This is a genomic window from Streptomyces sp. JH14, from assembly GCF_029428675.1.
Lineage (GTDB): Bacteria > Actinomycetota > Actinomycetes > Streptomycetales > Streptomycetaceae > Streptomyces.
The window spans coordinates 5,663,155-5,720,684 of record NZ_JAJNEL010000001.1 but is presented as its reverse complement, the minus strand read 5'-3'; the positions used below and the strand labels follow the sequence as shown (position 1 = coordinate 5,720,684).

The 57,530-nt window shown below is 70.4% G+C and carries 47 protein-coding genes and 3 pseudogenes (2 of these 50 only partly in view); 14 read left to right on the top strand and 36 right to left on the bottom strand.

Annotated features, from left to right (window positions below; genetic code table 11):
* From LRD69_RS25870 to LRD69_RS25855, 4 genes are all read right to left on the bottom strand, one after another.
* A protein-coding gene (locus LRD69_RS25870) for a S8 family serine peptidase (RefSeq protein WP_277328935.1) crosses the window boundary here: on the bottom strand, positions 1-214 show its 5' portion. 3,647 nt of this gene lie to the left of the window's left edge; 214 of the gene's 3,861 nt are visible here — the first part of the coding sequence; its start codon is at positions 212-214; its stop codon lies off the left edge, out of view.
* Between the two features lie 286 nt (positions 215-500).
* Complete coding sequence (locus LRD69_RS25865) at positions 501-1,055, bottom strand: hypothetical protein (protein ID WP_277328934.1); 555 nt, start codon at positions 1,053-1,055, stop codon at positions 501-503.
* Between the two features lie 310 nt (positions 1,056-1,365).
* Entirely contained in the window at positions 1,366-3,624 is a 2,259-nt protein-coding gene (locus LRD69_RS25860) for an ATP-binding SpoIIE family protein phosphatase (protein WP_277328933.1), read from the bottom strand.
* 284 nt (positions 3,625-3,908) lie between these two features.
* Positions 3,909-4,688: a VOC family protein gene (locus LRD69_RS25855; RefSeq protein WP_277328932.1), complete on the bottom strand. Its 780-nt coding sequence runs from the start codon at positions 4,686-4,688 to the stop codon at positions 3,909-3,911.
* A 431-nt stretch (positions 4,689-5,119) separates the two neighbouring features.
* Between LRD69_RS25855 and LRD69_RS25850 the strand changes: the two genes are divergently transcribed.
* Positions 5,120-6,670 (top strand): FG-GAP-like repeat-containing protein, encoded by a 1,551-nt coding sequence (locus LRD69_RS25850; protein WP_277328931.1) that lies wholly within the window; start codon positions 5,120-5,122, stop codon positions 6,668-6,670.
* A gap of 115 nt (positions 6,671-6,785) precedes the next feature.
* Here LRD69_RS25850 and LRD69_RS25845 read toward each other — a convergent pair whose 3' ends face one another.
* From LRD69_RS25845 to LRD69_RS25835, 3 genes are all read right to left on the bottom strand, one after another.
* Positions 6,786-7,928, bottom strand: a complete 1,143-nt coding sequence (locus tag LRD69_RS25845; RefSeq protein WP_277328930.1) for a winged helix DNA-binding domain-containing protein — start codon at positions 7,926-7,928, stop codon at positions 6,786-6,788.
* Between the two features lie 335 nt (positions 7,929-8,263).
* Entirely contained in the window at positions 8,264-9,598 is a 1,335-nt protein-coding gene (lysA, locus tag LRD69_RS25840; protein WP_277328929.1) for a diaminopimelate decarboxylase, read from the bottom strand.
* 14 nt (positions 9,599-9,612) lie between these two features.
* Positions 9,613-10,047 carry an SAV_915 family protein gene (locus LRD69_RS25835; protein ID WP_277328928.1) on the bottom strand — a complete coding sequence of 145 codons (435 nt, stop codon included), beginning with the start codon at positions 10,045-10,047 and terminating at the stop codon, positions 9,613-9,615.
* Between the two features lie 418 nt (positions 10,048-10,465).
* Here LRD69_RS25835 and mptB point away from each other — a divergent pair, with 418 nt between their 5' ends.
* The 4 genes from mptB to LRD69_RS25815 all read left to right on the top strand — a co-directional run bounded on the left by mptB (position 10,466) and on the right by LRD69_RS25815 (position 19,976).
* The gene (gene mptB, locus LRD69_RS25830; protein ID WP_277328927.1) at positions 10,466-11,932 is read left to right on the top strand and encodes a polyprenol phosphomannose-dependent alpha 1,6 mannosyltransferase MptB; all 1,467 of its coding nucleotides are present in this window, start codon (positions 10,466-10,468) and stop codon (positions 11,930-11,932) included.
* A 99-nt stretch (positions 11,933-12,031) separates the two neighbouring features.
* A complete protein-coding gene (locus LRD69_RS25825) occupies positions 12,032-13,369 on the top strand; it encodes a glycosyltransferase 87 family protein (RefSeq protein WP_277328926.1) in 1,338 nt (445 codons plus the stop codon).
* Positions 13,370-13,704: 335 nt separating this feature from the next.
* A complete protein-coding gene (locus LRD69_RS25820) occupies positions 13,705-16,722 on the top strand; it encodes a TIM-barrel domain-containing protein (RefSeq protein WP_277328925.1) in 3,018 nt (1,005 codons plus the stop codon).
* Between the two features lie 143 nt (positions 16,723-16,865).
* The gene (locus LRD69_RS25815; RefSeq protein WP_277328924.1) at positions 16,866-19,976 is read left to right on the top strand and encodes an alpha-N-acetylglucosaminidase TIM-barrel domain-containing protein; all 3,111 of its coding nucleotides are present in this window, start codon (positions 16,866-16,868) and stop codon (positions 19,974-19,976) included.
* 295 nt (positions 19,977-20,271) lie between these two features.
* Here the strand turns inward: LRD69_RS25815 and LRD69_RS31085 are convergent.
* From LRD69_RS31085 to LRD69_RS25805, 3 genes and pseudogenes are all read right to left on the bottom strand, one after another.
* Positions 20,272-20,441, bottom strand: a pseudogene (locus LRD69_RS31085) (MFS transporter); the annotation flags it as partial.
* A gap of 51 nt (positions 20,442-20,492) precedes the next feature.
* Complete coding sequence (locus tag LRD69_RS25810) at positions 20,493-21,785, bottom strand: glucarate dehydratase family protein (protein WP_277328923.1); 1,293 nt, start codon at positions 21,783-21,785, stop codon at positions 20,493-20,495.
* Complete coding sequence (locus LRD69_RS25805) at positions 21,782-22,726, bottom strand: 5-dehydro-4-deoxyglucarate dehydratase (RefSeq protein ID WP_277328922.1); 945 nt, start codon at positions 22,724-22,726, stop codon at positions 21,782-21,784. Before LRD69_RS25805 ends, LRD69_RS25810 begins: the two co-directional genes overlap by 4 nt.
* A 145-nt stretch (positions 22,727-22,871) precedes the next feature.
* On the opposite strand from LRD69_RS25805, the gene LRD69_RS25800 reads away from it, so the two are divergent.
* Positions 22,872-23,690 (top strand): IclR family transcriptional regulator, encoded by an 819-nt coding sequence (locus LRD69_RS25800; protein WP_277328921.1) that lies wholly within the window; start codon positions 22,872-22,874, stop codon positions 23,688-23,690.
* A 41-nt stretch (positions 23,691-23,731) separates the two neighbouring features.
* A pseudogene (locus LRD69_RS25795) lies at positions 23,732-24,211 on the top strand (sigma factor-like helix-turn-helix DNA-binding protein); the annotation flags it as partial.
* Positions 24,212-24,400: 189 nt separating this feature from the next.
* Here LRD69_RS25795 and LRD69_RS25790 read toward each other — a convergent pair.
* From LRD69_RS25790 to LRD69_RS25775, 4 genes are all read right to left on the bottom strand, one after another.
* Positions 24,401-25,192: an ABC transporter permease gene (locus tag LRD69_RS25790; protein ID WP_277328920.1), complete on the bottom strand. Its 792-nt coding sequence runs from the start codon at positions 25,190-25,192 to the stop codon at positions 24,401-24,403.
* Complete coding sequence (locus tag LRD69_RS25785) at positions 25,189-26,172, bottom strand: ATP-binding cassette domain-containing protein (protein ID WP_277328919.1); 984 nt, start codon at positions 26,170-26,172, stop codon at positions 25,189-25,191. The genes LRD69_RS25790 and LRD69_RS25785 overlap by 4 nt, the downstream gene beginning before the upstream one ends.
* Positions 26,173-26,253: 81 nt before the next feature.
* The gene (locus LRD69_RS25780) at positions 26,254-27,099 is read right to left on the bottom strand and encodes a DUF4097 family beta strand repeat-containing protein (RefSeq protein WP_277328918.1); all 846 of its coding nucleotides are present in this window, start codon (positions 27,097-27,099) and stop codon (positions 26,254-26,256) included.
* Between the two features lie 81 nt (positions 27,100-27,180).
* Positions 27,181-27,711 carry a toxin-antitoxin system HicB family antitoxin gene (locus LRD69_RS25775; protein ID WP_277328917.1) on the bottom strand — a complete coding sequence of 177 codons (531 nt, stop codon included), beginning with the start codon at positions 27,709-27,711 and terminating at the stop codon, positions 27,181-27,183.
* A gap of 532 nt (positions 27,712-28,243) precedes the next feature.
* Between LRD69_RS25775 and LRD69_RS25770 the strand changes: the two genes are divergently transcribed.
* The gene (locus LRD69_RS25770) at positions 28,244-28,759 is read left to right on the top strand and encodes a hypothetical protein (RefSeq protein ID WP_277328916.1); all 516 of its coding nucleotides are present in this window, start codon (positions 28,244-28,246) and stop codon (positions 28,757-28,759) included.
* A gap of 217 nt (positions 28,760-28,976) precedes the next feature.
* Here LRD69_RS25770 and LRD69_RS25765 read toward each other — a convergent pair.
* Both LRD69_RS25765 and LRD69_RS25760 read right to left on the bottom strand, forming a co-directional pair.
* Positions 28,977-29,099 (bottom strand): annotated as a pseudogene (locus tag LRD69_RS25765) (IS5/IS1182 family transposase); the annotation flags it as partial.
* Between the two features lie 228 nt (positions 29,100-29,327).
* Entirely contained in the window at positions 29,328-29,627 is a 300-nt protein-coding gene (locus LRD69_RS25760; protein ID WP_277328915.1) for a hypothetical protein, read from the bottom strand.
* A 6-nt stretch (positions 29,628-29,633) separates the two neighbouring features.
* Between LRD69_RS25760 and LRD69_RS25755 the strand changes: the two genes are divergently transcribed.
* A complete protein-coding gene (locus LRD69_RS25755; RefSeq protein ID WP_277328914.1) occupies positions 29,634-30,413 on the top strand; it encodes a MerR family transcriptional regulator in 780 nt (259 codons plus the stop codon).
* Between the two features lie 461 nt (positions 30,414-30,874).
* On the opposite strand, the gene LRD69_RS25750 is transcribed toward LRD69_RS25755, so the two are convergent.
* The 11 genes from LRD69_RS25750 to paaN form a co-directional block, all read right to left on the bottom strand.
* A complete protein-coding gene (locus LRD69_RS25750) occupies positions 30,875-31,933 on the bottom strand; it encodes a vWA domain-containing protein (protein ID WP_277328913.1) in 1,059 nt (352 codons plus the stop codon).
* A 115-nt stretch (positions 31,934-32,048) separates the two neighbouring features.
* The gene (locus LRD69_RS25745; RefSeq protein ID WP_277328912.1) at positions 32,049-32,225 is read right to left on the bottom strand and encodes a hypothetical protein; all 177 of its coding nucleotides are present in this window, start codon (positions 32,223-32,225) and stop codon (positions 32,049-32,051) included.
* A gap of 517 nt (positions 32,226-32,742) precedes the next feature.
* A complete protein-coding gene (gene paaE / locus LRD69_RS25740; protein ID WP_277328911.1) occupies positions 32,743-33,861 on the bottom strand; it encodes a 1,2-phenylacetyl-CoA epoxidase subunit PaaE in 1,119 nt (372 codons plus the stop codon).
* Positions 33,861-34,376 (bottom strand): 1,2-phenylacetyl-CoA epoxidase subunit PaaD, encoded by a 516-nt coding sequence (paaD, locus tag LRD69_RS25735; protein WP_277328910.1) that lies wholly within the window; start codon positions 34,374-34,376, stop codon positions 33,861-33,863. The genes paaE and paaD overlap by 1 nt, the downstream gene beginning before the upstream one ends.
* Positions 34,370-35,200, bottom strand: coding sequence for a 1,2-phenylacetyl-CoA epoxidase subunit PaaC (gene paaC / locus LRD69_RS25730; protein WP_277328909.1), 831 nt, complete (start codon positions 35,198-35,200; stop codon positions 34,370-34,372). The genes paaD and paaC overlap by 7 nt, the downstream gene beginning before the upstream one ends.
* A gap of 9 nt (positions 35,201-35,209) precedes the next feature.
* Entirely contained in the window at positions 35,210-35,503 is a 294-nt protein-coding gene (gene paaB / locus LRD69_RS25725) for a 1,2-phenylacetyl-CoA epoxidase subunit PaaB (protein ID WP_030927360.1), read from the bottom strand.
* Entirely contained in the window at positions 35,500-36,486 is a 987-nt protein-coding gene (gene paaA / locus LRD69_RS25720; RefSeq protein ID WP_277328908.1) for a 1,2-phenylacetyl-CoA epoxidase subunit PaaA, read from the bottom strand. The genes paaB and paaA overlap by 4 nt, the downstream gene beginning before the upstream one ends.
* 429 nt (positions 36,487-36,915) lie before the next feature.
* The gene (locus tag LRD69_RS25715) at positions 36,916-37,776 is read right to left on the bottom strand and encodes a 3-hydroxyacyl-CoA dehydrogenase family protein (RefSeq protein WP_277328907.1); all 861 of its coding nucleotides are present in this window, start codon (positions 37,774-37,776) and stop codon (positions 36,916-36,918) included.
* Positions 37,773-38,513, bottom strand: a complete 741-nt coding sequence (locus tag LRD69_RS25710) for an enoyl-CoA hydratase/isomerase family protein (RefSeq protein ID WP_277328906.1) — start codon at positions 38,511-38,513, stop codon at positions 37,773-37,775. Before LRD69_RS25710 ends, LRD69_RS25715 begins: the two co-directional genes overlap by 4 nt.
* A 5-nt stretch (positions 38,514-38,518) precedes the next feature.
* On the bottom strand, positions 38,519-39,742 hold the full coding sequence (locus tag LRD69_RS25705) for a thiolase family protein (protein WP_277328905.1): 1,224 nt from the start codon (positions 39,740-39,742) through the stop codon (positions 38,519-38,521).
* Complete coding sequence (paaN, locus tag LRD69_RS25700) at positions 39,742-41,451, bottom strand: phenylacetic acid degradation protein PaaN (RefSeq protein WP_277328904.1); 1,710 nt, start codon at positions 41,449-41,451, stop codon at positions 39,742-39,744. The genes LRD69_RS25705 and paaN overlap by 1 nt, the downstream gene beginning before the upstream one ends.
* A 96-nt stretch (positions 41,452-41,547) precedes the next feature.
* On the opposite strand from paaN, the gene paaI reads away from it, so the two are divergent.
* The 3 genes from paaI to LRD69_RS25685 are packed head-to-tail and all read left to right on the top strand — an operon-like array spanning position 41,548 to position 44,007.
* On the top strand, positions 41,548-41,979 hold the full coding sequence (paaI, locus tag LRD69_RS25695; protein ID WP_277328903.1) for a hydroxyphenylacetyl-CoA thioesterase PaaI: 432 nt from the start codon (positions 41,548-41,550) through the stop codon (positions 41,977-41,979).
* Positions 41,976-43,322, top strand: a complete 1,347-nt coding sequence (gene paaK / locus LRD69_RS25690) for a phenylacetate--CoA ligase PaaK (RefSeq protein ID WP_277328902.1) — start codon at positions 41,976-41,978, stop codon at positions 43,320-43,322. Before paaI ends, paaK begins: the two co-directional genes overlap by 4 nt.
* 25 nt (positions 43,323-43,347) lie before the next feature.
* Positions 43,348-44,007, top strand: a complete 660-nt coding sequence (locus LRD69_RS25685) for a TetR/AcrR family transcriptional regulator (protein ID WP_277328901.1) — start codon at positions 43,348-43,350, stop codon at positions 44,005-44,007.
* 328 nt (positions 44,008-44,335) lie between these two features.
* Here LRD69_RS25685 and LRD69_RS25680 read toward each other — a convergent pair whose 3' ends face one another.
* Positions 44,336-45,799: a SulP family inorganic anion transporter gene (locus LRD69_RS25680; RefSeq protein ID WP_277328900.1), complete on the bottom strand. Its 1,464-nt coding sequence runs from the start codon at positions 45,797-45,799 to the stop codon at positions 44,336-44,338.
* 449 nt (positions 45,800-46,248) lie between these two features.
* Between LRD69_RS25680 and LRD69_RS25675 the strand changes: the two genes are divergently transcribed.
* Positions 46,249-46,656 (top strand): MerR family transcriptional regulator, encoded by a 408-nt coding sequence (locus tag LRD69_RS25675; protein ID WP_277328899.1) that lies wholly within the window; start codon positions 46,249-46,251, stop codon positions 46,654-46,656.
* 851 nt (positions 46,657-47,507) lie between these two features.
* On the opposite strand, the gene LRD69_RS25670 is transcribed toward LRD69_RS25675, so the two are convergent.
* From LRD69_RS25670 to LRD69_RS25635, 8 genes are all read right to left on the bottom strand, one after another.
* Positions 47,508-48,764 (bottom strand): amidohydrolase, encoded by a 1,257-nt coding sequence (locus tag LRD69_RS25670; protein ID WP_277328898.1) that lies wholly within the window; start codon positions 48,762-48,764, stop codon positions 47,508-47,510.
* Positions 48,761-49,516 (bottom strand): trimeric intracellular cation channel family protein, encoded by a 756-nt coding sequence (locus LRD69_RS25665; protein WP_277328897.1) that lies wholly within the window; start codon positions 49,514-49,516, stop codon positions 48,761-48,763. Before LRD69_RS25665 ends, LRD69_RS25670 begins: the two co-directional genes overlap by 4 nt.
* A gap of 315 nt (positions 49,517-49,831) precedes the next feature.
* Positions 49,832-51,616, bottom strand: a complete 1,785-nt coding sequence (locus LRD69_RS25660; protein ID WP_277328896.1) for a CocE/NonD family hydrolase — start codon at positions 51,614-51,616, stop codon at positions 49,832-49,834.
* Between the two features lie 18 nt (positions 51,617-51,634).
* Positions 51,635-52,576: an MBL fold metallo-hydrolase gene (locus LRD69_RS25655; protein WP_277328895.1), complete on the bottom strand. Its 942-nt coding sequence runs from the start codon at positions 52,574-52,576 to the stop codon at positions 51,635-51,637.
* 84 nt (positions 52,577-52,660) lie between these two features.
* A complete protein-coding gene (locus tag LRD69_RS25650; protein WP_277328894.1) occupies positions 52,661-53,584 on the bottom strand; it encodes an alpha/beta hydrolase in 924 nt (307 codons plus the stop codon).
* Positions 53,585-53,588: 4 nt separating this feature from the next.
* A complete protein-coding gene (locus tag LRD69_RS25645; RefSeq protein ID WP_277328893.1) occupies positions 53,589-54,707 on the bottom strand; it encodes an FAD-dependent monooxygenase in 1,119 nt (372 codons plus the stop codon).
* 12 nt (positions 54,708-54,719) lie between these two features.
* Positions 54,720-55,673: a phosphotriesterase gene (locus LRD69_RS25640; RefSeq protein WP_277328892.1), complete on the bottom strand. Its 954-nt coding sequence runs from the start codon at positions 55,671-55,673 to the stop codon at positions 54,720-54,722.
* Between the two features lie 50 nt (positions 55,674-55,723).
* Positions 55,724-56,698 carry a phosphotriesterase gene (locus tag LRD69_RS25635; RefSeq protein ID WP_277328891.1) on the bottom strand — a complete coding sequence of 325 codons (975 nt, stop codon included), beginning with the start codon at positions 56,696-56,698 and terminating at the stop codon, positions 55,724-55,726.
* A gap of 283 nt (positions 56,699-56,981) precedes the next feature.
* On the opposite strand from LRD69_RS25635, the gene LRD69_RS25630 reads away from it, so the two are divergent.
* A protein-coding gene (locus tag LRD69_RS25630) for a cytochrome P450 (RefSeq protein ID WP_277328890.1) crosses the window boundary here: on the top strand, positions 56,982-57,530 show its beginning. 624 nt of this gene lie beyond the right edge of the window; 549 of the gene's 1,173 nt are visible here — the first part of the coding sequence; its start codon is at positions 56,982-56,984; the stop codon falls past the right edge of the window.

The window sequence follows — 57,530 nt, the reverse complement described above, 5'->3', positions numbered from 1 at the left end:
CGGTGGTCAGCGCGACCTTGTCCCCGGTGACCAGGGTCAGCGTCGAGGTGGTCGCCCCCTCCTGGCGCGTGGACGGTGCGCCGGAGGCGCTCGGGCCGGTCGACGGCGGCTCGGCCGCTACCGCCCCGGGCTGGATTGTCAGTGACAGGACGACCGCCGCTGTCACCGCACCGACGGCAGCGGTACGCCGCCGTCTCTCGCGGGTTTTACGCATCAGGACTCCTTACGCAGGCTCAACAGGCGTGCGCGTCAAAGGAACTGATGCTCGGTCGCATCACAGCCGACCAACCGAACGTCCGGACGTTTCAGCGCACGCCCGGAAGCTAATTGCGTGTAGACCGCAAGATCCAGATGCAAAGTGGCGACTCTGCGCCAGATGGCGCATTGTCGCCACGCGGGGCTGCCCAGATGTCCGTTCCGCAACCGCGAAGGGGCCCGCCGGCCTTCACGGCCGTGGGCCCCCGGACACTCACCACCGACGCGGGTCGGGCTGCCTTTCCCTACTCCTCGAAGTAGGCGTCCAGAACCGCGTCGAGTTCCTGTTCCCACTCCTTGAGGCTGCTCCTGGCTGCCGCCTCCACCTCGGCGTTGAACCAGCGGCGGGTCGACATGTGGACGGTGACCGTGAACCGTCGCCCGAACCGGGGGACCTTCACCTCGACCGCGCCGATCTCGTCCCAGCGGAAGTCGGCCTCCTGGTCGTCCAGCGTGAACCGGACGCCGTCACGGTCCGCGGTGATCGAACCCCGGCGGTCGCTCACCTCGAACACGGGCCCGCCCTCGGCCTTCTCGCCCTGTTCGCTCTTCTCCTCTCCCTCCTTCTCGCCGTCGCTCCGTGCCGCCGCGGCCTCCGCGTCCGAGGTCTCGTCGGACACGGCAGCCTCTTCGACGGCCGGTCCATCGGTGACGGCCGCCTCGGGCGCCGGCTCCTGGGTCGTCTCCTGGTCCGCGTCAAGCGTCCCGGCGGTGCGGGGAGCCGTGAGGCCAGGGATGTACGCCGGGTCTGTCCCTGCGGCGTACGCGGGCTGAGTCTTCGGATCTATGCGCTGCTCCACGGCGGGCAGTATGGCCGACGAACCTGTACGAGACCAGCGAACTCCGACCGGCCCGCCGACCTCTTGTGAAGTCACCGCCGAACGGGTCAAGTTGACGGGGACGAATCCGGGGGCCGAACGGCCCGTGCAACACCCGCGCCCGGGTGCCCAGGGTGATCGAGAGGAAGGATCCCCCGGGAGGGTGTCCCGATGTCCGGCCTGCCCGATTCATGACGGATGCACCGTCAGGCCGTCCACCGGCCTCCGCGGACGGGACTCGGCCGCCCTCGGGCACCGGCAGGAGCCGTCCGCAGATCCGTCCGGCGCTCGTCTACTCGGCCGCAACCCCGATGTCGAACCAGGTCGTCTTGCCGCGCCCCGCCGGGGAACTGCCCCAGTCCCCGGCGAGCGCGTCGACGATCAGCAGACCGCGCCCGGACTCGGCCTCCTGATTGTTCTCCTCGTCCGCGACGATCGCGGTGGGCACCGGAGGGTGCGGGTCACTGTCACGGACCTCGACCCGGATCCGGTCCGGGTACTCCCGCAGCCGCAGCTCCACCTCGCTGTCGGCGTGGATCAGAGCGTTGGTGACCACTTCGGACGTCAGCAGTTCCATGGTGTCCAGCAGTGGCTCCATGTCCCATTCACGCAGCAGGTCCCGCAGGAAGTCGCGGACCTGCGCGACCCCCTGCAGATGGTGACGCTGCACCGACATCCGGGCCATCCGCCGGTGCTCCCGGGGCTGCGCTCCCTCGTACCGCACCAGCAGCAGGGCCGCGTCGTCGGCGAGGACCCGCCATCCCCGGCGGTCCTGGACGAGACGGTCGGCCAGCACCTCCAGGTTCTCGCCGCAGTGTTCGGCGAGCACCCGGCCGAGCTTCTCCATCGCCGCGTCCGAGCCGAGGAGCCGCCCGTCCAGCAGACCGTCGGTGAACAGCGCGATCACCGACCCCGCCGACACCTGCGCCTCGCACTGCTCGTACCGGGCGTGGGCGTCGACGCCGAGCGGCGGCCCCACCGGCAACTGCCTGGCACTGCCTTTGCCGCCCGCGTCGACGATCAGCGGGTGCGGGTGGCCCGCGGTCGCCGTGGCGGCGGTCCCGCTGGCCAGGTCCAGCCATACGCAGCAGCAGGTGGCGTAGAGATCCGTGTCCAACCCGGCGAGCAGCCGATTGCTCCGCTCCAGCACGGTGGCCGGATCGTGCCCCTCGGCGGCGTACGCCCGGACTCCGCTGCGCAGTTGGCCCATCACCGCCACCGCCTCCAGGCTGTGGCCCTCCACATCGCCGATGACCAGGCCGATTCCGCCGCCGGGCAGCGGAACGATGTCGTACCAGTCACCCCCCACTTCCGCCCGTTCGGTCGCCGGCAAATAGCGCGCCGTGGCGACCGCCTCGGTCAGGTGCGGGAGGCTGCGGGGCAGCAGGCTGCGCTGCAGGGTCTGGGTGAGCGCCTGCTCGGACTCGTACGAGCGGGCCCGTTCCAGGGACTGGCCCACCTGCTCCAGCATGATCGTCAGTACGGCGAGTTGTTCGGGAGCGAACGGAGGTGCCGGCTCCGGGAACTCCAGGACGCAGCACCCCATGGCCCGCCCGTTGGACACCAGCGGAAGGTAGGCGCGGGCCTGGGCCTCCGGATCGGGGTCGACATCGGGATAGGTGTCGCGCAGCGCCTGGGCCGACGGGAAGGAGTGGATCTCGATCGCGCGGAGCGTGTCCGTCTCCGGGGTGCGCCGGGACAGCAGGGTTCCCTCCACCCGCTGGACCGACTCGCGCGAGAACCCCGCGGCGCCGACCACATGCAGGCGGCCCTGCTCGGCAAGGCACAGCATCACCGCGTGGCCGCCGAAGGGCCGGACCACCTGGGTGTCCGTGGCTGACAGGACGTCCCGGATGTGCACCGCGGCCGCGAGCTCGGCGGCGAGCCTCTGCAGCTGGTACAGGAACGTGCTGCCCGTCGGCTTGGGCACCACGGACTCGGCCGCGGCCCCGCGAACCACGTCCCTTGCGGTTCCCTGTGACCGGGCGCTTCCGTCACGTGCCACCTCGGCGATGAACAGGGGGACGTACGGTGCCTTCATCGACGCGCCCCGGCCCGCGAGGTCCGTCAGCTCGACCGCCAGGTCGTCCGCAACGGTCTGGAGGTAATCCAGCGCCTCGTCGGCCACCGGCCGGGGCGGCACCCAGCGCACACTCAGCACACCGAACCGGCTCCGCGCGGTCCGCACCGGCGCGGCGGCGACCATCATCGCGTACGGGTTGTGGAGGAAGAGCGCGGGAGAGCGGCGGGTGAGCTCCCGCACTTGCCTGTTCTCGAACAGCACCACCTTCCCCGCCTGGTGCGCCCGCGCCGAGGCGTAGTTCGAGTCGTCCGCCGCCATTCCCGACGGAACGGTGAAGCTCAGGGTGGTGTCGACCATCATCGCCGCCCCCAGCGCCCGGCCGTCCTCGGTCAGCAGGTAGGCGGTGCACGTGCTGCAGTCGAGGCGACGGTTCAGCCGCCGCAGCGCGGCGGCGATGACGTGGTCACGGCACGTCAGCGGCGGCCCGGTCGGCCCGTTGGGGCGTGCCGCGGAGGATGGGGAGTCCATGAGTTCCGCCCCGGGGCATCGGTGACAGGTGCGGGTGCGGCGTCCCGCAGCACGGCGACATGCGCCGTATGACTTTCAGTATGGGAGCAACTCGGCAGGTCCGCGTCCTCGCGTACGCCGTCCCGGTCACCGCAGGACATCCGCGCCCGGATGCGCGCCGGGCACCGGTCCCGCGACCTCACGGGAGTGACCCTTTGTGTGCGTACCGTCGCGGTCAGGTCCGGACCACCGCTCCCCGCCGGACCGACGGACGGCGCGGTGGCCCCGACTGGACTGCGTGCCCGTCAGGCCGACCGGGGCGCGGGCTGGAGGACGGCGAAGGGCGCGCCGGACGGGTCGGCGAGCCAGGCGATCCGGCCGACGTCCGGGATGTCCGACGCCGGCATCACCACCGATCCGCCGTTCGCCGCGGCCCTCGAGACGGTGGCATCGGCGCCCTCGGCGTGGAAATACGGCACCCAGAGCGGCTCCATGCCCTCCTGAACCTGGACGAGGCCGCCGAAACTCGCGTCCTCTTGATCACCGTCCGCGGTGGACAGCACGGTGTAGGGCATGCCGGGGGCCTCCATGCCCTGGCTGCGCCACCCGAACAGCGACCGGTAGAAGGCCGGCGTCGCGGAGGCGTCCCCGGCGTGCAGTTCGACCCAGCACAGCGCGTCGGGCTCCGAGGTCTTCTCCAGGCCCTTGACGGCAGCGGGCTGCCAGACCGCGAACTCGGCGCCACCGGGGTCGGTGAACTGGGCCATCCGACCGGCTTCCATGACGTCGAACGGCTCGGCCCGTACGGTCCCGCCGTTCTGCTCGACGGCTTTGGCCGTCGCGTCGGCGTCGGGGGTCTGGAAGTACACCGTCCAGGCCGGACTCGCCCCCTCGTGCGTGAGCGGGCCGACGGCCGCCACGGTCCTGCCGTCCTTCTGGAAGAAGCCGTAGCCGCCGGCCTCGGGTCCGGCCGATTCGAAGCTCCAGCCGAACACCGCGCCGTAGAAACGTGCGGCGGCCGGGATGTCGGGGCTGCCGAGGTCGAGCCAGTTGGGTGCGCCGGTCACGAAATCGGTGCTGAGCATGGTGGTGTCCTCCTTCGACGGATCGACGCGGGGCCGGTCGCCGGGGCCGCGGTCGCGCTGCCGCATCGGCCGGACCGGGTCCCACGCGGGTCGCCCCGGGCGTGGTCATGGCCATCTGACACCCAAAGTCCGGGGGACTCGCGAGGGACTCTCCGCAGTTCTCCGAACGATGCCGGCCGGGCTCGCCCGAAAAATCCGGGCCGGGGATCTCCGAACGGACGTCCCGTGCCGGCCCGGGCGCGAGCCCACACACCGCACAGGCCCCGCGAACACCGCGTAAGCGATCTTCTTCGGAAAACGGGACACAGTCTGCGTACAACCCTTGCACGCCATGCGCTGTCATACACGGCACCGGACAAGGAACGGGCCCTATCCGGCCACCCCCGAGCCCCCCGAGCAAGCCCGGCCCTTCGTGAGCCAAGGAGCCGCTCATGCGCAAGAACCGCTCGGCCGCCGTCGCGGCGGCATCGTTCCTCCTCGTGGCAGGGGCGGCCATCGCCACGGCCCCGTCCGCGCACGCCGGCACCCCCGGCGGCACTCACGCCAACGACCGCAACACCGACTTCAACGGAGACGGGTACGACGACGTGCTCGTCGGCTCGCCCGGCGCCGCGATCGGCGGGCACAAGGGCGCGGGAATGGTCACCGTGCAGTACGGCGGGCCGAAAGGCATGGGTACCACCCGGGTCAAGACCTTCAGCCAGAACACATCGGGGGTGGCCGGAGCCGCCGAGGCCGGCGACAACTTCGGCAAGGCGGTGACCACCGGCGACCTCGACGGCGACGGCTACGACGACGCGGTCGTCGGTATCCCCGGCGAGGACATCGGTTCCGTCGCCAACGCGGGCGGCATCGTCGTCCTCTGGGGCACGCCCAAGGGCCTCAGCGGGACGGTGAGCGGCTGGCTGGAGGCCGAGGAACCCAACGTGGGCAGCCTGTTCGGCTCCTCTCTCGCCGCTGCCCGCTTCTCCGACTTCGCACCCGGTGACCTGCTGGCCGTCATGGATTCGGCGGGTGAGACGACTTACTGGTTCGAGCGGGCCGCCGGAGCCTCCGCACAGCGGACGGCCTCGCAGTCGAGGCGTGCGCAGCATCAGCCGCGGCTGGCCCTCGGCGCTCCGTCGGGAAAGGCGCGCGCCGGGGCCGCCGCCGACGAGCCGGACGGTCTCCGGGCCGTTTCGCTGACGACCGGCGACTACGACGACAACGGCTACGCCGACCTGATCATCTCCGGCACCAGCGTGGGCAGTGAGCCGGGCCACGGCTGGTCGTACGTCGTGCCCGGCACCGCATCGCTCGACGAGCCGCTTCCGATCTACGCACTGCGGGGCGGGCCGGTCGCCGCCTCCGGCGACATCAACGGCGACGGCTACGACGATCTGGCCACGGGCGAGCCGCACAGCCCGGACGACGGCGGCCAGATGATGACCGGCGGCGTGGTCGGCATCTACTACGGCGGTTCCGCCGGACTTGTGGGCGAGGACGGACCGGTCAGGCCTCCCGTCTGGTGGACCCAGGACTCGCCGGGGGTCCCGGGAGTCAACGAGAAGGGCGACGGCTTCGGCACCGACCTCTCCCTCGGCGACACGAACAAGGACGGCTTCGCGGACCTGGCGATCGGTATCTCCGGCGAGGACATCGGCACCGTCGCCGACGCGGGCGCCTTCACCGTCCTGCGCGGTTCGGCCCGCGGCCTGACGGCCACCGGCGTGCTGTCGGCGAACCAGGGCACCGCCAACGTCCCGGGCAACGTGGAGAAGGCCGACAAGTTCGGCGGCCAGGTCTCGTTCACCGACCCCAACGACGACGGCCGGTTCGGTCTGCTCGTCTCGGCACCGGGCGAGAACACGAACGACGGCTTCGTCTGGGTGTTCTCCGCGGGCACGAGCGGGCTGACCACCTCCGGTTCCTGGAGCTACGGCGCGGGCGACTTCGGCGGTCCGGCGACAGACTCGCTGTACGGCGCGGCGATCGACGACTGAGCCGGTTTGCCGGTGCCTCGGCGGAGGCCGGGGCACCGGTCCCGTAGCGGACCGACTGCGGTTCCCGTGGCGCTCCTTGGCGGGCCCGGCGGGAGCTCGGCCGGCTTGCGCTACGTCAGTGGCCGGGGAGCAGCCGGGCCTCGGTGTCCGGCAACTTGCTCCACCAGTGGCCGTATCGGCGGTACACCTGCGGCTCGCGGTCGGCGAGGAAGGCCGCCAGCGACCGGGCCTCGACTGCGAGTTGCTCCCAGACCTCGTCCGGCAGGGGGTGGAAGGCGGTCGCCTCGATTCCCCCCTCGACCGGACGCCACACACCGGCGACGTAGCCGTCGACCAGCAGGGTCGGCAGCACGTCGCCGTTCACGCGTATGACGAGCGGACGGTAGTCCGGCGGGATGACACGGCTGCGGTCGGAGTAGGCCAGCAGGATGCTGTCCCACATGGCCATCAGCCGGGGCGGTGCCGCCGTGTCCTCGTCCGGACGCAGCGCGCCGGGGATGTCGAACAGCTCCTCGCCGTCCGGCCCTTCCAGCCGCTCGAGCTCACCGGCGAGAGCCTGCAATGCCTTCCTGGCTCTGGCCCGCTGCACCAGCGCGAACTGCGCCACGTCCGCCACCGACGCCGGCCCGAACCCCTGGAGATAGCGCAGGACCAGTTTCCGCAGGGACTCGGCGGACACGTCCGGGTCCGCCAGCACCGGCCTGGTCCGGGGCGCGACGTACGACGGACGGTGGCCGAACGACCAGGGGGGCGCGGTGGGGGCGTGCAGCAGCGGCGCGTAGTGCCGCAGGCCCCACCACGCTCCGCGCTGCGGCGGTTCACCCAGCCGTTGTCCGAGCCAGCTCTCGTACTCCGCGGCTGTCCGGGGCCGGTCGGCGAATGCCAGCAGCTCCGGAACCAGCGTGTCGGCGTCCTCGACGGTCAGCCCCGACGCCATGAAGCGGCCACCCAGCCTGGCAGCACGTAGCGACGGCTGCATGGCCTCGTGGAAGGCCTTGTGGTCGTCGGCGTGGACGGCGTGCAAAGTGATGCGCATCAGGGTCGACTTGACGACCGTGTGGTCGGCGAAGTGGGCATCGAGCCGGGCCGGTTCGAAGTCGGCGACCCTGTTCCACAGCGCGAGGTAGGGCGAGGCCGCCTGCTGTGCCTGCAGCGCGACCACGCGCCGTACCGCGTCGGCGATGCCGGATGCCTCCCGCCGCAGCAGCAACTGCCGGGCGAGTGTGGAGCGGTTGAGCTCCCGTGCGGTGATCCTCATGCCGAGATCATCTCGCCGATCGAGCCGGGCGGCGGCCGTTCGACCCGAGTACCGCGCCCCTGGACGGCGCGGATCGGCTCGGTGGCCAAGGGCGGTGGGCTCGGTGGACCGACCGATCCACGACGCGTCGGTCAGCTGCCGGTGACCTGTTCGGGCAGGAGTTCCTCGGCACGGCGGATCCGCACGCCCGGCGCGGCGGGCTGCACCAGTGCCGTGCGGTGCTCGGTCTCGCCGCTCGCGGTCGCATGGGCGGGCGGCGGCCACCCCTAGGGGGCGCCTCCGGGCGAGGGCCGGGCCGTCACCCGCCCGGAGGCGGTCTCGGAGAGCGGCGCGGACTACAGGCCCACGTCGCGGCTGCGGATGTCATCCATGGACTCACGGCGGACGAGGAGGCGGGCGTGCCCGCCGTCCACGGCGACCACCGGCGGGCGGCCCACCAGGTTGTAGCCGGAGGCCATGGACAGGTGGTAGGCACCGGCCACAGGCACCGCGAGCAGGTCGCCGGGCCGTATGTCGGAGGGGAGTTCGACGTCGGTCGCGAGGACGTCGCCGGCCTCGCAGTGGCGGCCCACCACGGTCACCGCGATCGGTTCCGCGCCGCCGTGCCGGCCGACCAGGCGAGGCGCGTACCGCACGCCGTACAGCGCGGGCCGCGGGTTGTCGCTCATCCCGCCGTCCACGGCCACGAAGATGCGGTCACCCGTGCGTTTGACGGCGAGCACGTGGTACAGCGCGACCCCGGCCGGTCCCGCGATGGCGCGCCCCGGCTCGATGATCAGGCGAGGGACGGTGAGTCCGGTCGCTGCGCACGCCTGGATGAGCTCCGCACGGACCTTGCGGGCCAGGGCGGTCAGGTCCAGGGCCGGCTCGCCCGGCCGGTAGGCAATGCCGTGGCCGCCGCCCAGATCGAGCTCGGGCAAGGTCACACCGTACTGCTCGCGCAGCCGGGCCATGAGGTCCACCATGCGCCGCACGGCGGCCAGGTAGGGCTCGACGCTGGTGATCTGTGAGCCCAGGTGGCAGTGCAGGCCCGTGAGTTCGAGCTGCGGCTGATCGAGTATGCGGGCGATGGCGTGCTGGGCGTATCCGTCGGATACGGACAGGCCGAACTTCTGGTCGTCGGTTCCGGTGCGGATCTTCTCGTGGCCGCCGGCGCTGATGCCGGGGACGACGCGGACCATCACCTTCTGATGCCCGTCGGGCCCGACCGCCGCGGCCAGCCGCGCGATCTCCGAAGGGCTGTCGATCACGATGCGTCCGACGCCCAGGCGCAGCGCGGTTTCCAGGTCGTGCGGGGATTTGGCGTTGCCGTGCAGCACGATCCTGTCGGGCGGGAACCCGGTGGTGACGGCGAGTTCCAGCTCACCGGCGGAGCAGACGTCGAGCCCGAGGCCCTCCTCGTCCATCCAGTGGGCCATGGCACGGCACAGGAACGCCTTGGCCGCGTAGAGGACGTCGGCTTCGGGAAAGGCGTGCCGGTAGGTGCGGCAGCGCTCGCGTACCTCGCCCTCGTCCAGTACGTAGGCGGGGGTACCGAAGCGGTCGGCGATCTCGGCGAGCGGTACGCCGCCCACGGCCAGCTCGCCCTGGTGGGGCTCGGTGGTGGAGGCGGGCCACACCGACAGTTCGTCGACGGTGGTGGCGACAGCGGGTTCGTGAACAGTGGTCATCGTGCGGTCCCTTCTCAACCGATCCACAGCGACAGCGCCGAGACGAGTGCGGCGGCGCCGGTCACTCGCAGCACGCCGACGGCCTGTGGATCCCATGTGTTCTCGCGTGAGCGCGGCGACGAGGGCCACTTCTGTGTGAGGCCGACGGGTTCGGCCGGCACAGGGGCCGGAGCCGAGAGCAGCGGGTCCACCGTGACGGTGGTGACGCCGAGCGGCTCGGCCAGCGCGCGCAGTGCGGGCTCGGAGAGCCTGATCCAGGCCTGCTCGGTGCCGAGCGTCGCGGTCAGCCCGCGCTCGGAGGTGAAGCCGACGGCCGTACGGCCGCCGAGGGGGGTGCGGAAGAACCGGGCCGCACACCCGGCTGGCCCCGGCCGGACGGGAACGAACAGCGGTCCGGCCGGGAACCGTTTAGAAGGCTCCGGGTCTTCACCGCTCAAGAGATCTGTCATGGGATGCCTCCTGGAGGATCCGGGGTGATGCGTGCGAGGTACTGGCTCGCCCCGTACGCGGGGAGGCGGACCGGGACGTACCGCAGACGCTATGCCCGCCCCTGCCTGCTCTCCGCCACCTCATGACGGGATGCTGACGGTGGCCGGGCCGCCGCTGACGGGATGCTGACGCGGCGGGCGGAGCGGCCCCTGGGCGAGTGGTACCGCCCTCGCGCGCCGGAGTCCTCCCACCGCGCTCGGCGACGCCTTCGGCGGTGGCGGCCCACGGATTCCGATGCACGCGCGCCTCGCGCGGGGAACCCGGATCGGGCTGCCCCGACCCCGACCTGACCGCGGACAACAGGCCGACATCCTGCGTTCATCCTTGCTTTCGCGGGTGCTGGTCCGGCGATCCGGGGAGGGACCTACGTTCGGCCGAATGAGAGCGGCGGAGGGCACGGTCCGGGGATGGACGCGACGCGGCATGTGCGGTTCCGGGCTGCTGTCGGCGGGTGCGTGGGGCGCCGGTGCGTTGCCGCAAGGCGTGCGGGACGGCGTGTGGGGAGCGCCGGGTCCGCTCCTCACGGCGATGGGTGCGACGGCGGCGTATGCCGGACTCGGACTGCTGGTGTGGGCCTGGTGGCAGTTGGGCACGCTGTTGCGGGCCGGTGCGGTGATGAGCCGGAGGCAGCAGTGGACCACGCTGGGATGCTGGGCGTTGCCTCTGCTGCCCGCGCCGTTGCTGTTCAGCGCTGACGTCTACAGCTACATGGCCCAGGGTGCCCTGGCCCTGCGCGGCTGGGACGTCTACGAGGTCGGCCCGACGGCACTGGGCGGCCCGCTCGCCGCCAACGTCCCGGAGCTGTGGCGGGACGCACCGGCGCCTTACGGGCCGGTGTCCGTGGTGGTGAGCCAAGCCGTGGTGTCGGTGACCGGGGAGCATCATGTGGTCGCCGCGGTCGTGGGGCTTCGGCTGGTGGCGCTCGCCGGGCTGGCCCTGCTCGCGTGGTCGGTGCAGCGGCTGGCCGTGCGGACGGGCGCCGACGGCGGAGGGGCCTGGTGGGCGGCGCCGCTCAATCCGCTGATGGTGGCGCACGTGGTGGGCGGGGCGCACAACGAGGCGCTGATGGTCGGACTGATGATGGCCGGTTTCGTGGCCTTCCGCTCCGGGCGATGGGGCCTGGGTACTGCGGTGCTGATGGGGGCCGTGCTGGTGAAGGCCCCCGCCGCGGTGGCGTTGGGGTGTGCCGCAATGGTGGCGGTGACCGCGCAGTCGGGGTGGCGGCGGCGCTTCGGCCGTGCTCTGGGAATCGCCCTGGTGGCCGGCGGGACGCTGTGGCTGGGTGTGCCCCTGTGCGGGCAAGGCTGGGGGTGGCTGCGGACCGTGCGTACGCCGGCCGAGGTGTACACGCTGCTGTCGGTGAGCACGGACGTGGGCCGGGTGCTGGAGTGGACCTCGACCGCGGTGGGATGGAACGCGGCTCCGGGGGCGGTGACCGCGGCACGTACGGTCGGGACGCTGGTGGGGCTCGGCGCGGTGGTGTTCTGCGTGGGGCGTGCTCCCCGCTACGGGGCGGAACGCGCTGCGGCGATGGGACTGCTGGCCTTGGTGGTGTGCGCTCCCGCGGTGCAGATGTGGTACCTGCTGTGGGGCGGGGTACCGCTGGCCGTGGTGGCGTGGCGCACTCTGGCGGACCCCCGGGTGAAGGGGGCGGTGGTCGCTCTGCTCCTGCTGGTGCTGCCCGCGGGCCGGGGGCCCACCTGGACCTATTCGGTCGCCGCTGTCATCGGAGGGTCGGTGACCCTGGTGTTCCTGGCGTGGACGGCTCAGCGCAGTCGCGAACAGACCGCCCTCGCCATGGCCGGAGCCGCCGAATCGAGCCGGCTCCCGGCGCCTTCGCCCTGAGGGCGACGTGAAGGCGGCACCCCTGCCGGCAGAGGTCCTCCGGCCGGGGCTTTCCCGGGCATTCGCCCGCGATCGAGCGAACTTCTGGAGGGCACAACCATGACAACCGCCGTGGACGACAACGCCGTTCCGCCCAGTGGCCGGGAACCGCAGAACCCACAGGTCCGGCGGCCACCACTGGCGGCGGTGCGGACCGCGCTGGCCCGCCGGGCGACATGGGTGCTGGCCGTGTGCTCCCTGGTGATGCTGCTGCTGGTGTGGATCCCCGCGTGCACCCGTACCGGCATGGTGGATCTGCGGGTCTACCGCACCGGCTCCGCCCATCTGCTCTCCGGCGACCTGTACGCCTTCCGGCTCTACCTGCCCGGCCCCGACATCTTCCCGCTGCCCTTCACCTACCCCCCGTTCGCCGCCGCCCTCTTCCTCCCCCTCTCCGCGCTGCCGTTCCCGCTGGCGGCCGCCGCCTGGACCGCGGCCTCGCTCCTGGCTCTGGTCGTCTTCGTTCACGGCAGCCTGCGCCTGGCCGCCCCGGACACACCGCCCCAGCAGCACCGGCAGCGGGTACTGCTGTGGAGCGCCGCCCTGATGTGGACCGAACCGGTCACCACCACACTCGCCTTCGGGCAGATCAATCTGCTGCTCGCGGCCCTGGTCGTCCTCGCTGTCCGGCATCGCGCGGCAGCCGCGGCGGGATTCGGTGTCGGAATCGCCGCCGCGATCAAGCTGACCCCGGCGGTCACCGGTCTCTACTTCCTCCTCCGCGGGCGCTGGACGGCTGCCGCGTGGTCGGCCGTGGCGTTCTTCGCCATCGCGGCGACCGGATGGTGGGTGGTGCCGGGACCCTCCCGCGACTTCTGGCTCCATGCGGTGAGCGATGCCGCACGCGTCGGCCCGGTCGGATCCGGCCTCAACCAGTCGTTGCGCGGGGCGCTTTCGCGCTCGCTCGGCCACGATGTGGGCATGTCCGCCCCGTGGTGGACGGCAACCGCCCTGGTGGGTGTGCCGGCACTCTTCGCCGGGGTGCGCAGCGCACAGCGGTGGGACCGGCTCGGCTGCCTCCTCGCGGTGCAGATCTTCGGCCTCCTCGCCAGCCCCATCTCATGGTCCCACCACTGGGTCTGGGCCATCCCCGCCCTGTTCTGGCTCCTCCACACCCCGCACCGCACTCGTTGGCGCGCAGCCGCCCAGGCCGCCTGGGCCACGGCGCTGCCCTGCCATCTCGCCTTCTGGCTGGTACAACTCCATCCCCAGATCACCTCGTTCGACTACTCATGGCCGCTCGCCGTGCTCGGCTGGGCCTACCCCGCGTGCGCACTGCTCACCCTCGTGGCTCTGGCCTCTGCGGCCGCCCCGCCCCCGGCTTCCCCGCGGGCCGGGGAAGCGGGCCGCCCACTGTCGCTCTTGCGGCTCAAGACTGCCGGGCGCGTTCCGAAGTAGCCGCAACGGGTTCGGTGCCGGCGCAGTCCCGCCCCGGGACATTCACCGCTCGGCTCGGCCTCTCACGGCCCGGAGCCCCGTCGCGCAGCGCCGGCTCGCGGTCGGCACCACGTCCTGGTCGTTGCGCCGGGCCGACGCTGTCCGGACGTACTTCATGAGCTGCCGGGACGTGCTGTCAGACGGGGACCGGGTGGCCCAAGTCGCTCTGGAAGGAGGTGAGTTCCTCCGTTGACAGGTGACGTTTCCTGCTCGAACATGAGGCGAATCAAGCACGGTCCTGCATTGCACGGCACAGATTCCATGACCCGGCCGGCCGAAGGACACGAGGCGTGCCCATGCAACCACGAAGGTTCGGAGCTCGATTCGCCGCACTCACCCTGGCGTTCGTCGCTGCGGCGGCCGGGCTCGCAGGTTCACCGGCCGCCGCCCGGTCGGCACAAGCGACCGGTGGCGCGGCCAGGGGCGGGACGCCGACGATCACCGAGCGGGCCGGCGCCCTCGAGGTGCGGGTGCCGGGCACCCGTACCTCACCCGGTTACACGCTCCATGTCGCCACCGAAGCCCTCGCATTGACCACCGTCCGCGGGGGCGGCACCGTCCTCGGCACCGCCGGCGGTGACACCGGCGCGCTGCGTTTCCGGTCCGGCGGCGACTGGCAGCGGGCCACCGAGGTGACCGAATGGGACTGGCAGGGCGGCGTCCTCATGCTGACCGCGGCGTCCACCCTCGACGGCGCCACGGTCGGGGTCCGCATCACGCCCGAGGCAGACCGCTACCAGCTGGACTGGGACGTCAAGGGCGGCAGCCCCGATCGCCTGGGCCTCGCGCTCGACCTGAAGTCGGCCGGTCACTGGTACGGACACGGTGAGGCCGAGACACCGCAGCACGGCCCGTACACGAACCAGCCCTGGCCGCTCGACAGCGGCGAGGTCGTCGCACCCGTCTTCGGTCCGGCCTCGTACCACATGGTCGATCCCTTCTGGTTCACGTCCCGTTCGACCGGTCTGCGCGTCGACACCGGGAACGTCATGGACGTGAACATCAACAAGGGAGGGGACGGCACGGGCACCTTCACCGTTGCCTTCGCCGGCCTCTACAAGGCCACGGTCTTCGTCGAGTCGACACCGCTGGACGTGTACCGCGACTACGTCGGCATCGTCGGCAAGCCGCTCAAGAGCGATGCCTCCTACGAGCAGTACGCCCGACCGATGTGGAATTCCTGGGCGCAGTTCTACACGAACGTGAACCAGGAGAAGTTCCTCGGCTATGCCACCGATCTCAAGGAGAGCGGGCTCGGCGGGCACACCATCCAGCTCGACGACAGGTGGGAGTCCAGGTACGGCAATCTCACCTTCGACGAGAAGGCCTACCCCGACCCGAAGGCCATGGCGCAGAAGATCCACGACCTGGGCTTCGACTTCGGGCTGTGGGTCACGCTCTGGATCAACCTGGACTCCGACCGGTACGAGTACGCCGTCGACCACGACTACCTCCTCAAGGACGGCACCGACCCGGCCAAGCCCTGCACGGTGACCTGGTGGAACGGCGAGGCCGGCATCGTCGACCTGGCGAACCCCGACGCGCGCGCCTGGTACGTCGCCAATCTGCGTGGCCTGATGAGCGAGTACGGGGTCGACGGGCTGAAGTTCGACACCCGCTTCTTCGACGAGGAGTGCGCGCCCCGCGAGGGCCACGTCGCCTCCGACTACCAGCGGCTCGGCGTCCGGCTCGCCGACGAGTTCGACCTCCAGGGCGCGGGGATCCGCACCCACTGGGACTCCACCGCGCACGAGGCCGGGTTCGTCACCCGGCAGATCGACAAGGGCACCGGCTGGGAGTCCCTGCGCGCGTCCGTCAGCCAGAACCTCGCGGTCTCCACGATCGGCTACCCGTTCGTCGAGACCGACATGATCGGCGGCTCCGGTGGCCAGCCCGCGCCCACCAAGGAGGTCCTGGTGCGCTGGGCGCAGTCCGCGTCGCTGATGCCGCTGATGTACGCGTCCGCCTCACCCGTGGGCACCAACGACGTGACGACGGGGCAGAAGGTCGACTACGACCAGGAGACCGTCGACCTGTACCGGAACGCCGTCGCCGCGCACGAACGCCTCGCTCCCTACATCTGGGACCAGGTCCAGCACACCCTGGCGACCGGCGACCCGATCATGCGTCCGCTGTTCTTCGACTTTCCGCAGGACGAGGCGGGTTACACCGTCGACGACGAGTGGATGCTCGGCCCGGCCGTGCTCGCCGCCCCGAACCTCGGCAGCAGCGGCACCCGGACCTTGCACCTTCCGCGCGGCGCCTGGTACGACGTCAATCAGGGCACCGTGATCCACGGCCCCGCCACGCTGAAGGGATATGCGGCGCCGCTGGGCGTCACCCCGGCGTTCGTGAACCTGAGTGCGCAGGGCGCGGGCAAGGCGATCCAGGCGCTGCGGCGCAGCGATGTGCCCGCCGCCTCCGTGCTGGTGAGCCCGGACGCCCCCACGGCCGGCTCGGGCAGGCCCTTCGAGCTCACCACCACCGTGACCAACTGGAGTGCGCACACGATCCTCGGGGTGACCGCCGCACTCGACGTCCCCGAGGGCTGGACGGCGCACGCGACCGGTGCGGAGAGTACGCGCCGCCTCGCCGGCGGCAGGTCGCTGACGACCACGTGGACCGTCACGCCTGCCCCGGATGCCCGCTGGGGCGAGCACGGACTCACCGCAGGGGTCACGTACGACGGGGGCCGGAAGGTCTCCGACTCCGTCCGGGCGAAGATCACTCCACAACCGGGGAACGTCGGTGACCCGTACCGTACGACCGCCACGACCGACGACGCCGCCTACGCGCAGGCCGGTGATCAGTTCGCCATCTGGGCCGGCGGGCAGGACCTGTCGGGCTGGAAGGACGAGAAGGGGGCCGTGTACCGCGACGGCTCCTTCCAGGACAGGAGCACCGTCCGGACCAGGGTCGTGTCGCAGACCGGCGTCACCCCGTCCGGCAAGGCCGGGATCGCCGTCGCCAACGACCTCACGGTGCCCGAGAAGGGCGGCTACGCGGTGCTGGTCATGACCAACGACTACGGCCTGGAGTTCATGACCGACAGCGACGGGGACGGCAGGCTCGACACCTGGGCGGGCGGCGGCGCCAGCCGCAACCCCGTGCACCTCAAGCTCGTCCGCGACGGCACGACGTACACCGCCTTCTCCAGTCCGGACGGCGAGAACTGGACCACCGTCGCCGAGGTCGAGGTGCCATCGGCGGCCGGCACCGGTGACGCGGGTGTGGTGGCCAGTGCCGTCAACGCCTTCTACCCGGGCGAGAGGATAGAGGCCGTCTTCGACGGCTTCTCCGTCACCGTCCCCTGATGCCGAGCGCATCCGGCGGGCGCTCCCGGAGGTGCCGCCGGCCGCCGGCCGCCCGCTCGCCGACGGTGCCGTCTGCTGGGGCGCGCCCGGCCTGCCGCGCTCCGCAGCCGCCACTCGCTACCGCCCGACCCGGGAGGATCTTCGTGAACGACCGTCGAGGTGTCACCCGCAGACGTCTTCTCACCGGTACGGCCGCACTCGGCGGCGCCCTGCTGGTCCTGTCCGACCCGGGTGTCACGGCGGCCGTGCCCATCGGTGCCGGCAAAGGTTTCGACACGGCGCCCGCCGAGGCGGCCCTGCGGCGGCTGCTGCCCAGGCACCACCGCCAGGTCGCGCTCCGCGCCATGACCGGCGCCGGCGACCGGTTCCGGGTGACCGGCACAAGCGGGCGGATCGTCGTCGAGGGCACCAGCCCCTCCGTCCTCCTCACCGGCGTACACCGCTACCTCCGCGACGTCGCCCACGCCTCCGCCTCCTGGAACGGCGAGCAGCTGAACCTGCCGCGCCGGCTGCCCGCCCCCACCGAGGAGATCACCGCCGCAGCGAACGTGGCTCACCGGTTCGTCTTCAACGACACCAACGAGGGCTACACCGGCCCCTACCGCAGTTGGGACTCCTGGCAGCGGGAGCTCGACGTGCTCGCGCTGCACGGCTTCAACTCCGTCCTCGTCACGGTCGGCGCGGACGCCGCTTATTACGACACCTTCCGCACCTTCGGCTACTCCGAGGCCGAGCTGCTGTCCTGGATCCCCGCCCCGGCCCATCAACCCTGGTGGCTGCTGCAGAACATGTCCGAGTTCGGCGGCCCGGTCAGCAGAGGGCTCCTCGAACGCCGCGCCGACCTCGGCCGCAGGATCGCCGACCGGGTGCGCGAACTCGGCATGACCCCGGTGCTGCCCGGCTGGTACGGGACCGTCCCCGACGGGTTCCCCGGGAAGCACCCCGGCGCGATGGTCGTCCCCCAGGGAACCTGGGGCGCCTTCGAACGGCCGGACTGGCTCGACCCGCGCACCGACGCCTTCACCGAGGTGGGCGCCGCGTTCTACGCCCGGCTCGAAGGGCGGCTCGGCCAGAGCTCCCTGTACAAGATGGACCTCCTCCACGAAGGCGGACAGGCCGGCGACGTCCCCGTCGGCGAGGCCGCACGCGCCGTCGAGACCGCCTTGCAGACCGCGCATCCCGGCGCGGTCTGGGTCATCCTCGGCTGGCAGACCAACCCGCGCCGCGACATCCTCGACGCCGTCGACAAGTCCCGCATGCTGATCGTCGACGGCCTGTCCGACCGGTACGCGACGGTCACCGACCGCGAGAGCGACTGGGCGGGCACCCCGTACGCGTACGGCAGCATCTGGAACTTCGGCGGGCACACCGCCCTCGGTGCGAACACCCCCGACTGGGTGGAGACCTACCCGGCGTGGCGCGACAAGGAGGGCAGCAAGCTCGCTGGGATCGCCGTGATGCCCGAGGGCGCCGACAACAACCCAGCCGCGCTCGCCCTGCTCACCGACCTCGCCTGGTCGCCCGGCACCCTCGACCTCGACGACTGGTTCGGGCGGTGGGCCACGTCCCGGTACGGGGGCGTCGACCCGCACGCCGCCGCGGCCTGGCAGGTGCTGCGCGACACGGCGTACGGGATGCGCCGCGCCGACTCCTGGAGCGAGGCCCCCGACGGACTGTTCGCGGCGCGGCCCGGCCTCACTGCCGGCAGCGCCGCCTCCTGGAGCCCGGCCGCCGAACGCTACGACACCGCCGCCTTCGACCGCGCCCTCACCGAACTCCTGCACATCGCACCCCGGTTGAGGGAAAGCTCCGCCTACCGCCACGATCTGCTCGACGTGGCCCGGCAGGTCCTGTCGAACCGCAGCCGGGTCCTGCTGCCGCAGATCAAGGCGGCGTACGACGTCGGCGACGCACAACTGTTCCGGCAGCTGACGAAGACCTGGCTCGACTGGATGAACCTGCTGGACGAGGCGCTGGCCGCCTCCCCGCAGCACCTGCTCGGACGCTGGCTCGCCGATGCGCGCTCCTGGGGTGCCGACGGGGCGGAGAAGGACCGGCTCGAGTACGACGCCCGGTCCATCCTCACCACCTGGGGCGGCCGGGCCAGCAGCGACGAGGGCCTGCACGACTACGCCAACCGCGAGTGGTCCGGCCTCGTCGCAGGGCTCTACCGCACCCGCTGGCAGACGTACTTCACGGAGCTGGCCGCCGCGCTCGCCGAGAACCGGCGGCCCGCGGACATCGACTGGTTCGCCCTGGACGACGCGTGGGCACGCGGCCACGACCCGTATCCGGTGCGGACGTCGGGCTCGGTCCACTCCCTCGCACGCCGCGTCAGGGACACCCTCGCCCACGGCGCCCACCAGGCCACGCTGACGGTGTCCGCCCGGCAGGGCGCGGTCGCCGCGGGACGCCCGGCCACCGTCGAGGTCACGTTCACCAACCGCAACGGCTTCACCGCGGCGCAGGACGTCACCCTCTCCCTCGACCTCCCGGACGGCCTCACCGCCGAGCCGGACGGCCCGGTGACCACCGCGTCCGTGGCATCCGGCGCCTCGTTCACGGGACGCTTCACGGTCTCCCTCACCGGTGCGGCCCGCGACCTGGTCGTCCGTGTACGCGCCGACGCCGCCTACCGGATGGGCCGTTCCGGGGGCTCGGCGGTCGGAGCGGTACGCCTCATGGCGGGCACCGGGGTCCAGGGGCCGTACCGAACGGTGTCCTTCAACGACGCGGTCTTCGGACAGTCGGGCGAGGCTTTCGCGATCGAGGGGGCCGGAGCCGATCTGTGGGGCGCCACCGATGAGTTCGGCGCGGTGTACCGCGCCGGTGCCTTCGCCGACGGCACCTCGGCATCCGTGCGGATCACCTCCCAGGACCCCACCGGCGGCTGGGCCCGGACCGGACTCATCGTCCGCAACGATCTGACCGGGAGCGGCTCCGCGGGATACGTGAACCTCGCGGTCACACCGTCCAACGGGTGTGTGCTCACCTGGGACGCGGACGGCAACGGGTCCTTCGACTCGATCGCGACGGCCGGCGGTTCCGTGACGGCCCCCGTCCATCTGCGGCTCACCCGCGAAGGGGCCGTGTACAAGGGCGAGTTCAGCACGGACGGCATCACATGGACCGCGGTCGGCACCGCGGCACCCGGCAACGCCGCCGCCATCCAGGATGTGGGCGCCTTCATGACCGCCGCCAACGGCTGGACCGACAAGCGGGGCATCGTGACCTTCGACCGGCTGCGGATCTGAACGGGCCGGATCGCCCGTACCGCACACCACGCACAACAGGCCCACGGCGGAAGCCGCACGTCTGCACGGATTTCGGCTGCAACCAGCCCGGCGGACGACCAGAGCGTGCAGAGGCCCCAACGGCCACGCGCCAGGCGGCATCGCCCGGAAGGCCGACGGTTCCCACCGAGGACAGCCGTCCGGCTCACCCGGATCATGATCAGCTGGGGGGGTCGTGGCCACCGCCATGGCCTTTGTGAACAGCGCCGGGATCGGCTTCGGCCGCTGCCGACGGTGCGGCGCCGCCGCCCACGCTGTCGTTCCGGCCGCCTCCCCGCACGAGAAGGAGGCTGAGTGCGGCGAGAATTCCGACCACGGTGAGGCCGACCAGGCCCCCCTTGGTGGACCCGTCGTGGTCTCCAGAATGCCGATGGCGGTCGGGGCGACGAAGCCGCCAAGGTTGCCGATGGAGTTGACCAGCGCGATGAGCCGGGGCCGGGGGGGTGGGAATCCCCGGCTCTCGTCAGGCAGCCGGTGTCACCAGCGGGGCACGGCCGGGGTTTCCCAGGCCGGGTCGGCGACGCGCATCGCAGCCGCGTCGTCGCGGTCGCGCATCGTGCCGTCGTCGTCCAGCCAGCGCTGGTGCAGGGCGGCGAGCTTGTCACGGTCGAGGGTGACGCCGAGGCCCGGGGCGTCGGAGACGGTCACCTTGCCGTCCGTGAAGGTGACCCGTTCGTCCAGCACGTCCTCGGACTGCCAGGGGTAGTGCGAGTCACAGGCGTGGTGCAGATTCGGGACCGTGGACGCCACGTGTGTCATCGCGGCGAGCGAGATGCCCAGGTGGGTGTTGGAGTGCATCGACACTCCGACGCCGAAGGTGCGGCAGATGGCGGCGAGTTCGCGGGTGTTGCGCAGGCCGCCCCAGTAGTGGTGGTCCGACAGGACGACCTGGACGGCGTCGCGGGTGAACGCCTCCTTGACCTCGTCGAAGGTCGTCACGCACATGTTGGTGGCGAGCGGCACGTCGGTGCGGGCGGAGACGGCGGCCATGTTGGGCGTGCCGAGCGTGGGGTCCTCCATGTACTCCAGGACGTCCTGCAGCGCCTCGATGACCTCGAGGGAGGTCTCGACGGACCAGGCGCCGTTGGGATCGAGTCGCAGGGGGTTTCCGGGGAACGCCTCGGCGAGGGCGCGAATCGCCGCAATCTCCTGCTCGGGCTCGAAGACGCCGCCCTTGAGCTTGAAGGAGCGGAATCCATAGCGCTCGGTGAACTTGCGTGCCTGCTCGACGATGCCGGCCGGGTCGACGGCCTCGCCCCAGTCGTCAGGCTCGGAGTCGACGCCCTTCGGGTGCTCGCCCCACTTGTAGAAGAGGTAGGCGCTGTACTCGACGGCGTCGCGCACCTTGCCACCGAGCAGGGCATGGACCGGCAGGCCCTGTGCCTTGCCGAGCGCGTCCAGGCAGGCCACCTCGAAGCCGGAGACGATGGACAGCCGCAGCTTGTCGGCGGTCTGGACACCTCGCAGGCCGCCCACATCCACCTGGTTCGCCACTCGCTCCTCGGCCACCGCGACCTCGTCCGCGACAGTGAACAGGCCGTTGAGGTCTGCGACGGACCGGCCGACCAGCTTCTCGGCGAACGGGCGGGCCAGCTCCAGGTACTTGGTGTCACCGTAGGTCTCGCCGAGACCGGTGATCCCGTCCGCGGTGGTGACCTCGATGATCAGGCGGGGGGTGTACGGCTGGTGCACGCCCTGGGTGTTCAGCAGGGGCGGGTCGGCGACGAGGATCGGGGTCAGCCGGACGTCGGTGATCGTCAGGTCGGTCATCGGGTGGCTCCAACGAGGTTCAGGCCGGTGGTGAGCAGCGCTTCGAGGTCCGCGAGGTCTGCGGGGGTCGGGTCGGTGAGGGGCGCGCGGACCGGTCCGACCGGGCGGCCGCGCAGCCGGGCCGCCGCCTTGACCAGGGACACCGCGTACCCGGGGCGCCGGTCGCGCAGTTCCACGAAGGGGACGTAGAAGTCGGCGAGCAGCTTGTCGACGCCGTTGTCGTCGCCCGCCGACACGGCCTGGAAGAAGGCGGTGGCGATCTCCGGGGCGAAGGCGTGGACGGCCGAGGAGTAGGCCGGGATGCCGACCGTCGCATAGGCGCGGGCCTGGAGTTCGGCTGTCGGGGCGCCGTTGAAGAAGAGGAAGCCGTCGGGGGCGGCGAGGGTGGTGCGCTGGAGCCGGTCGAGGTCGCTGTGGCCGTCCTTGAGGCCGATGACACCGGGGATCTCTGCGATCCGGCGGACGGTCGCCGCGTCGTAGACGACCTGGTCGCGCTGGTACGCGATGAGTGGCAGCCGGGTGCCGTCGGCGATCCGGCGGATTTGCTCGACCAGGCCGTCCTGCGGGGCCTTGTTGAGGTAGTGCGGCAGGACGAGGAGCGCGTCGGCTCCGGCCTCTTCGGCGATACGGGCGAAGCGCAGCGCCTGGGCGTAGCCGTAGCCGGTACCGGCTACGACCGGAACACGGCCCGCCGTCACCTCCACGGCGGCCGCGACGACCCGACGGTATTCGTCCTCGTCGAGGGCACTGAACTCCCCTGTGCCGCAGGCCGGGAAGACTGCGCCGGGGTTCGTTTCGAGCTGTCCGGCCAGATAGCTGCGGAAGCCGTCGAGGTCGAGCGAGCCGTCGGCGTGGAAGCTGGTGAGCGGGAACGACAGCACGCCGCGGGCCATGCCGTCGCGCAGCCGCGCCGCAGTGTCGGCGAGGGTGGTCCGTGTCACGATCCTGTCTCCGTATGTAGATGACGTTCGCACATGAGGATGGACAGTAGGCCGGGGACAACGCTCCGTCAATGGGTCCGGGCCGGCGGTTCCCCTGGAGCGGACGTGCGGACCCGCAGGTCGGGACGGTACGTACGATCGACCCATGTCCGAATCCGCTGTGCCCATCCGGCCGCATGAGTCCGGCGTGCGCGAGGTGAAATCGGCCGCCCGCACGGTCGAACTGCTCGAACTCCTCGCCGCCCGCGGCGACCGGCCCGCCCGCCTGCAGGAACTCGCCGCCGAGTTGGGCGTGCCGCGCAGCTCCATGTACGCGCTGCTGCAGACGCTGATCGCACGCGGCTGGGTGCGCACCGATGCCACCGGCTCGCTGTACGGGATCGGTCTGCGCACGCTGCTCACCGGCACCAGCTATCTGGACACCGACCCGGTGGTCCGGATGGTGCGCCCGTATCTGGACGATGCCTCGGAGCAGCTCGGCGAGACCATCCATCTGGGCCGCCTCGACGGCATGGACGTCGCCTACCTCGCGACCCGCGAGTCGCACGAGTATCTGCGCACCATCAGCCGGGTGGGGCGCTGGCTGCCCGCCCACGCGGGCGCACTCGGCAAGGCGCTGCTGGCCGAGCACCCGGACACGGAACTGCCGGACGCGCCGTACGAGGCACTGACCCCCTGCACCCACACCACGCCGGCCGCGCTGACCGCCGACCTCGCGCAGGTGCGGGCGCGCGGCTACTCGATCGACCGTGAGGAGGGCGTCACCGGGATCGTCGGATTCGGCTTCGCACTGCGCGTGAACGGCGAGGCGCCGGCGGGGGATGCCATCAGCTGCTCGGTGCCGGTGGCGCGGCTCACCGAGGAGCGCGAGCGGCGGATCGTGACCGTGATGCAGAAGGTGCGCGAGGAGATCGAGACAGCACTGGCGCAGGGCGGGGGTGCGGGCGGGGTCGACTGGCGCTGAGCAGCCGGGCTCCCGCATCCTCACCCCGGGTCTCCGTGGCGGTCAGCCCGGTGGCCTTCCTGTCGAGCACCACGACCCGCTTGGCCATCAACGTCGCACAATCGGCGCGCGTGCGGCGGGAGACCTACATCGGGCCGTGGCTGCCCGAGCCCATCGACACAGACGCGGACCCGGAGGTGGGTGCGCAGCGTGCGGAGGACCTGGATCTGGCGCTGCTGCTGGTGTTGGAGAAGCTGAGCCCCACCGAGCGTGCCGCGTACGTACTGCGCGAGGCGTTCGACTACGCCTATTCCGCGATTGCCGAGATCCTGCAGCTCAGCCTCGTCAACGTGCGAAAGATCGTGAGCCGTGCCCGCAAGCACCTGTCGGACGGTCAGCGGGAGAACGTGACCACGACGGAGCACCGACGCCTTCTGAACGCCTTCCTCTCAGCGGCTCAATCAGGGGATATGGCCTCACTCGAAGCCGTACTCACCCCCGATGCCCTCAGCCTGTCCGGCGGCAACCGCCGGATCTCGTAGTCGCGGTGCATCCTGACATGCATCAGGCACTAGCCCGGCAAGAGCGAGTGAACTTGGGTTGGGAGACGGCCCGCGTACCCGGCAGCCGGCAGAGAACGCCGATGGGGCGGCGTACGCCGACGCGGTGTCGGGAGTACGCCGCCCTGGAGTGGGACGATCTGCAGGCCGCGGCCCGCAAGCTGCTGCCGCCTACTTCGGATCGCGGTTGAACACCGACTTGGACCAGACGTAGCCGAGCGCGGCCAGCCCCAGGCACCAGACCACGGCCAGCCACCCGTTGTGGCCGATCTCGCTGCCGAGCAGCAGCCCGCGCAGGGTCTCGATGGCCGGGGTGAACGGCTGGTACTCGGCGATCGGCTGGAACCAGCCCGGCATCGCGTCGACCGGGACGAAGGTGCTGGAGATGAGCGGCAGGAAGATCAGCGGCATGGCGTTGTTGCTGGCGGCCTCGGCGTTCGGGCTGACCAGGCCCATGCCGACCGCGATCCAGGTGAGCGCCGTGGCGAAGAGCGTGAGCAGTCCGAACGCCGCGAGCCACTCCAGGATGGTGGCATCGGTGGAGCGGAAGCCGATGGCCACGGCGACGGCGCCGACGAGGACCACGCTGATGATCGACTGCAGGACGCTGCCGACGACGTGTCCGATGATCACGGAGCCGCGGTGGATCGCCATGGTGCGGAAGCGGGCGATGATGCCCTCGGTCATGTCGTTGGAGACGGAGACCGCGGTGCCGATCGTGGTGCTGCCGATGGTCATGAGCAGGAGGCCCGGGACGAGATACGCGATGTACGCGGAGCGGTCGGCGCCGCCGCCACCGATGCCGGCACTCATGGTGTCGCCGAAGATGTAGACGAAGAGCAGCAGCAGCATGACCGGCGTGAGCAGCAGATTCAGCGTCAGGGACGGGTAGCGCCGCGCATGCAGCAGATTCCGCCGCAACATCGTGGACGAGTCGCGCACGGCGAGGGGCAGGGAACTCATCGGACATCCTCCTTGGTCTTGCTGGGCGTGCCGGAGCCGGTCAGGGCGAAGAACACGTCGTCGAGGTCGGGGGTGTGCACGGTCAGCTCGTCCGCCTCGATGCCGGCCGAGTCCAGCCAGTCGAGGATCGAGCGCAGCTCGCGCTGGCTGCCGTCGCTGGGGATCTGCAACGACAGCGCCTCGTCGTCCCGGGTGGCCTCGCCCAGTGTGGAGGCGGCGCTCTGGTACGCGGTCGGGTCGGTGAAGCGGAGCCGGACGTGTCCGCCGGGGATGAGCCGCTTGAGTTCCTCGGCGGTGCCCTCGGCGGCGATCTTGCCGTCGTTGAGCAGCGCGATGCGGTCGGCGAGTTCGTCGGCCTCGTCCAGGTACTGGGTGGTCAGGAAGACGGTGACACCGCCCGTGACGAGTTCGCGGATGATGCCCCACATGGTGTGGCGGGCGCGCGGGTCGAGTCCGGTGGTCGGCTCGTCGAGGAAGATGATCCGGGGGTTGCCGACCAGGGTCATCGCGATGTCGAGGCGGCGCTTCATGCCGCCGGAGTAGGTGGAGGCGGGCTTCTTCGCGGCCTCCACCAGGTCGAAGCGCTCCAGCAGTTCGGCGGCGACCCGCCGTCCCTCGCGCTTGGGCAGGTGGTGCAGGTCCGCCATGAGGAGCATGTTCTCCTCGCCGGTGATCAGCCCGTCGACGGCGGAGAACTGGCCGGTGACACCGATCGCGGCCCGCACGGCCTGCGGGTCGGCGGCCAGGTCGTGGCCCGCGACCTGGGCCTGGCCGCCGTCGGCGCAGATCAGGGTGGACAGGATCTTCACGGCGGTGGTCTTGCCGGCACCGTTCGGGCCGAGCAACGCGAACACCGTCCCGGCCGGCACGGCCAGATCGATGCCGTCGAGCACGGTCTTGTCGCCGTACGACTTACGCAGCCCGACGGCGGAGACAGCAGCCGGCGGCTGCCGGCCGTCACCCTGCCTGGGCGTGGGCATGACAGATGAAGGCACGGGGCCCTCCCCTTCGAAGGAGTGGTGAGCGGTGAAGTGGCCTTGACTGCAAGGCGGTCGGGCAGGTCAGGCCCGTGCGCGGCGGATGTCGATGTTGCCGTAGCGGGTGCGGGCCTTGACCTCGACGGTGTCCTCGGACTTGTCCGGGCTGTCGGACGCGGTGAGCGCGTTGCGCACCTGCCCGTTGCCCGAGCTGGCGTCGAGCCAGGCGGCCGTGCCTTCACGGATGCCGACATCGATGGCGCCGTAGGAGGTCTCCAACTGGACGGTGCCACGTGCCACATCGCCCACGCGCAGGGTGCCGTGCGCGGTGGTCGCGGTGACCGAGCTCTCGGCGCGCTGGATGTCGATGTCGCCGTTGGCTCCGCTCACCCGCAGCTCGCCGATCGCGGCGCCGACGGTCGTGGTGCCGTGCGAGTTCTTCAGGACGGCCGGGCCATCCACCACACCGACGCGCAGGCTGCCGGAGCTGGTGGTGATCTCGGCCAGGCCCTCGACCTGGTCCACGGTGATCGAGCCGTGCGACGCGGTCAGCTGCAGCGGACCCGTCGCATCCAGGCGGACGTCACCCGACGACGTCTTCACGCGGACCTCGCCGAGCCGGCCCTCACCGAGCACCTGGGTCCAGGAACCGGTCGTGTCGACGCGGGAGCCGGTGGGCAGTTCGACCGTCACGTCGACGCTGCCGGTGGGCCCGACGAGGTAGCGCCCCTTGGGCGTCCTGATGGTCAGCACACCGCTCGCGTACGTGACCTCGGTCTGCTCGGCGACCCGCACGTCCTTGTCCTTCTTCGGGTCGCGGGGCCGCACCTCGACGACCGTGTCGAGGCGGTCGCTCGCGGAGAACTGGATGGAACCGGCGGCCACATTGGCGGTGACCGAGATCGGCTGGGGAGTGTCGAAAGAAGGCATGGCTGTCCCGTCCTCTTGGGTCTTCGTGGCGTCCCTGCTGGTGGGACGTGGTGCGGGTGAAGTGGGGCGGGCGGGGCGCGGCTAGCGCACCCAGCCCGTGAAGCTCTGTCCGACGGTGCGGGTGGTGCGGGTCTTCTCCGATGTACGCGGCTGGGTGCCGCCGTCGACCGCGGCCGAGACGGCTCGTACCAGCCACGCGTTGACCGACAGGCCCTCGCGGCTCGCGGCCTCCTCGGCGCGCGCCTTGAGGTGGGCGGGCAGGCGCAGATTGACGCGGGCGGTGCCGCTGTCGTCGCCGTCGGCGGGCGCCGGGGCCGGGGCCCTGAGCGGCTCGGCGGGCCCGCTCCTGTCCTCGTACGCCTCGTCGCCCGCCGGCCGCGTCACCACGAAGTCGGGGTCGAGCCCGCGCAGTCGTACGTCGACCGATCCGGGGGCGAGTTCACGGGTGATCTCGTCCATCGCGGCGGAGAGCACATTGAGCATCGTCAGGCGGGTCGCCGACTCCAGAGGAGCAGTGAGCCGCTCGGCCAGCTCGCGGGCTTCTTCGCCGCCGGCTTCGGCGGCCACCGCGAGTTCGCGGCGGAGGTTGTCGACATACGGCGTGAGGTCCATGACGCCATAGTGGCACCATCATGGCGCCACACGCAAGCCTGCAAGCGGAGCGATTGCCGTCCAGGGCTAACCCAGCGACCTCGACCTGCGAAAACGTGCCGACATCGATCCGCATCAACACGGCACCACATGAAGCCTCCTGGCCCTGCTGGGCGCAACTGTCGAGGACCCTGACCACTCCCACCGGCATCGCGAGACCCGCCGGAAGCGACGGCTGGATTCTGGCAGCCCATCACAGAGCCCCGTGCGGTCGGGCGCCACAGGGGACCACCTTCACCCCCTTGCCCGCAAATCCCCCGGCAGCAAGGAGCCTGCGCCACGCCCCTGGCGCGCACCCACACTGCACCGAGTCGCCGACCTGCACATGTGCAACCTCCAAGACGCCATGACGCCACGGGCGGCACACGCGCCGCCAATAAGTGACTCCCCATGGCGCCATTCGTGTGCCACTATGGCGCCATGGGGGTGCAGCCTCGGCCCCACAGCCGAGGAGTGCGCGTTTCACAGAGTGAGCCATCAAAGGGGTCGGACCATGGAGACAGCACAGAGCCAGCAGCAGACGGCACCCGGCGCCTTCACCGCCTTCGCCCGCTTCGTGCTCTGCGGCGGTGGGGTGGGAGTCGCCTCCAGCTTCGCCGTAGCTGCCCTCGCTTCCTGGATTCCCTGGGTCGTCGCCAACGCTCTGATCACCGTGGTCTCCACGCTCCTAGCCACCGAGCTGCACGCCTGCTTCACCTTCGGCGCGGGCGGGCGGGCGACCTGGCGCCAGCATGTGCAGTCGGCCGGGTCTGCGGCGGCCGCGTACGCGGTGACCTGCGTGGCGATGCTTGTCCTGCAGCAGCTGGCGGCGGCACCCGGTGCGGTGCTCGAGCAGGTCGTCTATCTGTCCGCCTCCGCACTCGCCGGTATCGCGCGGTTCGCGGTGCTGCGTCTCGTCGTCTTCGCGCGGAACCGCTCGCAGGCCGCGGCCATCGCGCGCCCCGTGCACGCGACCGTGGCCCACGCCTCGACCCCGGCCGACCCTGAGGTGCTCTGCTACGCCGCCTGACCGTTCCGCAGGGCGGCGTACCGCACGGGCCGGAGCGCCGGAAAGCACCCCATAAGCCATGGGTTTGCCACTCCCGGAGGTGGCCGGCCGCCGAGGACGGGCAGTCGCTGGACCTCAACGGCGCCTGCACCGCGGAAACCGTCGCCCATGCCTTCGGCACCAAGGCGGCGGCACCCGCTTGGTGCAGTTCACGATGGCTGGCGGGACAGCCGCGGTGGATCCGGTCGCACGCACCGTCCGCCGATCGCTCGTACGCGCCCTTCCGGCGCCCGAAACGCACGGGCAGATTCCGCCACAGCACCCCGGTCCGCTCACGGGACAGGATCCCGTGGACCACGCTGGAGGTGACTCGCCCAACGCCCTAACCGCTACCTCGACTCGGGTGGACGCGACTTCGGCCGGGCCGCTCCGCATGCGTCAGATCTCCCCACCCCATGCCCCGGTCTCGTACGAGCTGATGCTGTCCGAGGCCATCCGGCGGCAGAGGTGGCCCGCCACCCCATGGATCTGCGTCGATATCCGCGACGAGACGCCCACTGGGTGCCGCTGAGCGTGCATGGGGTGCCCCTCACATACGGGGTGCGCGGTCGGCAGTGTCAGCCGGCGCCTTCAACAGCCGGTCCAGTTCGTTCTCGGCCTCGTCGTATCCGGCGTCGGCGATGCGCTGCAGCTCGCGGAGGTCGCCGGTCGCGACCGCACGCCGAGTGAGCAGCAGCCCGGCGCGCATGGATCCCTCATCCAACAGCTCGCTCAACTCCTCGACGTCACCAGCCGCGTCGACCAGGTCGGCCAGCCGGTCCAGAGCGGCCTCGTTGCCCTCGTCGGCCAGCTCGCGCAGGGTCTCCCTATCACCATTCATGTTCGCCATGACGCCATGCTGCAACCCTGCCCCAGGGGCAAGGTCAAGTGCGACGATGACCGGGTGATCACCATCGGGCAGCTGGCCAGGTACGTCGGCGTATCGATCAAGACCATCCGCGTCTATCATGACAAAGGGCTGCTCCCCGAGCCCGAGCGCGACGCGTCCGGCTACCGACGCTACGGCGCAAACGATGTCATCGACCTGATCAAGATCCGCACCCTTGCCGAAGCCGGCGTTCCGCTGGCCCGCATCCGTGAGCTGAGAGCGGCGACCGCCGAGGACTACGAGCAGGCGCTGCGGGAGATCGACGACGAACTCACGGCCCGCATCCGAAGCATCCGGGCCGTGCAGAAACGCCTGCGCCGGCTCGCCGCCGGGCAGCCGGCACCGCTGCCCACCGAGGTCGGAGCCCACCTGGAGCACCTGGCCGACTGGGGATTCTCCCGTCGCTGGGTGGATCTCCAACGAGACCTGTGGATCCTCGTGTTCGCCACTCACCCGGACCGCGCGATCACCCTGTTCCACGACCAGGCCCAGAGCCTGTCCGACCCCGCTCTGCGGCAGCTCCTCCTCGACTACGACCACGCGCACGACCTCGTGCCCGACGACCCCCGCATCTCCGACCTCGCTCGCCGGATCGTCGAGGCGACCCGGGACCGCTACGGATCCGACGAACCACCCGAGCTGGACGCCACCTCAGAGATCCCCGCCCTCGTCCAGGGCACGGTCAACGCCTCGTCCCCGGCATGGCAACGCCTCGACACGCTCATTCGCGCGCAACTGAAGAAGTGACCTGACGTAAGCGGTGAACGTGGTGCCGGCCGGACCTGCTCGCCGCCCCCTCTCCTGCCGCCCACTTCTCTGTCGCCCCCCGAAGTCGTGCCTCCGCTGAGGGCTGTCCCGTCATCCCTGGTGGATCAGCGCGCGGCGTCAGATGCGGTGCATCGCAAGGCGGAGGGGCGTCCCCATACCGTTCTCGTATTCGGGCGTTCCGACAACACGGCGAGGTGCCGTAGCTTTCGTCGTGCGCCCGCCAGGGATTACGGGACAACCCTGAGGGGGTGAGGTTTGGGGCCGGTCCCGCCGGTGCCGCAGCCACTGGTTCCGGCTGGCGGCCCTAGCCTGCAAAGGCTTCAGGAAGCGGCTCGGTTCGCCATAGCACGAGAGCGGTCGCACCCGGCCCGCCGTGCGAGAGAGGCGCCGTGGCGCCACGCGGACCCTGGACCACCCGCTCTTCGCTCTCGTCTTGGATTTCAGAGCATGATGAGCAGACGTGTCTGCGGCTTGAGCTTTCTGTTCACCGAACGACTCTGCACGTACACCTCCACCTTGGGATTGTTCCCCGCCTTCACGGAGACGGTCCCCCGGATACCCGTACCGAACAGAAGGCTGCGCGCCGCATCGCCCGTATAGGCGCGATCGGTGTCCTTCTCGACCACGATGACTTCCTTGTCGGGCTGAACTTGAACCCGGGTGCCCAACTGGTAGTAACAAGAACCGCGTTCGTACGTCACGCCGGGATGCGAATCGACGAAGGACCGAATCTCGACCTCCTTGTCGACTTTCAGGAGCCGATACCTGTCGGCCGGAATCGGTTCGAGGTTCGCACGCACCTCGTCAACCGATATGTCCTGGCCGACGGCGAACAGGTTCTTCGTGCCGCGTACGCCCCGCTCGCGTCCCCGGAGGAAGCTGGTGGCCGCAGCGCGCACCGTGCCGATCGCCTCCTCGACGCCCTCCTGGGAGTCCGCATCCCAGATGGCGATGTTGCCGGCCGGGAACCCGTAATTCTGGGCGGTGCGCTTCGCCAGGGAGTTCGGAACGAGGATCGCGGACGTCCAGTGGCCCGGCAGCCCGCCCACCTTCGCCGCGATCCTGTCGAGCCAGGGGCCGAGGATGGTCATGTCGCCGTCGTGCCGCCTGTCGCCGCCGGAAGCGTTCTCCTCGCCGTCCGTCACCACGATCTGGAGGAAGCTGTGCTCGCCGTATTCCTCCCAGATATGCCCCAGGTCGTCCAAGGACTTCAGAGAAGCCTCGATGAGGGCCGTAGCGCCATTGTTGACTTTGTACAGCCCCCGCATGGACGGCAGATGCTTCACGTCCATGTCCCAGACCAGGTTCTCCACCTTGTGGTCGAAGGAGTAGAGACTGATCCGGGTCTCATGGCCGAGGCTGTCCGACTCGGCCTTCAGCCCCGCTACGAACTCATCTACGACGCGTATGAGTTGACCCTGGTGCTGATGCATGGAACCCGAACAGTCCACTACCAGCGCGACGTGATTCACCTTGTGCTGGATCTTGTTGGCGGACACGTTTCTGCTCCTTCTCCGAGGCTCCCTGAGTGATGTTTGAACCCTATGGGGAGGCACTGACAACGGCGTTTGACGCACGATCACCTGGCGATCGGGCCAGACACCCAGGAGAAGATCAGGCGGCCGTCTCGATGCCGGCGCCGACGTGGAGGACGTCATCCCCAGCAAGCTGCGCTTCGTCGGCCACCGCCCGGGTTCGTTCCTCGGCAAGGGCCGCCGGGACGCGGTCTGCGTCGAGAGCGTTGAAACGGCGCAGCGGGCCGGGGCTTTGGCCGGTGACGGCGACAGACACAGGCGGTGGTCGGCGTCCTTGCTGCGGGTGAACCTGGCAGCCCCCGTCGGCCGGCGCTCGATCGTTGTCCGAGCCCCGACTCCGGTTCCGCCCAGCACGGAAAGGTTCCCACTGCCGGTCTGCCCGGCGCCGACCGTCTGCGTCGAGTGGTCGACCCACCGGATGTTCGGTTCGGAATCCAGCGGTGATCCGGGCGGCCTCGCCCTCACGACATCGTGACGCCCCGGCCGTCCCGGTGAGCGCCTCTGCGCCGCAACGGCACGCGACCTCACACGGTCCGGGAGCCGGAAGCACTACGAGCGCGTCCCTGCGAGGCCGCCGATCACACCGACAAGGCTCGGCAGGTCAGATCAGCGGAACTTCGCTCTCCCTGGTCCGTCTTCCACGAAACTACGCATCCCCCGCTCGCGGTCCTGCGAACAGGCCCGCGAATTAGGCGCGTTCATCGGCGGCCGGTCCAGGCGGAGCGTGCCCACACCCTCCGCGACCTCCGGGCGAGGCCCTGGCCAACCGCTCCTCAGCTGTCGAAGTCGATGGCCAGGGCCTCGGAGACCGGGAACGTCTGGCAGGTCAGCACATACCCCGCCTCCACCTCCGCCGGTTCGAGCGCGTAGTTGCGCCGCATGTCCGCATCGCCGCAGGTGACCAGGGCCCGGCAGGTGCCGCAGACACCCCCCTTGCAGGCGAACGGCAGGTCGGGCCGGACCCGCGAGGCCGAGTCGAGGAGGGTTTCCTCACGCGAGAGCGGAGAGGTGGTGGAGCGGCCGTCCAGGACGACGGTGACCTCGCTGACCGGCCCGTCGGGCCCCCGCTCCTCCCGGCGTGCGGATGCCACCGGCTCCTCACCTGCGAAGAAGAGCTCCTGGTGGACCCGCTCGTCGGGCACGCCCAGCCCGGCCAGGACCTTCTGGGCGTCGCGGACCATGCCGTGCGGACCGCACAGCCACCAGTGGTCGGCCTCGGACACGTCGACCAGCCCGTCGACGAGGGCCGCCAGCCGGTCGGCGTCGAGCCGTCCGGTCAGCAGCTCCGCCTCACGGGGCTCGCGAGACAGCACGTGCGCGAGCTGGAAACGGCCCGGGTGGAGGTCCTTCAGGTCGGCCAGCTCGTCGGCGAACATCACCGAGTCGGTGCGGCGGTTGCCGTAGAACAGGGTGACGCGGGAGCGGTCGTCGGCGGCGAGGACCGACTCCGCGATGGACAGCATCGGGGTGATGCCGGAACCGGCCGCGACCAGGACATGGTGGCCGGGCGCGGACAGGTCCGGGCTGAAGACGCCGGTCGGGGCCATCACCTCGATGACGTCGCCGGGGCGGACCTCGTCCACCAGCCAGGAGGAGAAGAGCCCGCCGGGCACCACACGCACCCCGATCCGAGGCCGGGCGCCGACCGGGGAGCAGATGGAGTACGAGCGCCGCTCGTCGCGTCCGTCCACCTGGCGGCGCAGGGTGAGCGACTGGCCGGGCGCGAAGGCGAATTCTTCCGCCTGCTCGTCGGGGATGTCGAAACTCACCGCGACCGCATCCGCGCACAACCGCTGCACGGCCGCCACCCGCAGGGAGTGGAAGGCCGGGCGGCGACGCGTGCGCCGCCCGGGAGCCGGGGCCTCGCCGGCAGGGGCCAACAGGTCTGCCATCAGATCTCCTTGACGTACTCGAACGGCTCGCGGCAGGCGCGGCAGCGCCACAGCGCCTTGCAGGAAGTGGCACCGAACCGGGAGCTCTCCTCGGTGTCCGCCGAGCCGCAGCGCGGGCACGCCACCTGGCGCCGTGTCGGCGACAGCGAGAGCGGCACCGGACCGGACTCACGACGCGGTGCGGGGCCGGGCGGGGCGATGCCGTGCTCGGCGAGTTTGCGCCGCCCCTCGGGGGTGATCCAGTCGGTGGTCCACGGCGGGTCGAGCACCGTGCGGACCTCCACATGCGCGAAGCCGGCCTGCCTCAGGCTGGCGGCCACCCCGGCCCGCATCTCGGCCATCGCGGGGCAGCCGGAGTAGGTCGGGGTGAGGCTCGCGACGACCGTACCGTCGTCTCCGACCTCGACCTCGCGCAGTACACCGAGGTCCGCCAGGGTGAGCATGGGCAGTTCGGGGTCCGGCACCTGCTCGGCGATGTGCCGGGCGCGCCGCGCATGCCCGAGGACGGTCACCATGTCGCATCCGGGTGGGCGCGCGCCACGGACTGCAGCTCCGTCAACAGCGGGGCGAGGTGGTCCGTGTGCCGGCCCTGGCGTCCCGGTCCCCCGTCGCCCGGGGTCATCTCCGGCAGGGCGAGTCCCGCCGCGTCGGCGACCTGCCGGAGAACGGCGAGGACCTCTTCCCGGGCGTCATAGGCGTCGAACAGCTCGCCCAGGTACGCGGTCACCTGCTGGAGCCCGGCCCGCATACGGCGGTGCGACTCCTCGGTGCCGTCACCGAGCCGGATCACCCACTCGGCCGCGTACTGGCGGTGGTACGTCAGCTCCTTCACGCCCTTGGCCGCGATCGCCGCGAGCACCGGGTCGGGCGAGGCGGTGAGCCCTTCGAAGTGGGCGAGCCGCCAGCTGGACAGCACCAGCAGCCGCGCCATGCTGAACGCGAAGTCGCCGCGCGGCAGCTCGGCCAGGGTCACGTTGCGGAAGTCGTCGGGGTCGCGGAAGCAGGCGTAGGCGTCCTCACCGCGTTCCGTGCCGTCGGCCTGACCGGCGCGCGAGTAGAGCAGGCGGGCCTGCCCGAGAAGGTCCAGGCCTATGTTGGCGAGGGCCAACTCCTCCTCCAGCTCGGGTGCCCGGGTGGTCCACTCCGCCAGCCGCTGAGCGCTCACCAGCGCGTCGTCACCGAGGGCCACGCACAGCGCGGCGAGGTCTACCGCGTCGACGCCGTCCGGGACGGTGGTGTCCACACCGTGCAGGGGGTCCTCGAAGCCGGTGCCGTAGGCCCAGCGGGTGTCGTCCTCATGTTCCTCGGCGAGGGTCATGTAGACGTGGTCGTCGCTCATGCCCTGCTCCTAGATGTGGGGGACGTCGTCGGGGATGTCGTAGAAGGTCGGATGGCGGTAGACCTTGTCCGCGCTGGGCGCGAAGAACGGGTCCTTCTCGTCGCGGGTGGAGGCCGCTATGTCATCGCTGCGCACCGCCCATATCGACACGCCCTCGTTGCGCCGGGTGTACAGGTCCCGGGCGTGGGTGAGCGCCATCCGGTCGTCGGCCGCATGCAGCGAGCCGACGTGGACGTGATTCAGCCCGCGCTTGCCACGCACGAACACCTCGTACAGCGGCCAGTCCCGCTTCTCGCCGGTCATGCCGACACTCCTTTCTCCGCGCGGGCCGCCTGCTTGGCCGCGTACGCGTCAGCCGCTTCCCGCACCCAGGTACCTTCTTCATGCGCGGCGCGCCGCCGCTGGGTCCGCTCGGCATTGCACGGCCCGTCGCCCTTGATGACCCGCATCAGCTCGTCCCAGTCGGGGGTACCGAAGTCGTGGTGGCCGCGCTCGGCGTTCCAGCGCAGCTCCGGGTCGGGCAGGGTGACGCCGAGCTTCTCCGCCTGTGGGACGGTCATGTCGACGAACCGCTGGCGCAGTTCGTCGTTGCTGTGCCGCTTGATCTTCCACGCCATCGACTGCGCGGAGTTGGGCGAGTTGTCGTCCGGCGGGCCGAACATCATCAGGGACGGCCACCACCAGCGGTCCACCGCGTCCTGCACCATCTCCCGCTGTGCTTCGGTGCCGCGCATCATCGTCATCAGCAGCTCGTAGCCCTGCCGCTGGTGGAAGGACTCCTCCTTGCAGATCCGCACCATCGCCCGCGCGTACGGCCCGTAGGAGCTGCGGCACAGCGGCACCTGGTTGCAGATCGCCGCGCCGTCCACGAACCAGCCGACCACCCCGACGTCGGCGAACGACCGGGTCGGATAGTTGAAGATCGACGAGTACTTCTGCCGGCCCTCGATCAGCCGCTCGGTCAGATCCGCCCGGTCCACGCCCAGCGTCTCCGCCGCCGAGTACAGGTACAGGCCATGACCTGCCTCGTCCTGCACCTTGGCGAACAGGATCGCCTTGCGCCGCAAGGACGGTGCCCGCGTGATCCAGTCCCCCTCCGGCTGCATGCCGATGATCTCCGAGTGGGCGTGCTGCGCCACCTGTCGGATCAGTGTCTTCCGGTAGCCGTCGGGCATCCAGTCACGCGGTTCGATCCGCTGGTCCCGCGCGATCGTCGACTCGAAGAGCTCCTGCAGCGCAGGTGGAGCGTCAAGTGCGGCCGACGAGTCGGCCTGCTGTGCAGTCATCTGTACCACCGATCCCTACCGACCGTTCGTTCGGTCGATGATATAACGAGGTTCCTGGGTTCCGGCAAGTGCCGGAATGCGGTCGATTCCGGTGAAGGCGGTCACTTCCTCGGCAGAGCACGCAGCTCGGTCACCAGCGGGCTGTACTCCACGCGCACGACGGAGAAGGCCCTCCCGGGACGGGGCTGAAGGGCGGGGGCGTGCTCCTTGAGGTCCTGCCCGACGCAGAAGTGCCTGCCCTGCGCGGCCGAGCAGAACCGAGCGCACTTGTTCGCCGTCGGCGCGTACCTGCCCCACGGCGGCCGACAGCTTGCGGCGGAGGGGCGTGTAGAGGGCGTTGCCCACCGACGGCCGACGCAGTTCGACGACGGCGACGCCGTGCCGCACGGTGTATTCGGCGGTGCGTTTCGTCGGCCTGCGCCGTGTCGCTCACCGCCATGTGTAGAACCCTTGTCCGGTCTTGCGGCCGAGTTCGCCCCGGGCGACCTTCTCGCGCAGCAGGCGCGGCGGGGCGAACCGCTCACCGAGGGTGGCGTGCAGGTGTTCCGCGATGGCCAGGCGTACGTCCAGACCGACCAGGTCGGTCAGGCGCAGAGGTCCCATGGGGTGCTTGTAACCGAGGCGCATCGCGTCGTCGATGGCTTCGGGTTCGGCGACGCCTTCCTCGACCATGCGGATGGCCTCCAGGCCCAGGGCGAGCCCGAGACGGCTGCTGGCGAAACCGGGCGAGTCCTTGACGACGACGTCCTTCTTGCCGAGGCAGCGCGTCCAGCGCAGGGCCGCCTCGGTCGTGGCGGCGTCCGTGCCCGGCGCCACCACGATCTCCACCAGTTCCGAGGCGGGCACCGGGTTGAAGAAGTGCATGCCCAGGAAGCGGCCGGGACGGGTGAGGGCGGCGGCCAGCTCGGTGACGGACAGAGAGCTGGTGTTGCTGGCCAGCACCGTCGTCGCGCTCACCGCCTGCTCGGCGGCGACGAGGACGCGGGCCTTGAGCGCGGAGTCCTCGGGAACGGCCTCCACAACCAGGTCGGCCTCGGCGGGCAGCGCGTCCACCGACTGCACGGTGGACACCCGGGCGAGGATCTCGTCGGCCGGTTCGTCGAGCCGGTCGCGTTCGGCGGCCCGCTTCAATCCCGTGGCCACCCGGTCCAGGGCGGCGGCCGCGGCCTCGGCACCGTTCTCGACCACGGTGACGGTCGACCCCGCGGTCGCGTAGGACTGGGCGATGCCTGCGCCCATGCGGCCGCCACCGATTACCCCGACGACAGCCGGTGCGGTGCTGGTGGTCACTTTCGGCTCCTCTTCTCCAGGAAACGGGTCATACGGTCCTTCTTGTCCTCACCCTCGAACAGCACGGCCTGCGCCAGGTCGTCGGCGACCGGGTGGGCGCCGGGCGAGTCGACGACGAGCTTGGTCAGGCGCAACGCCATGGCGGAGGAACGGGCCATGCGGTCGAGCAGCGCATGCGCCTCGTCCAGAAGCTTCTCGGCCGGTACGACGTCGATGACGAGCCCGGCGGCCAGGGCGGCCTGCGCGTCGAGGTTCCGTCCGGCGAGCAGCACCTGCTTGGCGACCGACTCGCCGACCAGCTCGGGCAGCCGCCAGCAGGCCCCGGCCGCGGCGAGGATGCCGAGCCCCGGCTCGGGGTTGCCGAACACGGCATCGGGTCCGGCGATGCGCAGGTCGCAGGCATAGGCCAGCTCGGCGCCGCCGCCCAGGGCCCAGCCGTCGACCGCGGCGACGGTCGGCATGGGCAGTCGGCGCACCCGCTCGAACAGACGGCTGTTGATGCCTTGCAGTGCCTCGTCGCGGCCGCGCCCCAGCAGTTCGGCGATGTCGGCACCGCCCGCGAACACCCGGCCGTGGCCGGTGAGCAGCAGCAGCCTCGGCCGACGCTCCAGCTCGGCGCAGACGTCGTGCAGTTCGGCGATCATCTGCCCGCTGATGGCGTTGCGGGCGTCGGGCCGGTGCAGGGTGACGACGACCCGGTCGTCGCGCTCCTCGACCAGGAGGGTCTCGTAGGTCATGGCGCTCACACCCTCTCCACCAGCATCGCGACACCCTGGCCGACGCCGACGCACAGGGTCGCCAGACCCCTGCGGGCGTCCTCCCGCTCCAGACGCCCCAGCAGGGTCAGCAGGATGCGGGCACCGGAGCAGCCCAGGGGGTGCCCCAGTGCGATGGCTCCGCCGTCGGCGTTGACCTTGTCCTCGTCGAGCTTCAGGCGCCGCATCACTGCCAGGGCCTGGGCGGCGAACGCCTCGTTCAGCTCGACGGCGTCGAGGTCCGCGGTCCGCCAGCCGGCTCGGGAGAGGGCCTTTTCGGTGGCGGGGACCGGCCCGAGCCCCATGATGTGCGGCTGGACACCGGCCGAGGCGGAGGTGACGATCCGAGCCCGAGGCGTGAGCCCGTACCGGTCCACGGCCGTCGCGCTCGCCACGACGAGGGCGGCGGCGCCGTCGGACAGCGGCGAGGAGGAACCGGCGGTGACGATGCCGTTCTTGCGGAAGATGGTGCGAAGGGTGCCGAGCTTTTCCAGCGTGGTCGAGGGACGGGGGCCCTCGTCTCGCGAAACCTCGCCGTCCTTCACGGGGACGGGCACGATCTCGCGGTCGAAGCGGCCGGCCTCCTGGGCGGCGACGGCCCGCTGGTGGCTGCGCAGCGCGAAGGCGTCGGACTCGGCACGGGTGATGCCGTCGAGCGCGGCCACCTCTTCGGCGGTCTCGCCCATCGTCAGGGTGTGCTTCACCGTCTCGGGTCCGGCACCCGCGGGAACGGCACGGTCGGCGTCCGTGAAGCGGGGGTTGGTGAACCGCCAGCCCAGCGACGTGTCGTGCACCTCCCCCGGCTTGGCCCAGGGGGTCCCGGGCTTCTGCATCACCCACGGGGCGCGCGTCATGGACTCCGCACCGCCGGCCACGACCAGGTCGGCCTCACCGGCGCGGATCGCCTGGGCGGCCGAGGCGACTGCGGTCAGGCCCGAGGCGCAGAGCCGGTTGACGGTGTAGCCGGGCACGGTGTGCGGCAGCCCGGCCAGCAGGACCGCCATGCGGGCCACGTCCCGGTTGTCCTCGCCGGCCTGGTTGGCCGCGCCGAGGATCACTTCGTCCACGGCCTCGGCCGGTATACCGGAGCGGCGCACGGCCTCGCCGACCACGAGAGCGGCCAGGTCGTCGGGGCGTATGGAGGCCAGGGCGCCGCCGTAGCGGCCCTGCGGAGTGCGCGCTCCGTCTATCAGGTAGACGTCTTCGGGCATCAGGCGGACTCCTCGACGGTGTTGACGGGGCGGCGGGACTGCAGGACGGCGAAGCGGCCGGTGACGAACGCCGCGTCGGACAGGGTGGCGCTGGCCGCGGGGTTGGCGGCGCTGCCGTGGAAGTCGCTGAAGGCGGAGGACTGGTTGACGAAGACCTGACCGGTGAGGTTCTCGGAGAGGTGGACACCGGCGTCCAGGGCGGCTTCCTCGGCTGCGGCCAGCACCTCCTCCTCGGTGGAGTGGACTGCCGCGGTCAGCGCACCGTGCGCGCGCACCGTCTCGCGGAACAGCTCCAGGCTGTGCCGGGTGGAGTCGGTGCCGATCACGAAGGACACCGGCCCGAACCACTCCCGGGTGTAGACCTCCCGGTCGGCCTCCGCGTCCAGCCGCGCCACGAGCGGCGTCCGCACGTCCGCTTCGTCGTAGTCGGGATGTGCGACGGACGTCGACGAGCGCACCGTACGGCCGATCCCGGCGGCTTCCTCGAGCCGGTGGCGCACACCGTCGTTGACGATCGCGCCCAGCGTGCCGGCGGCACGGGCGGGGTCGCCGAGCAGCTTGTCCAGGGCGGCGGCGAGGTCGGTGGCGAACTCGTCCGCCGTCCGCGGACCCTGGTCGGTGACGATGCCCTCACGGGGGATCAGCAGGTTCTGCGGGGTGGTGCACATCTGCCCGCTGTACAGCGAGAGCGAGAAGGCGAGGTTGCCCAGCAGACCGCGGTAGTCGTCGGTGGAGTCGAGGACGACGGTGTTGAGGCCGGCCTTCTCGGTGTAGACGGCGGCCTGGCGTGCGTTGGTCTCCAGCCAGTCACCGAACTCGGTGGAACCGGTGAAGTCGACGATCCGCACGTCCGGGTCCAGGGCGAGCGTGGCGGCGTCCCGGCCGCCGGGCGCCTCGGTGGCCAGAAGGACGAGGTCAGGGCTGAAGCCCGCCTCGGCCAGCACCTCACGGGCGATGCGCACCGTGATCGCCAGGGGCAGCACGGCGCCCGGGTGCGGCTTGACCAGGACCGGGTTGCCGGTGACGAGCGAGGCGAACAGGCCCGGGTAGCCGTTCCAGGTGGGGAAGGTGTTGCAGGCGACGAGCAGTGAGACGCCCCGGCCTACGGGGCTGAACTTCTTGTCCAGCACCAGGGCCCCGCCCTTGCGCTGAGGCTTGCTCCAGCGGGCGGCGGCCGGGTGCTTCTTCTGCGCCGCCCACGCGTAGGCGACAGCCTCGAGGCCGCGGTCCTGGGCGTGCGGGCCACCCGCCTGGAAGGCCATGACGAACGCCTGCCCGGTGGTGTGCTGCACGGCGTGGGCGATCTCGAAGCTCGCCGCGTTCAGCCGGGCGAGGATCTCCGCGGCGACCCCGGCGCGCGTGTCCGGGCCGGCCTTGCGCCAGGCCACCGTGGCGTCCTTGGCGGCGGCCACGGCCGCGGCCGGTGAGAGACGGGGGTAGCTGATGCCCAGCGGGAAGCCGTACGGGGAGTGCTCCTCGGGCGCCACGCGCCCCTCCGCCGGATGCCCGGGAAGGTCGAAGGGCCTGCCGATCTGCTCCCGGAAGACCGCCTCACCGAGCGTGGCGGCGTCCTCGCCGTAGACCGACTTGCTGGGTGACTCGGGGTAGGGCGTCCAGTGCTCCCGGTTCTCCGTCGCGGCCACCGCCTGTTCCAGCAGGGCGCGATGGCGGGCGAAGAGGTCGGGCACCTCAGTGGCTGCGTGATGCATATGACTCCCTCTTGACAGGCCCTGGCATGGCTTGAATTACTTGGCCGTGCCGCACGCTAACCGAATGTTCGGTCGGTACACAAGGTGGTATAAGTCATGACAGAGGCAATGCCCGCCCTCGCAGATCCGACGGCGCGCATGTTCGCCGCCGACCAGGCTTCACGTCTTCTCGGCATCGAACTGCTGGAGCACGGCGAAGGGACCGCGGTGCTCCGCATGACCGTGACGGAGTCGATGGTCAACGGTCACGGGACCGCTCACGGCGGATATCTGTTCCTCTTCGCCGACAGCGCCTTCGCCTGTGCCTGCAACAGCCACGGACCGGTCACGGTCGCCTCCGGAGCAGATGTCACGTTCGTGGCACCCGCCCGTGAGGGAGACGTGCTGACCGCCACCGCCCGGGAGATCACCCGTTTCGGTCGCAGCGGCATCTATGACGTGAGCGTCCTACGCGGCGAGACGGTGATCGCGGAGTTCCGCGGCCGCAGCCGCAGTGTTCGGAGCAAGGAATTCAAGGAGCCGCAATGACCAGCGAACCGACCGCACCGGTGGACACCACGCGCCGCCACGGTGACCCCCTTCCGGCGGAGCTGCTGGACGATGCCGAGCGGATGCCGCGCGAGGAGGTGGAAGCGCTCCAGCTGCGCCGCCTCCGCCGGACACTGCGGCACGCCTATGACAACGTCGAGCTCTACCGCAAGAAATTCGACCAGGCCAGCGTGACCCCCGACGACTGCCGGACCCTGCAGGACCTGGCCCGGTTCCCCTTCACGACCAAGGCCGACCTGCGAGAGACCTACCCCTTCGGCATGTTCGCCGTCCCCATGTCCGACGTGCGGCGCATCCATGCCTCCAGCGGCACGACCGGCCGCCCCACGGTGGTCGGCTACACCGAGAAGGACCTTTCGACCTGGGCGGACCTGATCGCCCGCTCGATACGCGCCGCCGGCGGCCGCCCCGGGCACAAGGTCCACATCTCCTACGGCTACGGCCTGTTCACCGGTGGCCTCGGCGCCCACTACGGCGCGGAACGCGCCGGATGCACCGTGATCCCCGCGTCCGGCGGCATGACCGCCCGACAGGTGCAGATCATCCAGGACTTCCAGCCCGAGATCATCATGGTCACCCCCTCCTACATGCTCACCCTGCTCGACGAGTTCGAGCGACAGGGCGTGGACCCGCGCACCACGTCCCTGAAGATCGGCATCTTCGGCGCCGAGCCGTGGACGGAGGCGATGCGCCGCGAGGTCGAGGAGCGCATGGACATCCACGCCGTCGACATCTACGGGCTCTCCGAGGTGATGGGCCCCGGCGTGGCGCAGGAGTGCGTGGAGACCAAGGACGGCCTGCACGTGTGGGAGGACCACTTCCTCCCCGAGGTCGTCGACCCGTTCACGGACGAACTCCTCGCCGACGGCGAGAGCGGTGAACTCGTCTTCACGTCGCTCACCAAGGAGGCGCTCCCGGTCATCCGCTACCGCACCCGGGACCTGACCCGGCTGCTGCCCGGCACCGCCCGTCCCGGCTTCCGTCGTATCGAGAAGATCACCGGCCGCTGCGACGACATGATCATCCTGCGCGGGGTGAACGTCTTCCCGAGCCAGATCGAAGAGGTGGTCCTGGGCGTACGCGGCGTCACCCCGCACTTCCAGATCCAGCTGACCACACGGGGACGGATGGACCACATGACCGTCCGTGTCGAGGCCAAGCGCGGCGCAGGACCGGAGCAGCGCGAGGCGGCTGTCCGCGCGATCGCCAAGGGCGTGAAGGACAGTGTCGGCGTGACTGTGGAGGTGGTGATCGTGGAGCCCGAGACCCTGGAACGTTCCCTCGGCAAACTCCGCCGGATCAAGGACCAGCGTGGGGCCTGACCCGTTTCCTTGTCACAATGACCGGATGAGCAACACGCCCATCGGCCGCCCCGCACGGCGCGCGGAGCGGCCCGCCTATGACCGTGACTCCCTCCTGGAAGTCGCGGTCGCGGTCTTCAACGAACGCGGCTACGACGGCACCGGCATGGAGGAGCTGGCCCGGCGGCTCGGTCTGAGCAAGTCCAGCATCTACCACCACGTCTCCGGCAAGGAGGAGCTGCTGTCCCTCGCCGTCACCCGTGCTCTGGACGCGCTGTTCGCCGTACTGGACGAGAGCCCGGCACCGGACACGTCGGCAACGGCCCGGCTGCGGCACGTCGTACGGCGCAGCGTCGAGGTGCTGGCGGCCGAGCTGCCGTACGTCACCCTGCTGCTGCGGCTGCACGGGAACAGCGACACCGAGCGGCAGGCCCTCGCACGGCGGCGCGAGTTCGACAACCGAGTCGCGGACCTGGTCATACGCGCCATGGCCGAGGGAGGCGTCCGCGACGACATCGATCCCCACCTGGCAGGTCGCCTGCTGTTCGGCACCGTGAATTCCCTCATCGAGTGGTACAGCCCCGACGGAGACCTCCCGGTGACGACTCTGGCCGACTCCCTCACGGCCGTACTGTTCGAGGGTCTGAGCCGTCAGGGGGCCACCGGCGCCGACCGAGGTCGCCCCTTGGGGCGGATGCCGGACTGAGGGCTCAGCAAGTCGCTGTATAGCTAGAAATGCCATATTCATGCCATGGCTGACGACGACACCGACTTCTTCCCCGGGACGGCCCCGGCAGCGGCATCTCCATCTCGCTCACCGCTGGCACCCTGCAGGCCATTCGTAAGCGGGTCGGCAAGCAAGGCGTGTCCGCCTACCTGGAGAAGGCCTGACTCCCGCCCCCGCACGGGGCTGTGAGCTCCGCCGTCGACTGCTTCGCTCGACAAAGCGATGTCCGACCCGGCCACGTCGGTGTCGCCTGGCACCGAGGATGAGCTACGCGGCATCGGCGAGGTCAGCCGACATGCCTCCGCCGTCAGTGGCCGGCGGCGAGTTCGCCACTGAGCTTGCCGTGGAGGTCGGCGCTGGGGGTGTTGAGGCCGGTGATCTCGACGGTCTTGCCACGCTGGGCGTACTTGGTCTCGATGGCGTCCAGGGCCGCGACGGAGGAGGCGTCCCAGATGTGGGCGGCGCTCAGGTCGATGACGACGTTCTTCGGATCTCCGGCGTAGTCGAACCGGCCGACGAGGTCGTTGGAGGAGGCGAAGAAGAGCTCACCGGTGACCCGGTAGACGACCGTGGTGTGGTCGGGGTCGGTGACGGACGTGACCTCGGCGAGGTGGGCGACGCGTCTGGCGAAGATCACCATGGCAGTGACGGAGCCGACGACGACCCCGATGGCGAGGTTGTGGGTGGCCACGACGCAGGCGACGGTGACCAGCATGACGAGGATCTCCCCGGCGGGCATGCGCTTGAGGGTCTTCGGGGCGATGGAGTGCCGGTCGAAGGTCGCGAACGACACCATGACCATGACGGCTACCAGGGCAGCCATGGGAATGCCGGAGACGACCGGGCCGAAGACGATGCAGAGCACCATCAGGAAGGCTCCGGCGAGGAAGGTCGAGAGGCGGGTGCGTGCGCCGGAGACCCTCACGTTGATCATCGTCTGACCGATCATGGCGCAGCCGCCCATGCCTCCGAAGAATCCGGTGACGATGTTGGCGATGCCCTGGCCGATGGACTCGCGGGTCTTGCTGGAGTGCGTGTCGGTGATGTCGTCGACCAGCTTGGCGGTCATCAGCGACTCCATCAGTCCGACCAGCGCCATGGCGAAGGCGTAGGGGGCGATGGTCGTCAGGGTGTCAAGCGTGAAGGGCACGTCGGGCAGGCCCGGCACGGGCAAAGAGGAGGGCAGTTTCCCCTTGTCGCCGACGGTCGGCACGGCGATTCCGGCCGCGACCGTGATGACGGTCAGGACCACGATCGAGACGAGCGGGGCGGGGATGACAGTGGTGATCTTCGGGAGGAGGATCATCAGCACGAGTCCGCCGGTGATCAGCGGGTAGACCGGCCAGGGGACGTTCCGCATCTCGGGGACCTGGGCCATGAAGATCAGGATGGCCAGGGAGTTGACGAAGCCGACCATCACCGAGCGCGGGATGAACCGCATCAGCTTCGCCACCCCGAGCCCGCCGAGGACGATCTGGAAGACGCCGGCGAGGATGACGGCGGCGATCAGGTAGCCAAGGCCGTGCTCGCGGTTGAGCGGGGCGATGACGAGCGCGACGGCGCCGGTGGCGGCGGAGATCATCGCCCGTCGGCCACCGACGATCGAGATGACGACGGCCATGGTGAAGGAGGCGAACAGGCCCAGCGCGGGATCGACACCGGCGATGATCGAGAACGAGATCGCCTCGGGAATCAGCGCGAGGGCGACGACCAAGCCGGCCAGGACCTCGGTACGCCAGACCTTCGGGTCGGAGAACCAGTCGGGCTTCATGCCACGCAGGCGCGCGGCCGGGGACACAGCTGAGGCAGCAGAAGACAACGGAGACGGAACCTGTCGTGCTCGGGCACACCCCGTTCGGCAGACCGGGGCACGCGGAAGGGTGCGGTGGAACGGGGTCGGCACCCCGCGAGCGGCTCCATGAGCGCGGAGCCGAAGGACGAGCGAGGAGCGGAACAGCCCCCGCGCTTGCACAGGAATTCAGTTCCGCAGGCGCATCATCACGGCGGGCAGGCGACAGCGCCGGGCGGCATGAGCTCGCGCACGCTTCTCTCCTGCAAAATAATCGGAACTTCGCCGAGGGCGTCATCGGCCCCGACACGGCACCGGTGGGCACGGGTACGCCGCCCACGTCAGGACAACTCTACCGTAACGTTAGAGTGAGAGGGCGGTGCCCGCTCGGGGCCCGGCCGACAAGGACGAGAGGCCAGAGGATCACGGGCGTGGACGGCAAGCACATGCAGATCGGTGAGGTGGCCACGCGGACCGAGCTGTCCCTGCGCACGATCCGGCACTACGAGGAGGTCGGCCTGGTCGTTCCCTCCGCCCGCTCGCAGGGAGGCTTCCGCCTCTACACCGAGCGAGACGTCGAACGACTCATGGTTGTCCGCCGGATGAAACCCCTTGGCTTCACTCTGGAGCAGATGCGCGACCTGCTCGACGCCACCGACCGCCTCGATGAAGGTGACCTGTCGCGGGGAGAGCGAGAAATCCTGCTGGAGCGCGTCCGCGGATACGAGCACGGCGCTGCCGATCAGGTGACCAAGTTGCGCGTCCAGCTGGCGCGGGCCGAGGAGTTCGCGCGGACGCTGCGCGAGCGAGTGGAACGAAACCAGGCCGCAAACACGTAGGCGTTCGGGCTCGAACTCGCGCAGCGCCAACTCGGGTGAAAGGGTCGGCGCCGTCACCTTCTCCGCGCGGATGGGCTCGGCGAGGGGTCCGGGTCGTGAGGGCGGAGGCGCCGGGCACGGCGGTGCGCTCGCCCACGTAACGGGTCCTGGCGGCTGGGTCGTGAGATCGCGGACGCGGCAGGAGTCCCGGTCGGCCGCAGCACGTCGGCCGGAACTCGGGGAGGAGGCCGTCGCCTCCGACGAGGTGCACGTACGCGAGGAGGGCGTATGTGCCTCCGCGCGAGCGCGGATGCTGCCGCTGATCGCGGACCGGATCAGGGGCACGGACGACAGGGTCGCGGAGCTGCGGGCCTCGAACCCGGCCAACTTCTTTCAGGTCCTCGCAAAGCCGGCCCTCGGGAGCGCGCCTCCCGCCCCGCGCGACCTGCACGATCAGCCAGGTGACACCTGGTCAGAACGAGCGTCAGAGCGTCAGGACATTGCCCGTGACTCCCACACCACCCCTAACGCACACGCGCAAAATTACAGGTCAGGAGCCCTTTGCGGCGGGTTCGAGAATCGCCACGCACTCCACGTGATGCGTAATCGCAAACATGTCGGCCCGAACGCGCCACGGAAAAGCCCAGCTCAGAGCCACTTTCTGGGCTCATCGCGCCGTATGCGAGCGCCCAGAGCGTCGAACGAGCGTCAGAGTGTTGCCGGCTGACTCTGCCACACGGACTGCTCGTGCCTGTACCTGGTCGGCACCCGCAAGCCGGCCTTCTGGGCACCACGTTCCGGGACCGCAGCGTCGGCGCGCTGCCAGGTAGCGGTCGCCACAGCCACGGCTCGCTGGAACTGCCGATTTCACGTCAGCTGCCGAGCCAGGCGAGGGCAGCCACCGTCATGGCGCTGACGCCGGTGTCCAGGGTGGGTTGGACGACGGGGGCGAAGGCAGGGCTGTGGTTGACCGGGACGTCCTGGGCGATGGTGCCCTTCTGGGCGGCCTCGGCATACAGCTCGGCGTCGATGCCTCCGATGCCCCAATAGGTGAACGGCGCGCCGAACGCTTTGGCGATCTCGCTCATGTCCTCGCTGGCGGTCTGCAGGTCGATGGTGTGCGCGTCGTCGGCGAAATGGGCGGCGAACGCCTCCGCGACGCGCCGCGTCACTTCCTCGTCGTTGACGGTGGGCGGAAAGGCGGCCGTTCGCTCGATCTCGGGTGCCTGCGGCGACCCGGACGCCTCGCTCTCGGTCCGGACGATGCGCTCGATCGCCTTCAGGACCTTGGTGCGCGTGGCGTCGTCGTAGGTCCGGACGTTGACCTCGATGACGGCGCCGTCGGGGATGACGTTGGGGCCGGTGCCGGCGTGGATGCTGCCTACGGTGACGACGGCGGGGGTGGTGGCGGCGAGTTCCCGGGAAACGATGGTCTGCAAGCGCACAACGATCATAGCGGCCATCACCACGGGGTCGACCGCGGCCTGGGGCATGGAGCCGTGAGCCCCTCGGCCGTGGACGGTGATGCGCAGGCTGTCCGCGGCCGACAGGAACGGCCCCGGACGGGTGCCGACGTAGCCGGCCGGATAGGGCAGGACGTGCTGGGCGAGTACCACGTCGGGCCGGGGCACCCTTGCCGTGAGACCGTCGTCGATCATGGCATGGGCGCCGTCGCCGTTCTCCTCCGAGGGCTGGAAGAGCGCCACGAATGTACCGCGCCAGGCGTCTTCGGCCTGAGTCATCAGCCGTGTGCAGCCGAGCAGAGCGGTCACGTGCACATCGTGTCCGCAGGCGTGCATGACCGGCTGCCCTGTGCCGTCCGGACCGGTCAGGGTCACAGTGGAGGCGTAGGGCAGACCGGTCTGCTCGCGTACCGGGAGGGCGTCCATGTCCGCGCGGGCCATGACGGTAGGTCCGTCGCCGTTGGCCAGAACGCCGATCACGCCCGTGCCGCCGATGCCGTCTGTGACCTCGTAACCGAGATCCCGCAGAGCGTCGGACGCCTTCTTCGCCGTGCGGTGCTCCCGCAGGCCGAGTTCGGGATGCCTGTGCAGATCCCGGTAGAGGTCCTCGAGATCGGAGCGGATACCGGCGAGGCCGGACAGCACTGCACGGTTTCGGTCAATCACGACGTCTCCTTGCGCGGGTGGGACTGCTCTTCTTTCCCCTTTCGCGCGGCAGTGCCGGTGCCGTGCCGCAGCGTCGCGGCCATCCTGGCCCGGGGCTGCCAGTCCAGGCTGTTGGGCAGGTTCCAGCCGAACCGCACGGCAGTGAGCCGGAAGGCCAGGGCCAGGGTGATGCCCAGGCCGGCGCCGATCGCCGGCACGCCGAGGTACACGCAGATCACCGTGACTCCGGCGACCGCGATGGCGACGGTGGCGTACAGACCGTTGCCCCCGAAGACAGCCGGCACCCGGCCGAGGACGACATCGCGCAGGGCGCCGCCGCCGACGGCGGTCACGGTGCCCAGGAGGATGGCCGGAAGCCATCCCAGACCCACGGCGAGCGTCTTGTTGACCCCGGTGACCGCCCAGAACCCGAGCACGGCGGCGTCGAGCGCGGTGAAGAGCCGGGTCCAGGACGCCTCGCTGATCTTGATGAGAAAGACCACCACGGCCCCGGCGACGGCGGTCGGCAGGTAGGCGTAGTCGGTCAGCGCGACCGGTGTGCCGTGCTGCAGCAGCACGTCCCTGATCATGCCTCCGCCCAGACCGGAGATGATGCCCACCACCAGGAACCCGAACAGGTCCAGACCGGCCGTGCGGGCCACGGCGCCCCCCAGCAGCGCGCACGAGAAGACACCGGCAAGGTCGAGATAGCGCGTCGCGACCGTGATTCCGGCGGGGATCAGGGAAGCCGACGTCACACCTACGGTGGACACGATGACGAGCCTAGTGACTCGGCGTCGCCACGGCACGCGCAGACCGCCACGGACAGTGACGTTCCGCGACGACACGCGGCCGGCAGGTCAGATCACCTGCGGTCACGGCCGCGTGGGCGCAGAAGACACGGGTGGGGTGCGGCTGGTCCACCGCGGACCGGATCGTCCGGCCGCCGGAATCCGGCATGACCGACCACTGCTCGGCCGACGGCCGGGACAACGTGCCTGGGAGCGCGAAGGTCCGGACGCCGGCCGGGCGAAGAGGCGGGGCCGGCCGCCGAGGGTACGGCGGTCCCCCGGTCGGCGTCGGCCTCGTCAGGAGCCGCTGCGCCGGTCTCCGTCTTCGTGGCGCGCAGAGCCCGGTCGCGTCACGTCCGGCGCCGTGACCGTCGTGAACGGCAGCACCAGCCGGGAGGGGTGTGCGGCGTCGCGGTAGATCTTGTGGGTGACGGGGCGGCCCACCGGTAGGTGGAAGGCGTCCGGCGGCAGCAGCGCATTGTGTTCGTCGGCCGGCGGCTCGTCGTTGGAGAGCTCCACGACCAGCTTGTGGCCCGGCAGGAACGTCGCCGCGAACGGGTACACGCGCAGCACGTACTCCTCGATCCGCCCCGGCTCGACCGGCACCGCGCGGGTGTGCGGGTGGTAGGGGTCGCCGTCCGAGGTGCGCTCCTCGTCGAGCTCGCGGTGCGAGGCCTTGAGATAGGCGGTCGTCACGAGCTGACGCCTTCCGCCCGGCGCCTCGTCCCACATGCGCAGGATGAAGTTCGTTTCGGGCTGGTCGATCTCCGCGAAGAGGTGCGCCGCACCCTGACCGATCATCTCGGTGGGCTCGGTGAACGGCTCCGTGCTCCAGTTGAGGATCTCCACCTTGTCGGTCACCGTCAGCGGCGCCTGGTAGAAGCCGTCGGGGGCCGCGTGCTCGGCGCCCATCAGCTCGGGCTCGAAGGAGAGCTTGCGGCGCGGGCGGAAGTAGAGCGACTTGTACTCCACGTCCTTCGGCGGCCACTGCGCGCCGGTGACGTACTCGCGCGAGCCCTCGACGTGGACGGTGACGGCCGGCTCGTCCATCACCCCGTTGTCGATGCCCTTGATCCAGTAGTCGTACCACCGGAACATCTTGTCGTGCTCTTCGATGAAGGGGCGCGACTGCATCGGCGGGTAGGGGCCGATGTCGAGCTTCTTCGGGCCGTTCAGTGAATTGAACAGCTCGATGGTCCCGTCAATCGTCCAGCCGCGGCCCTGGTCGATCTGCAGCCAGACCGGGATGTGGATGTTCGGCGCGAGGGTGACCGGGTTGCGCTCCTCGTACCACTCGCCGTCGACCTCGTTCATCACGATGTCGAACCAGGCCTCGTGGTTCTTCGGGTAGTTCAGCACGTGGACCAGGTTCGGCCAGGCGGCCACGTCCGGGTCCTGCAGCCGCTCGGCGACCTTCTCCTTGATCTCCTTCGGTGAGTAGGTCTCGAGCATGCGGGATTTGACGCCGTCGGTGAAGGCCCAGCCGGAGTCGCCGCCGCGGCCCTCGCGGGCTGCGCGCGGCATGAACCACATGACGCCGCCGTGGTAGGTGGTCTCGTAGAAGTCGTAGTGGCCGCCGCTGACGAAGATCGCCTTGAGGTGCGGCGGCCGCTCGGCGGCGGCGAGCACCTGCATCGAGCCGAAGTAGGAGATACCGATCATGCCGACGTTGCCGTCGCACCACGGCTGCGCCGCGACCCACTCGATGAAGTCGTAGGCGTCCTGGCCGAGCGAGACACCACCGGCGTTGTAGTTGCCGATGTGCTCGCCCTCGGAGGCACCGGAGCCGCGCAGGTCGCCGATGACGTGGACGTAGCCCTCCTTGACGACGCGCGCGATGTCGCCGGCCTCGATGCAGCCGTCCCACATCGGGCTGGGGCGCCGCTGCGGAGGCGTCGTGAGCGCGAGGGCCTGCAGCTCCTTGCCGTAGGGGCTCAGGGCCACGAGTGCGGGCCGCGGTGTGTCGTCCAGGCCGCTGTAGGTGTCGGCTGCCAGCGTGACGCCGTCCCGCATCGGCACCTGGAGGTCCTTGCGGACGGCGATGGTCTGCTCGCCCGCCCGAACCGTCTGAAAGTCAGTCATGAGTGCGAAGCTCCTGTGTTACGCGTTCTGGTCGAGGTGCTCGCGGTAGCCGTGCATCGAGGTGAAGAACGGCGACGGCTCGAGCGTGGGGTCGCCGGTGTAGCCGAGCTCCTCGGCGACGCGGGCGAACGGGGAGTACGGCGAATCCGTCTCCGCCAGGCCTGTCTGCAGGCAGCCGCAGGCGGCCGCGCCGACCCGGCCCTCGGCGGCGAGGCTCTGGGCGATGGCCTCCTGGGCCTGCGCGGCATCGAGCTCGACGCCGTACGGCGTGCCGTCGGCGCGACGGTACGGGTGCCCGAGGTAGAGGTGCCGCGGACGGATCTCGTCGCGCAGGTACTCCAAGCTGGTGCGATAGGCGACCGGGTCCGTGTAACCGGGGAAGCCGTTGGCGGCCCCGTGGGCCTGAACGGCGTCACCGGTGAACACCGCGCCCTGGCCGTCGACGACGTACGCGACCGATCCGAGCGTGTGGCCCGGGATCGAGTGCACCGAGACGGTGACGTCGCCGCCGAGGGAGAGGGTCTCGCCGCCCTTGACGCGCAGGGTGGGCTCCATCTCGCCGGCGATGACGGCATGCGCGGTGGCGGTCACCTTCGCCTCGCCCTCGGGGTCGCCCAGGTACCGGCCCCGTCCGGCGAGATACTCCTCCACGTGGGCCCGCCGCGAGCGGAGCATCGGTGCGTCGGCCTCGTGGATCACCACCTGGGCGCGCCGGCCGGTGAGCTCCCACAGGGCGTGTGCCCCGCCGACGTGGTCGATGTGACCGTGGGTCAGCAGGATCCAGCGCACGTCCTCGATGCGGCGCCCGATCGCCTCGAGGGCGGGAGCCATCCCTGCGGTGGGCGAGGAGGCGATTCCGGTGTCGACGATGGCCGGCTCGGGTGCATCGATGAAGAAGCTGTAGAGACCGAATCGTCCCCACGGCGAGACCAACGGATGGACGTTGACTGCGTGCGCCATGGCTCTCTTTCTGAGCTCGTACGTGGGTCGGCCGGGGGGTGTCCGGTGGATCGGCGCGGCCTGATCCACCGGACACCCGCGAGGTCAGCGCCGGCCGAGGAAGTCCCGTGTCTGGGCGAAGACCCTGTGGTACTCCGGGATCCAGGAGAAGTGCTGGACGAATCCATGGCCCGCGCCCTCGTACCGGCTCACCGTCGCCTTCACGCCGACCTCCCGCAGCCGCCGGCCGTAGAGCTCGCCCTCGTCGCGCAGCGGGTCGTACTCCCCGGTGACGATGAGGGCCGGCGGCAGCCCGGTGAGGTCCGCCCGCTTGATCGGCGAGACGAGCGGGTCATCGGGATCGGCGCCGCTGTCGAGGTAGAAGGCGTTGAAGGGCTTCAGCCCAGCCGTCTCAAGCCCGTAGCCCGCGGCGTTCTCCCGCAGCGAGGCATAGCGGTCGAGGTCGAAGTCCAGGTCGAGCGAGGGGTAGTAGAGGACCTGGTGGGTGATCCGGTGGAAGCCGTCGTCGTGTGCCTTGGCCGCGACCGCGGCGGCGAAGGTGCCACCGGAGCTGTCGCCGGCGACGGCGAGGGTCTCGCCGTCCCAGCCCAGTCCCGACCCCTCCTCGGCGGCCCAGCGCACGACCGCGTAAGCGTCGTCGAGACCGGCCGGGAAGGCGTGCTCGGGCGCCAGGCGGTAGCCGACGGAGACGACCTTGATTCCGGTCTCCTTGGCCAGCGAGCGCGCGACGTGGTCGTGCGTCTCCAGGCTGCCGAGGAAGAAGGCGCCGCCGTGGAAGTACACCAGCAGACCGTGACGGTCGGCCTCGGCCGGCGTGTAGATCCGCACCGGCACCTCGCCGGAGGCGGTCCGTGCCGTCACGTCTTCGACCGAGTGCAGCGGCAGGCGTTCCTCCACGGGAGCGACATGCGCCTCGTCGGCGGCGCGCAGTGCGACCGGGTCGAGCGGGCCCTCGGGCGGGGTGGGCAGGCCGGCGACGAACGTGGCGATCTCGGGATGCAGCGGCATGTCGTCACTCCTTCGGCGCGGCGGCAGCCGCGGGCTTCTGGCCGGGGAAGACGTCGTTGATCTCGTCTTCGGTCCAGCCCTGGCGCGAGATGGCCTGCAATTTGTCGGTCACGGGCTTGCGAGTGGCCTGGTACAGCGCCAGTGCCTCCTTCAGGGAGCCGGCCCCGCGCAAGGCGTCGGCGAGCGCGCCGGCGTCCTCGATGGCCGAGTTCGCGCCCTGGCCCTGGTGGTGCAGCATCGAGTGGGCGGCGTCGCCGACGAGGACGACGGAGTCGGTGTGCCATGTGTCGACCGGGTCGATGTCGTACACGGCGCGGATGTTCACGGTGTCCATGTCGAGGTCGCGTGTGATGCTCACCAGGCGCTCGTCGAAGCCTTCGACCGTCGTCAGCAGGTCGTCCTTGGTGACCTGGGGCGTCCAGATGCTGTCCGGGCACAGGGCGGTGATGTCGAACGACACCTGGCCCCGGTGGCGCAGCGGAAGCAGGTAGATCTTCGTGCCTTTGCCTATGTACATCCGGAGGTTGTCGTCGACGACCATGCCGTGGGCGTCGTCCACGGAGATGACGGCGCGGTAGGCGTGCTCGCCGGAGAACACTGGGCTCTTGTCGCTGAACAGCTGGTGGCGCACGACCGACTTGATGCCGTCGGCGCCGACGACGAGGTCCGCCTCGACCGTCTTGCCGCCCGCAAAGGTGAGGACGGCGCTGTCGCCCTTGTCCTCGACGGTCTGCAGTTTGTGACCGAGGTGCACCATGCCCTCGGGCAGCACGCCCAGCAGGGCGTCGATGAAGTCGCCACGATGGATCAGATGGGTGTGGGTCTGGTCCCCGGCGGCCGGCCACGCCTCCTTCATGATCGGTTCACCGGTGGCGGTGAGGATCTCGAAGTACTCGCTGGGCGAGCTGACCTTGGCGATCGCGTCGAAGATGCCCCACTGGCGGAACCGGTCGATGGTGGCGGGACGCAGACCGATGCCGGCGCCGACCTCCCGGATCTGGTTCGCCTGCTCATAGACGTTGACGTCCGCACCGAGCAGGCTCATAGCCTTGGCCGCCGCCGCGCCGCCGTATCCCGCCCCGACGACGGCGATCTTCAGGTTCTTCAGGTCTGAGGACTGCATGAGGGTTCTCTCTTACTTCTGGATGGTCAGGAAGTCGGCCGGGTTGTCGATGAAGATCGTCTTGATCGCGGCCTCGTCGAGGCCGGCGGCGCGGAGGTCCGGGATGAGGTCCTCGAATATGTAGTTGACGGTGTGGCCCTTGACGCCCGGCCAGCCCAGCGGGCTGCAGTTGGCGTCGGCGGAGGCGAGGACCTGGCCCAGGCGGCCGTCGCCGATGAAGCGCAGGAAGTGGTCCAGCCGTTCCTTGCGGGGGCGGGCCCAGAACGGCGGGTCCGGCAGTTCGGTCTCGTAGCCGAAGGTGTCGAAGCCGATGCGGCCGCCCTGCTCCGCGATCCAGACATCGCGTGTCTTATCGGCGTTCACGCCGTCGTCGACGTGCCCGAACAGGACGCGGTCGAGGGGAAGGCCTTCCTCGTCGAAGATCTCGATCGCGTTCTCGGCGTCGATCGCAAGGTGGGTGAGGATCGGCACGCCCGTGGTGAGTGAGGCGCGGGCCGCGGCTCGGTAGATGCGCTTGTCCAGGTCCGTCATACGGCCGCCGCGGCTCACGCCCACCTTGATGACACCGGCCAGGCTGCCGGTGGCGCCGATACCGACGGTGATCTCGTGGACGAACTGCCGGGTCAGGTAGTCCACACTGGCCTGGGCGAAGTGCGGCAGGGCGGTGTCGCCGCCGACGAAGCCGGTGCAGGCGACGATGTGGACGCCGGTCTTCGCGGACAGGGATTTGTAGTAGTCGACGTCACGGCCATTGCAGATGCCGGTCGCGTCGACGAAGGTGCCGCCGCCGAGCTCGTGGAACCTGCGCAGCTTCGGGACGGTCTCCTCGTAGCGCTGCTCGGGCGTCTTCCACCACTTCGTGTCCAGCTCGGAGCCGGGCATGCCGTACCCGATGTGCTCGTGGATCGCCACGAGACCCAGCTCCTCGGCGGGGATCGGCCCCAGGACTGTATTCACTCTCGACATAAAACTCACCTTTTGAGAAAAGGATTTGACGGTCGTTCGGGCCGACGCGTTCAGCGCATCGCAAGCAGGTCGCGCGGGTTGGCCACGAGCATCCGCCGCACGTCGTCGCCGCCGAGGCCCTGCGCCTTCAGCAGCGGCACGAAGGCGGTCAGGACGTGGCTGTACCGCAGGTCGTCGGCAGGGTGTCCCTTGGCCACCCCGGTGGCGCCGCTGGAGAGCAGGATCCTTTCGCCGAGACCGGCCTGCACGAGGTCGGCAACCAGGGCGGCGCGCTCGGCGTCGGTGATGTGCTCCGCGTCCTCGGTGCCGACGTGGTCGAGGGCGATGCAGGCGCCGCGGGCGGCGACCTTCGCGGGCGCACCGGCGGCGACGGCGTCCTTGCGGTCCAGCCCACCGACGACGACCCGGTCGGCCGGCAGCTTCTCGTCGAGCACGATGTCGAGGTCATGGACGGCGTCGGCGCCGTACCGGACGGAGACCGCGACGCCGGTGGCGAGGGCGGTGCGGGCCGCGCCGCGCAGGAGGCTCTCGTCGGTCGCGGTCATGCCGGTCCGCGTCGCGGCGGTGGCCACCAGGCCGGCGAGGCCTCGGCGCTCCACGCGCGGGACCACCATGCCCTCGGTGATCTCCTTGGTGAAGAGGTCGGCGAACTTCTCGGCCGGCCACGGCGTCGGCGGGTTGGTCTGGGGCGTGAGGAAGTAGCCGCCGAGCATCTCCTCCGGGCCCTGGCCCGTCGAGGCGACGATGTGCACGCCGGTGGTGCGGGAGAGGGCCTCGTACATCCGGACGTCCCGGCCGTGGAACATGCCGGTGCTGTCGACGATCGTGCCGCCACCGTGGGCGCGGAAGTCCTTCAGCTTCTCTGCGAGGGTCTCGAAGATCTCGGCGCGGTCGATGGCGATGTCGAAGGCGTACTCCGCGCCCGGGACCACCGACAGCAGCGCCTCGTGGATCGAAACGACGCCCAGCTCATCGGCCGACACCGGGCCCAGGACGGTGGTCACGGTCTTGCTCTTGACGCTCATGCTGCCTCACGTGTCCGGGGTGGGGTGCACGGCACCCTGTGGCTGCAGCCACGGTAGCCATTTGATTTACATGTCGTCAATGAAATGAACGGTAAGAAAAATCAATGAACGAGGAGTCGCCAACGCGGATCGGGTTGCTTGACTGCCCCAGCCGAGGGAGGCGACAGCGACCCCGCCCGGGCGGTCGGCGCCGCCGAGAGAGGAAGTTCATGCATGGCGTGCATGAAGCTTGATGCAAATCATTCACTTGTCGAATGTCGGGTCGGTCACTTTCACTGAGGGCATGACCACTCCGCCTACCTCCGACCTCGATCTCTTCGCCGACGAGGTCGTACTCGACCCGTACTCCGTCTACGCCGAACTACGGGGTCAGGGCTCCGTCGTCCACCTCCGGAAGAACGATGTCTACGCGCTGACGCGGTACGACGTCATCCGGGGCGCCCTCGCGGACTGGGAGTCGTTCTCCTCGACCTCGATCGCATTCAATGCGATGGCCAACGAGGCGCTCACCGGCACCTCGCTCGCCTCTGATCCGCCGGTCCACACCCAACTGCGCGCCACGCTCACCGAGAACCTCTCGCCGCGCGCGCTGCGCGGCCTGAAGACGCGCATCGAGGCGAAGGCGGACGCTCTCGTCGCCGAGCTCGTCGCGAAGGGCTCCTTCGAGGCAATCGACGCCCTGGCCCGCGCGTTCCCGCTGGAGGTCGTCGCCGACCTGATCGGCTTCACCGGCCACGTGCGCGACAACATGCTGCGCTGGGGACAGGCCGCCATGCAGGTCCTCGGTCCGATGAACCAGCGCACGACCGAGAACTTCCCCATCGCCGGCGAG

Bases quoted from the DNA above. Each gene is read 5' to 3' on its own strand.
- LRD69_RS25860 (WP_277328933.1), bottom strand. From the start codon at position 3,624: ATGGACTCCCCATCCTCCGCGGCACGCCCCAACGGGCCGACCGGGCCG.
- LRD69_RS25855 (WP_277328932.1), bottom strand. From the start codon at position 4,688: ATGCTCAGCACCGATTTCGTGACCGGCGCACCCAACTGGCTCGACCTC.
- LRD69_RS25850 (WP_277328931.1), top strand. From the start codon at position 5,120: ATGCGCAAGAACCGCTCGGCCGCCGTCGCGGCGGCATCGTTCCTCCTC.
- LRD69_RS25845 (WP_277328930.1), bottom strand. From the start codon at position 7,928: ATGAGGATCACCGCACGGGAGCTCAACCGCTCCACACTCGCCCGGCAG.
- lysA (WP_277328929.1), bottom strand. From the start codon at position 9,598: ATGACCACTGTTCACGAACCCGCTGTCGCCACCACCGTCGACGAACTG.
- LRD69_RS25835 (WP_277328928.1), bottom strand. From the start codon at position 10,047: ATGACAGATCTCTTGAGCGGTGAAGACCCGGAGCCTTCTAAACGGTTC.
- mptB (WP_277328927.1), top strand. From the start codon at position 10,466: ATGAGAGCGGCGGAGGGCACGGTCCGGGGATGGACGCGACGCGGCATG.
- LRD69_RS25825 (WP_277328926.1), top strand. From the start codon at position 12,032: ATGACAACCGCCGTGGACGACAACGCCGTTCCGCCCAGTGGCCGGGAA.
- LRD69_RS25820 (WP_277328925.1), top strand. From the start codon at position 13,705: ATGCAACCACGAAGGTTCGGAGCTCGATTCGCCGCACTCACCCTGGCG.
- LRD69_RS25810 (WP_277328923.1), bottom strand. From the start codon at position 21,785: ATGACCGACCTGACGATCACCGACGTCCGGCTGACCCCGATCCTCGTC.
- LRD69_RS25800 (WP_277328921.1), top strand. From the start codon at position 22,872: ATGTCCGAATCCGCTGTGCCCATCCGGCCGCATGAGTCCGGCGTGCGC.
- LRD69_RS25790 (WP_277328920.1), bottom strand. From the start codon at position 25,192: ATGAGTTCCCTGCCCCTCGCCGTGCGCGACTCGTCCACGATGTTGCGG.
- LRD69_RS25785 (WP_277328919.1), bottom strand. From the start codon at position 26,172: ATGCCCACGCCCAGGCAGGGTGACGGCCGGCAGCCGCCGGCTGCTGTC.
- LRD69_RS25780 (WP_277328918.1), bottom strand. From the start codon at position 27,099: ATGCCTTCTTTCGACACTCCCCAGCCGATCTCGGTCACCGCCAATGTG.
- LRD69_RS25775 (WP_277328917.1), bottom strand. From the start codon at position 27,711: ATGGACCTCACGCCGTATGTCGACAACCTCCGCCGCGAACTCGCGGTG.
- LRD69_RS25770 (WP_277328916.1), top strand. From the start codon at position 28,244: ATGGAGACAGCACAGAGCCAGCAGCAGACGGCACCCGGCGCCTTCACC.
- LRD69_RS25760 (WP_277328915.1), bottom strand. From the start codon at position 29,627: ATGGCGAACATGAATGGTGATAGGGAGACCCTGCGCGAGCTGGCCGAC.
- LRD69_RS25755 (WP_277328914.1), top strand. From the start codon at position 29,634: ATGCTGCAACCCTGCCCCAGGGGCAAGGTCAAGTGCGACGATGACCGG.
- paaE (WP_277328911.1), bottom strand. From the start codon at position 33,861: ATGGCAGACCTGTTGGCCCCTGCCGGCGAGGCCCCGGCTCCCGGGCGG.
- paaD (WP_277328910.1), bottom strand. From the start codon at position 34,376: ATGGTGACCGTCCTCGGGCATGCGCGGCGCGCCCGGCACATCGCCGAG.
- paaC (WP_277328909.1), bottom strand. From the start codon at position 35,200: ATGAGCGACGACCACGTCTACATGACCCTCGCCGAGGAACATGAGGAC.
- paaB (WP_030927360.1), bottom strand. From the start codon at position 35,503: ATGACCGGCGAGAAGCGGGACTGGCCGCTGTACGAGGTGTTCGTGCGT.
- paaA (WP_277328908.1), bottom strand. From the start codon at position 36,486: ATGACTGCACAGCAGGCCGACTCGTCGGCCGCACTTGACGCTCCACCT.
- LRD69_RS25710 (WP_277328906.1), bottom strand. From the start codon at position 38,513: ATGACCTACGAGACCCTCCTGGTCGAGGAGCGCGACGACCGGGTCGTC.
- LRD69_RS25705 (WP_277328905.1), bottom strand. From the start codon at position 39,742: ATGCCCGAAGACGTCTACCTGATAGACGGAGCGCGCACTCCGCAGGGC.
- paaN (WP_277328904.1), bottom strand. From the start codon at position 41,451: ATGCATCACGCAGCCACTGAGGTGCCCGACCTCTTCGCCCGCCATCGC.
- paaI (WP_277328903.1), top strand. From the start codon at position 41,548: ATGACAGAGGCAATGCCCGCCCTCGCAGATCCGACGGCGCGCATGTTC.
- paaK (WP_277328902.1), top strand. From the start codon at position 41,976: ATGACCAGCGAACCGACCGCACCGGTGGACACCACGCGCCGCCACGGT.
- LRD69_RS25685 (WP_277328901.1), top strand. From the start codon at position 43,348: ATGAGCAACACGCCCATCGGCCGCCCCGCACGGCGCGCGGAGCGGCCC.
- LRD69_RS25680 (WP_277328900.1), bottom strand. From the start codon at position 45,799: ATGAAGCCCGACTGGTTCTCCGACCCGAAGGTCTGGCGTACCGAGGTC.
- LRD69_RS25660 (WP_277328896.1), bottom strand. From the start codon at position 51,616: ATGACTGACTTTCAGACGGTTCGGGCGGGCGAGCAGACCATCGCCGTC.
- LRD69_RS25655 (WP_277328895.1), bottom strand. From the start codon at position 52,576: ATGGCGCACGCAGTCAACGTCCATCCGTTGGTCTCGCCGTGGGGACGA.
- LRD69_RS25650 (WP_277328894.1), bottom strand. From the start codon at position 53,584: ATGCCGCTGCATCCCGAGATCGCCACGTTCGTCGCCGGCCTGCCCACC.
- LRD69_RS25645 (WP_277328893.1), bottom strand. From the start codon at position 54,707: ATGCAGTCCTCAGACCTGAAGAACCTGAAGATCGCCGTCGTCGGGGCG.
- LRD69_RS25640 (WP_277328892.1), bottom strand. From the start codon at position 55,673: ATGTCGAGAGTGAATACAGTCCTGGGGCCGATCCCCGCCGAGGAGCTG.
- LRD69_RS25635 (WP_277328891.1), bottom strand. From the start codon at position 56,698: ATGAGCGTCAAGAGCAAGACCGTGACCACCGTCCTGGGCCCGGTGTCG.